Origin of the sequence: Ferrovibrio sp. (genome assembly GCF_046297895.1) — a bacterium.
Lineage (GTDB): Bacteria > Pseudomonadota > Alphaproteobacteria > Ferrovibrionales > Ferrovibrionaceae > Ferrovibrio.
Genome location: NZ_JBKBHC010000004.1, coordinates 279,542 through 336,122, shown reverse-complemented (window position 1 = coordinate 336,122; position 56,581 = coordinate 279,542). Strand labels below are relative to the sequence as shown.

Here is a 56,581-nt window from a genome sequence, read left to right as displayed (position 1 = left end):
GTCGTGCGGAAGCTGTGGCTGATCGGTCACGAAACGGGCGTCCGGAATAAGGGTTTTTGAAGTCGAATCGGGATGCCCGAACAGGCCGTTTCCGGCCCTGGAATCAGGCCCGAAAAACTACCATGGCGAGGGCCATCGCAGCAATGCCGGGCGCCCCTCCGCAGGGGGGGAAATCAGGGGTCAAAAATATTGGTTTTCAGCCAATTCCATTGGTCTTCGCCACAGGCAGCGACGAGGGGACTGCCCCAGGGTTTGTCGGCGGCGCGATAGAGGCTGCCATCCAGCCGTTTGGCGATGCCGCCGGCCTCGGTGATCAGCAGGCAGCCGGCCGCATGATCCCATGGCAGGGCGCGATTGTAGACGGCGTAATGGATGTGGCCATCGGCGATGGCGAGGTATTCCTGGCCGGCGCAGCGCAGGATCAGCACGCCGGCCGTTTTATCGGCACGATGGCCGATACGGGCGGCAAAATCACGGTCGCCATAGCGGATGTTGGGCGCGCCCGACAGATGTGCCAGCGAGGGCGGTTTTGGCGTGGCCAGCCGGCGCTGGCTACCATCGGACTCGCGCATCCATGCGCCGGCGCCTTTCTCGGCCATCGCCGTGATGCCGCGTACCGGATCATGGATCCAGCTCGCCACCGCATCGCCATCCTGAACCAGAGACACCATCACTGCGAACAGGGCATTGCCGACGGCAAAATTGGCAGTGCCATCCACGGGATCGATTAGCCAGGCCGCGCCCGGCCGGCGCAGCGCATCCATGATCGCCTCGTCGGCGCTGGCCGCCTCCTCGCCCACGACGGTCGAGCCCGGGACAAGGGCCTGCAGCCGAGGCGTCAGGAAGGCCTCGGAATCCTTGTCCGCAATGGTAACGACATCATGCGGCCCGGCTTTCTGGTCGATATCGCCGGTCTTGAGCTGCCGAAACCGCGGCATGATCACCGTGCGGGCCGCCTCCTCGATCAGCAGCCGCACGACGTCCATGTCGATTCTTGCAGTCATGCCCGCTGTCCTTCCTGCCGTTTAAGCCATTTGCCGGCCTCGGCCTGCGACAGCGCGACCGACAATTTGAGATGGCCGTCCTGCTCCTGCATGGCCAGCACCTCGCCATGCCTGTGCAACCAGGCCAAAGCGGCACCATCGCCGGCATCGAGCGTGACGGCCAGTTCGACACGGTCGCTGCCCAGCATGGCATCGATCCGTTGCAGCAGGGTATCGCAGCCCGCACCTTCCAAGGCAGAGATCACGATGGCGTCCTGCTGTCGAGCCGCCTGGTTCTGCAGCGCTTCACGCGCCTCCGGTTCGAGCTGATCAGACTTGTTCCAGGCCTCAAGCAAGCGATGGCCGCTCTCCTCGGTCACGCCGAGCGAAGCGAGTACATCGCGCACATCGCCTGCCTGTGCCTCGCAATCGGGGTGCGACATGTCGCGCACATGCAAGATCAGGTCGGCCGAGATCACCTCTTCCAGCGTGGCGCGGAACGCCGCGACCAGATGAGTCGGCAGTTCGGAGATGAAACCAACGGTGTCGCTGAGGATCACGTTCCGGCCAGACGGCAGCCGCACGGTGCGCATGGTCGGATCCAGGGTGGCGAACAGCAGATCCTTGGCCAGCACCCGGGCCTCGGTCAGGCGGTTGAACAGAGTGGATTTGCCGGCATTGGTGTAGCCCACCAGGGCCACCACCGGATAGGGCACCTTCTGCCGCGCACGACGATGCAGCGAGCGGGTATTCACAACCTGCTCCAGATCCAGTTTGATGCGGGCGATGCGTTCGCCGATCAGACGGCGGTCAATCTCAAGCTGGCTTTCGCCGGGACCGCCGAGAAAGCCGAAACCGCCGCGCTGGCGTTCAAGGTGGGTCCAGGATCGCACCAGGCGCGAGCGCTGGTAGTTCAGGTGCGCCAGTTCCACCTGCAGCCGCCCTTCCTTGGTGCGTGCGCGGGCGCCGAAGATTTCAAGGATCAGGCCGGTGCGGTCGATCACCTTGGCCTTCAGCGCGCGCTCCAGGTTGCGCTGCTGGACCGGGGTGACGGCCGCATCCACGATCACGACATCGACCGGATGCTCGGCGATCCACGCCGCGAGTTCCTCGGTCTTGCCGCTGCCGATCAGGGTCGAAGGCCGCCAGGCCGCCAGCCAGACCACCTCGGCATGCACAACCTCAAGATCGATGGCGGCAGCCAGGCCGACGGCCTCGGCCAGGCGCGCTTCCGGACGGCGGCGCGTATCCGCAGCCGTAGCCTTGGGACCGGGAGATTTAAGTGTGGGGTGCAGGACGAGCGCACGCCTCGTGCGCTCGTCGCCGCTTTCGATGTGATCTGGCATTATCGCCATATAAGCAAAGCCCGGGCGTTTACCAACCCGGACATCGCCACCGGGAGCAAAAAAGCCTTAGCCCTGCTCCCCCTGCGCCTGACCGGCACCGCCCTGAGCTGCCGGGTCGAAGAGCTGGATCGGGCCAGACGGCATCACGGTGGAAATGGCGTGCTTGTAGACCAGCTGCATATGACCGTCCCGGCGCAGCAGCACCGAGAAATTGTCGAACCAGCTGATGATGCCCTGGAGCTTGACACCATTCACGAGAAAGACCGTAACCGGAGTTTTTGTTTTACGGATGTGATTGAGGAAGACATCCTGGACGTTCTGAGGCTTGTCGGCGGCCATCGTTGTTGGACCTTTCTTTTCTTATCTTGTTGTCTTTGTTTTGTTTTTTTCACAATCCGGCCAAGTCTTACCGGATCGCATGTGCGGAGGCGGCGGCCGCAGCCCCACGCATTCGCAGATTAAATCATTAATTCGCGAAAGTGGCAAAACAATGGCGGTTTCCGGCGCAGGAAGGCGCCCGCACCCCTCGGTTGTGACCTCCGTCACCTCACGGGGCGATAAAGCCTGCCTCCCAGTCCGCCTTGCCAAGGCCATGGCTCGCGGCATGGGCCTCGTACAACGCCCGCAGCCTGGCCACCATCACGCCAGGGCCGCCATTGCCGATCGGCTTGCCGTCAAGGCTGACGACCGGCATGGCATAGGAAGTCGTCGAGGTGACGAAGGCCTCTTTCGCCGCCAGTGCCTCGGCCACCGTGAAGCTGCGAATTTCCACCGCCAGGCCTTCGCGGCGCGCGAGTTCCAGCACGGCACTGCGTGTGATGCCGCCCAGAATGGCCGTGCTGGGTGCGCGCGTCACCAGCACATTGTCCTTGGTCACGATCCAGGCATTGGACGAACTGCCTTCCGTGACATGCCCGTCGCGGTCGACCAGCCAGGCTTCATAAGCCCCAGCCTCTTTCGCAGCCTGCTTGGCCAGCGCCGCCGGCAGCAGACCGACCGTCTTGATGTCGCAGCGCCCCCAGCGGATATCTGGCCGGGTGATCGCCGCCACGCCTTTTGCAGCATTCGCCGACGCCTTGGTCATGTCAACGCTGCGAGCGATGGCCACCATCGTGGGCGGGATGTCGCCCGGAAAAGCAAATTCCCGTCGCGCCGCCCCGCGGGTGATCTGCAGGTAAATGTTACCCTGCCTCACCCGATTGCGCCGCACCGTCTCGTTGAGAACAATGGCCATGGCGGCCCGGGTCATCGGGTGCCGGATGCGCAGCTCATCGAGGCTGCGCTCCAGCCGCACCAAGTGGCCCTCGGCATCGACCAGCCGGCCATTCACAATCGCAATAACTTCATAAACGCCATCGGCAAACTGAAAGCCGCGATCTTCCACATGAACGGCCGCCTGGCCATAGGGAACATACTGGCCGTTGACATAAACAACGCGTGCCATCGCACAATACCTCTTTCTGGGGATTAGAAGAACTCGAGGCGCACGGCGAAGAGTTTCTCGACTTTTTTCACCGCATCGCGGCGGACAAAAAGGATGACCCGGTCGCCCGCTTCGATCTCGCTGTCTCCACGCGCAATCATCACCGTCTCGCCCCGGATGATGGCACCGATCATGAGGCCATCGGGCAGGTCAAGTTCTGCCAGCGGGCGGCCGACCAGGGCACTGGTCTCCACCGCCTCGGCCTCCATCACCTCAGCCGCCCCATCCATCAGGGAGTGGACGCCGCGGATACGGCCGCGACGGACATGCTGCAGGATCGAGGAGACCGTGGTCGACCTCGGATTGACCACGACATCAACCCCCAGCGAACCAATCAACGGCTCATAAGCCGGATTGTTGACCAGCGTGATCGCGCGCTGGGCTCCGGCCCGCTTCGCCAACAGGGAACTCAAAATATTGACTTCATCGTCGTTGGTCAGGGAAATGATTGCTTCGGCCGCGCCGACTTTCGCCTCGTTCAGGATGTCCATATCGAGGGAGTCGCCGTTCAACACAACGGCGTTCTTCAGCTCTCCGGCCACGAACTCGGCACGGCTGCGGTTGGCTTCCACCACCTTGAGCAGGACCGACGGCTGAGCCGCAGCGATTTCCCTGGCCAGGAACAATCCGATATTGCCGCCGCCGCACAGGACGATGCGTCGCGCCTCACGCTCTTCATGCCCGAACAGGCGCATGCCGCGCTGAACATGGTCCTTCAGGGCGCAGAAATAAATCTCATCCCCCGCCTCCAAGTGATCGTCGGCGTCGGGAACCAGCAGAGCGCCATTTCTGTTGATTGCGCATATATTGATCGCCAAATCGGGAAACAGCTCGGTGAGCTGGCGCAATGGCGTATTGAGAACCGGACAATCGTCTTCCAGGCGAACGCCTATCAGCCGAAGCCTGTCCTCGGCGAATGGAATCATGTCGAAAGCGCCAGGAGTCAAGATGCGCCGGTGAATGGCACGCGCAACCTCGATCTCAGGCGATATGATATAGTCGATGGAAATGTGCTTCTGGTTGAACAGGTCGGCCCATTCCGGCTTGAGATAACTCTGCGCCCGCACGCGCGCGATCTTGGTGGGCACATTGAACAGGGCATGCGCCACCTCGCAGGCCACCATGTTCACTTCATCGGCGAAGGTGACCGCGATCAGCATGTCGGAATCGGCAGCCCCGGCCTGCTCCAGAACGTCCGGGTGCGATGCATGGCCGACTATGCCGCGCAAGTCATAGCTTTCCGCCGCCTTGTTGGCCCGGTCGGACGAAACATCGATCATCGTCACTTCGTTGCCATCGGCAGCAAGTTGCCGGGCAATGGTGGTCCCCACCAATCCGGCACCGCATACGATCACCTTCATGGCAGCCTTCCGTTCCCGTTAGCCGTTGCGGTCAAGATTGACGACGCCAAGCGCCTTCAGCTTGCGGTGCAGGGCAGAGCGCTCCATGCCGATGAAGCTGGCCGTGCGCGAGACGTTGCCGCCGAAGCGCGTTATCTGGGCGAGAAGATATTCGCGCTCGAACATCTCGCGCGCGTCACGCAGGGGCAACGCCATCACCTCGGTCGTCGTCTCCGGTCGCAACGCAATAGGCGGCGTGGCACCCAGGTCCGAGGGCAGCATATCGGCATGGATCGCGCCCTTCTGGTCCGTAGGCATCATGATCAGCAGGCGCGCAACGGCATTCCGCAGTTCCCGGACATTGCCCGGCCATTCCGCCGATTGCAGGGCCAGCAGCGCGTCTTCGGCCAGCTCCCGCTCGGGCACACCCTGCCGTTGCGCCTCCACGCGGGCGAAATGCCTGGCCAAAAGCGGGATGTCCTCGCGGCGGTCACGCAAGGCAGCCACTTTCAGCGGCACGACATTCAATCTGTGAAACAGGTCCTGCCTGAAACTGCCCTGCCCGACTCGCACGGCAAGGTCATGCGTCGTGCTGGAGATGATGCGAACATCAACCTGCACCCGGGTACGCCCGCCGACCCGCTCGAAGCCCTGCTCGGTCAGCACCCGCAACAGTTTCGCTTGTGCCTCGGCGGACATTTCCGCCACTTCGTCCAGGAACAGCGTGCCGCCATGCGCTTCTTCGAGAACGCCGATGCGGTGCTGACGCTGCCCGTTCACCGATTCCTCGATGCCAAAAAGCTGGGCCTCGACGCGGTCTGAAGTCATTGCCGCGACATTGAGGCTGACAAATGGGCCGCCAGCCCGGCGAGAGCGCTTGTGCAGCAGGCGCGCGACCAATTCCTTCCCCGATCCGGGCGGACCCGCGACCAGCACCCGGCTGTTGGTGGGCGCAACCCGCTCAATCGCCTGCCGCAGCGCGACAATGGCAGGCGAAGAACCGATCAGCTCTGGCACACCGCCCGACATCTGACGCAGGTCTTCGTTCTCGCGTTTCAGGCGTGCCTGCTCCAACGCCCGATCGACCAGCAGCAGGAGGCGGTCGCTCTTGAACGGTTTCTCGATATAGTCATAGGCGCCCCGCTTGATGGCGGAAACGGCAGTTTCGATATTCCCGTGCCCCGAGATCATGATCACAGGCACATTTGCATGATCGCGCACGATGCGGTCGAGAATCTCCAGGCCGTCGAGCTTGCTGCCCTGCAGCCAGATATCCAGGATCACCGCGTTGGGTCGGCGCGCCTCGATTTCCCGCAATGCGCCGACGGAATCCGCGGCCAGACGCGTCTCGTATCCTTCGTCCTGCAGGATGCCGGCGATCAGATTACGGATATCGGCTTCGTCGTCGACAATCAGAATGTCACGCGCCATGGCTACTCGATCCTAACTATACGGCCCGTCTCTGCCTGGGCGCCCGGCTCGGCCGCATCGGGATGACCGACAACAAGATGCGGCAGGCGAATCCGCGCCAAGCTACCACTTCCGCCTGCCGGATCAACTGCCGCAACGTCCGTCAGGGTGATGCTGCCGCCATGTTCCTCGATGATCTTCTTTACGATCGCCAGCCCCAGCCCTGTGCCTTTGCTGCGGGTCGTCACATAGGGCTCGAACAACCGCTCCCGGTTCTCGGCCGGCAAGCCCCGGCCATTATCCTGCACGGCGATTTCCGCCGCCCCGGACGCTACCGTCAGCGAGACCGTAATCTGGCCCGCGGGTAGGCTTTCGCCAGCGTGGCGTTCGCGGCCATCGATTGCGTCTATTGCATTCTGCAGGATGTTGGTCAGCACCTGGGCGATCTGCCGTGCATCGCAGCTCAGATGCACAGGATCGGCGGGAACAAAACTTTCGAACCGGATATCGTTGCGCGCCACCTGCTGCATGAATACGCCCTGGCGCACCAGTTGTCCCAGGTCCTCTTCCCGGTAGACCGGCCGCGGCATCCGGGCAAAGGTAGAGAATTCATCCACCATACGGCCGATATCGCCCACCTGGCGGATGATCGTGTCGGTGCATTGCGAGAAAATCTCCGGATCCGTCTGCACTTCCTTCAGATACTTGCGTTTGAGCCGTTCGGCGGAAAGCTGGATCGGGGTCAGCGGGTTCTTGATTTCATGAGCGATGCGGCGGGCAATATCGGCCCAGGCGGCATTGCGCTGCGCCGCCATCAGTTCGCTGACATCATCGAACGTGGCGACATAACCAAGCAGTTCGTTGCCAGTCGATTCCCGGGCGATCCGCACAAGCAGGGTCCGGTTTCCATCGGGCCGCGACACGATCACCTGGCCGCGTTCGACCGCTTCGCTTGTGCTCCCCGCCAGACGTTCGTAAAGCCCGGCCATTTCAGGCGCAACCTCGGCGAAGGGCCGTCCCACCATCTCGTCAAAGCTTTTCTGCAGCATCGCCTGCGCCGAGGGATTCGGCAGGGTGACCATTCCCTGCGGGTCGATACCGATCACACCGGCCGAGACTCCACCGAGCACCGTTTCAGTGAAACGGCGCCGTTCATCAAGTTGGCGATTGGCAGCGATCAGTTCGGCCTGCTGCGCGGCGAGCTGGCCTGTCATGCGGTTGAAGGTGCGGCCCAGGGTGGCGATTTCGTCATCGTCGGCACGCTCGGTCACGCGCGCGGTGAGGTCTCCGCTGCGGATACGTTCGGCTGCACCCACCACTTCGCCGATCGGCGCCACCAGTCGGTTGGCGATGAGCAACGCAAACCAGATCGCGGCGAGCAACAGCAATAGCGAGATCAGCAGGAACAGGATGGCGAAATTGATTTCAAGGGCCGAGCGCGCCTGTTCAAGGCGATTGTATTGCTGGGCGGCCAACCGTGTTCGTTCAAGCTCTCCTAGCACTTTCGCGTCGATGAACCGCCCGACATACAGATAGGCGTCCAGATAACCGTCCAGTCGAACCAAGGCCCGCACCCGGTCGTCGGTTTCAGCCGTAATGAAAATGACCTGGCCGGCATTGGCATCCAGCAGGGCGCGGGTGGGAATGCGATCGAATTCCATCAGCAGGCTGAGCTCATTCCTGGCAAGAATTTCGCCCGTAGAGGTGAAAACGATGGCCTCCCCCAATCCACGAAGACGAGACAACTGACGGACGGCCTGCTGGAAAGCGTAGGGATTGCGTGTCAGGCGCGGCGCTTCGCGGTTCAGGTCGACGGCCATTGCCAGAACATCGGCCCGGATGGTCTTGCGGTGTTCCTGGATATAGGCCTCGGCAATCGCCACCGATGCCTTCACCGCCGAATTGACCCTTTCGCTGAACCACGTCTGCAGACCCAGATTGAAGAACAGCACGGCGAAAACCGTCATCATGACGGTAGGCAATGCGGTCACGGCGGCGAACATCATCACCATACGGGCATGCAGCCGTGATCCTGCCGCACCGCGGCGCCGCTGCATCCACAACACCACCAGCCGCCGTGCCACCAGACTGGTCAGGCCCAGCAGGATCACCAGATCGGTCAGCAGCAGGATCTGGACATCGCGGGGTGTCAGTTCCCGCGTGGTGCCCGGCGTCATGGCCAGATAGGTGAGCGTACCGGCAACCACAGCCGCGATCGCCAGCGAAATCTCCAGGTGACGGATCAGCCGGCGGCGCCGGAACCAGTCGAACCACCGGCGCAGCAGGCGCACCGATGCAGACCCCGCCGGCTGCGCATCGGCAGCATGGATCGTCTCGTCGGTCATGACTGATGAATCAAGGGCCGGAACATCCGGTGATCATAGCCCAGCCGGGCCGGGCTAGCACCTGTCGGAATACCCCTCTATTTCAAGCCGCGAATCACCTGAATGTTATGATCCCTGATCTTCTTGCGCAGGGTGTTGCGGTTCAGCCCCAGCATATGGGCGGCTTTGATCTGGTTGCCCCGCGTCGCCGCCAGACTGAGGGAAATCAGCGGGATTTCGAGTTCACGCAGCATCCGGTCATAGAGGCCTGGCGCCGGCAGGTCATCCCCCTGGGCGGCGAAGTACTTGGTCAGGTGCCGTTCGATGGCGCCAGTCAGGGTCTCTTCCTCGCCCGGCTCGGACGGTTTCGGAACCTGCGGGGGTTCCGCCAGTTCGTTGTCGATCACCTCGATGCCGATCACGTCATCGGCATACAGGGCGGCCAGCCGACGCACGAGGTTTTCCAGTTCACGCACGTTGCCGGGCCAGCGATACCGCCGGATGCGCTCCATCGCCTCGGGCGACACGGTCTTGACCGGCAGGCCCTGGGCGGCGGCCTGGCTCAGGAAGTAGCGCACCAGATCCGGGATATCCTCGCTGCGCTCGCGCAGCGGCGGCAGGCGCAGCGGCACCACGTTCAGCCGGTAGAACAGGTCTTCGCGGAACAAACCCTGGTTCACGGCCTGGCGCAGGTCGCGGTTAGTGGCGGCAACGATGCGCACATCGGTGCGGATCGGCGTACGGCCGCCGACCGTGGTGTATTCACCCTGCTGCAGCACGCGCAACAGGCGTGTCTGAGCCTCGATCGGCATATCGCCGATTTCGTCAAGAAACAGCGTCCCGCCCTCGGCCTGCTCGAACCGGCCGGCATAGCGGTTGGCCGCACCGGTGAAGGCGCCTTTTTCATGGCCAAACAGTTCAGACTCGATCAACTCGCGCGGAATCGCCGCCATGTTGATGGCCACAAAAGGCCCGTTGCGGCGCTTGCCGTAATCATGCAGCGCCCGGGCGACCAGCTCCTTGCCCGTGCCGGATTCACCGTAGATGAGGACGGTGAGATCCGTGCCCATCAGACGCGCCATCACGCGATAGATTTCCTGCATCGCCGGCGAACGGCCGATCAGCGGCAGTTTTTCCTCGTCGGCGGCGGCTTCGGCATCTTCCTGCGGCGCCATCTTCGGCTGGCTGAGCGCGCGCTCGACCACGCGCAGCAGTTCCTTCAGATCGAAGGGCTTGGGCAGGTAGTCATAAGCGCCGCGTTCGGCAGCCTTCACTGCGGTCAACAGCGTTTTCTGCGCGCTCATCACGATGATCGGGAGATCCGGCCTGATCCGTTTGATTCGCGGCAACAGGTCGAGGCCGTTCTCATCGGGCATCACCACATCGGTGATGATCAACTCGCCCTCGCCTTCCGAGGCCCAGCGCCAGAGCGTTGCCGCATTGCCGGTCGAGCGCACCTGATAGCCGACCCGGCCAAGCGCCTGATCCAGAACGGTACGGATCGAGCGATCGTCGTCAGCGACAAGGATGGTGCCCTTATGACTCATTCAGACTCTCCGGATGCTTCCACGGCCGGGTTGTGGACCGGCAAACGCGCACTGAAAACGGTACGGCGCGGGCGGCTGTCGCATTCAATTACGCCGCCATGGTCGCCGATGATCTTGGCAACCAATGCAAGACCGAGGCCAGAACCGCTAACCTTGGTTGTCACAAAGGGGTCAAAGAGATGAGGCCGGATGTCTTCCGGCACGCCGGGGCCATTGTCCTGGACCGAAACTTCCAACGGCAGATGCAACCTGTCGCGCGAACCACGGACAGCCAGACGCACGCCATGGCGGTAGGCCGTTGTCAGCACGATCTCGCCACCCGTGTCGTCGCCAATCGCCTCGGCGGCATTTTTCACCAGATTGAGGAACACCTGCACCAACTGGTCGCGATTGCCATAAACCGGCGGCAGAGACGGGTCATAGCGTTCGGCGAAGCGGATATTCTTGGCGAAGCCAGCCTGCGCAACCTTGCGCACATGCTCCAGAACCTGATGGATGTTTACCGGGCCGCGCTCGATCGGGCGTTTGTCGGAAAACACCTCCATGCTGTCGACCAGGGCGCAGATGCGATCCGTCTCATCGCAGATCAGGCGCGTCAGCTCGCGATCGGCCTGGCTGGCATTCAGCTCCAGCAGCTGTGCGGCGCCGCGGATGCCGCTCAAGGGGTTTTTTACTTCATGGGCCAGCACCGCCGCCATACCAGTAACCGAGCGCGCGGCACCACGATGGGTCAGGGCACGACCGATCTTGGCTGCCATGCTGCGCTCGTCGAAGCGGACGATCACGTGATCTGGCGCTTCCGGTACCGGCGAGATCTGCACATCGACCAGACGTTCGCCCAGGCGCGGCGAACCAAGATCGACATCGTATTCCGACACGCTGTAACGCTCACGGAAAACCTGGCTGACCAGTTGCAGGACCGGGCTTCCGAACGGCACCAGATCGCGCAGGTTCTGCCGGCACAGCACGGCGGCGCCGGAATCGAAAAATTGTTCGGCGGCAGGGTTGGCATAGGTTATGTCACCCTGCCGTCCGATCACGAGGATTGGATTGGGGATGGCACCAAGCACCTGCGCGGCATCGATCGGCGGCATCTCGATCTGGTGCTCGACAGGCTGCATCAGGCGGCGATCCTGTCGAGTTGCGGCGCGTAGAAATCGCGTACTGCCTGGCGCACCTGCTCTGCTTCGTCGAGCTGCATGATGCGAGTGCGGAATTCGGCCGAGCCCGGCAGTCCCTTGGAATACCAGGCCACATGCTTACGGGCGATCTTCAGTCCAGTCTGGGTACCGTAATGCACCAGCATCGCGTCATAATGCTCAAGCACCATGTCGCGCTGCTCATGCAGCGGTGGATCGGGCAGGCGTGTCCCTGATTTCAGAAAGTCCATCACCTGGCGCAGGAACCACGGCCGGCCATAGGCGCCACGGCCAATCATCACGCCATCGGCACCCGATTGCGTCAGCGCCTCGCGCGCCTCCTCAAGCGTTGTGATATCGCCATTCACGATCACCGGGATCGAAACCACTTCCTTCACCTTGCGCACGAAGGCCCAGTCGGCGCGGCCGTTATACATCTGGTTGCGCGTGCGGCCGTGCACGGTGAGCATCCGGATGCCCTCGCCCTCCGCGATGCGCGCCAGTTCCGGCGCGTTGCGGTTCGCCTCGTCCCAGCCGGTGCGCATCTTCAGCGTAACCGGCAGCTTCACGGCTTTCACCGTAGAGGTCAGCAGGCCTTTGGCATGCTGCAGGTCGCGCATCAGCGCCGAACCGGCGTGGCCGTTGACCACCTTCTTGACCGGACAGCCCATGTTGATGTCGATGATGGCGGCGCCCTTGTCTTCATTCAGCTTCGCAGCTTCGGCCATCACATGGCCCTCGCAACCGGCCAGTTGCACCGACATCGGAAACTCTTCCGGTGCATTTTCCGCCATCTTCAGCGATTGGCGCGAGGCGCGTACCATCGCCTCCGAGGCGATCATTTCAGACACGACAAGCCCCGCACCGCTTCTCTTCACGAGGCGGCGGAACGGCAGGTCGGTGACCCCTGACATCGGCGCCAGGATGACGGGGTCTTCAATGGAGACGGGACCAATCTTTATGCTCATTTTTTGCACACATTGCTGGGTGCCCAGTTGTTGTTCACTCTAGGCGGTTTCTTACTGCGCTGCAACATCATTCCGCGACCGGATTAAATCCGCCTTCGGATGGCAATTGGGCAAACCTTTGCCGGTCTCGCCGGCTCAGGCTAGGGTGCCGTCATGACCGTGATCGCCCTGATTGTCGCCGCTGGCCGCGGAAGCCGTGCAGGTGGGGAAAAACCAAAGCAATACCAGATGCTTGGGGGGAAACCCTTACTCCGGCACAGCATCGATGCGTTCCTGGCCCACGGGGCAATAGCACGGGTCATGGTCGTGATCCACCCTGGCGATGTGGAAGAGTACCGCGCCGCGACAAAAGGCCTCGAGGAATCCCAGCGCCTGATGCCGCCCTGCCTGGGCGGCGCGGCGCGGCAGGATAGCGTCCGGCTTGGATTGGAGGCCCTGGCCCAGGATCAGCCCCTTTCCGTGCTGATTCACGATGCGGCCCGCCCATTTCTTCGGCAAGACAGGATCGATGCGCTGCTGGAAATGCTCAAACAGGCGCCAGGCGCCATTCTGGCCATCCCCGTCGTTGATACCCTGAAACGGGATGGCCAGGGCCTGGCCCGCAGCGGAGCCGAGCGCCAGGGTCTTTGGCGGGCGCAGACCCCCCAGGCCTTCCGTTTCAACGACATTCTGATCGCGCACCGCCAGAGCGCCGGCCTGGCCCTTACCGACGATGCCGCGGTGGCGGAACATGCCGGCCTGGGCGTACGTCTGGTCCCCGGGGAGGAGGAGAATTTCAAGGTGACCGAACCAGCCGACTTCGCCCGCGCTGAACGGCAGCTGATGATGCAATTGGCCGATATTCGCACCGGCCAGGGTTTCGATGTGCATGCCTTCAGCGACCAGCCCGGCCGCAAGCTGATGATCGGCGGTATCGAGATCGCCCATGAGCGCGGCCTGGCCGGCCATTCAGACGCCGATGTGGCCCTGCACGCCCTGACCGATGCGATCCTTGGCGCCCTGGCCGATGGCGATATCGGCCAACATTTTCCGCCTTCCGATGCGCGCTGGAAGAATGCCGACTCAGCCGCCTTCCTGCGTCACGCCGCCGAGAGGGTGGTTCAACGCGGCGGCGTCATCGCCCATTGCGATGTCACGATCATCTGCGAGGCGCCAAAAATCGGTCCGCATCGCGATGCGATCCGCGTACGCATCGCCGGCATCCTTGGCATCGCTGCAGATCGTGTGAGCGTGAAGGCGACAACGACGGAGAAGCTTGGCTTCACCGGCCGGCGCGAAGGGATTGCCGCCCAGGCCATTGCCACGATCCGCCTGCCCGCCTGATGCCACGCCGCCTTGCCTTCCTGCTTTGCACATGGTTCGGCCTGGGAAGGATGCCGAAGGCGCCGGGCACCTGGGGCTCGGTCGGTGCCCTGCCCTTTGCGTGGGCGATCCAGTATGCAGGTGGTCCTTGGGCGCTGGTTGTCGCCGCGACGCTACTTTCGCTGCTATCGCTATGGGCCATTCGGGAATATCTGTCGCACTGGCCCGGCGAGGATCCGGGCGAGATCGTGATCGACGAGGTAGCCGGCCAATGGCTGACGCTGGCCTTTGTACCGCTCGATCCCCTGCTGTATCTGATCGGATTTGTCGTCTTCAGGTTTTTCGATATCACGAAAATCTGGCCCGTCTGCTGGGCCGACCGCAACCTGCATGGCGCCCATGGCGTGTTGGTCGACGATCTGCTGGCCGGCCTGTATGGCATGGGGGTCATGCTGGCGTTGGCTCATTTCTGGTGGTGATGCGATGGACGATACCCTGCTGCGACTTGCCGAGAGCCTGCTGGCCGAATGCCGCCGGCATGGCGCCATGCTGGCGACGGCGGAATCCTGCACCGGCGGACTGATCGCCGCGACGCTGACTGAAATCGCGGGTTCGTCGGATGTATTCGAACGCGGCTTCGTCACCTATTCCAATGCCGCAAAATCGGCCTCACTGGGCGTGCCGGCCGAAATCATCGCCGGTCATGGCGCCGTTTCTGAAGCCGTGGCGCGCGCCATGGCAGAAGGCTGCCTGCGCAAAAGCGAGGCCGATATCGCCATCGCCTGTACCGGCATCGCCGGCCCGGGCGGCGGCAGCGTTGAGAAACCTGTCGGCCTTGTGCATATCGCCGTGGCAGGCACGGGGCAGGAAACCATGCACCAGCGCATGACCTATGGCGATATCGGCCGCGCCGCCGTGCGCACCGCCACCGTCGAGGACGCCCTCACGCTGGCGGACGAGATGCTGAAGCAGATGGTGGCCGCCGCCGATTAAAGATCGGCCAGACGCCGCACCTCGCCAGACGCCGCGACAGCGCCGTCGCGCACGAAGCGTTCGTGGTTCTGGTCGATATCGTCCAGACGATAGAGGTAATTCACCATCATGCCGGCCGACTGCTTCAGGCCGTTTTTAGAACGGTCGCCCAGCCAGTTCAGTCGATGCACGGTCGCACCGTTGCTCAAGTGAAACCGCGCCACCGGATCGCGCGGCTTGCCGCTCTTGTCCTGGGCCGTCAGCAGATAACGCGCACAGAGCCGGAGCAGTACAGGCTTGAGCGCATCGGCCAGCGCGGGATTCTCCACCCAGCCGCGATCCTGCAACAGGCCCGGCAGCATGCCCTTGGAGAAGCGCTGCCCTAGCGCCTCGCGCAATTGATCGCGCGCCTTTGCCTCCACCAGATCGGGCGCGCCTTCGGCAATGGTCTCGTCCAGCCAGGCGCGGAAACCCGGAATCGGCGACAGCGTCGAAAACTGTTTGAGATGTGGCAGCTCGCGGCTCAGGTCGTCCACCACACGCTTGATCAGGAAATTGCCGAAGGAAATGCCGCGCAGGCCGGTCTGCGTATTCGAGATCGAATAGAAGATCGCCGTATCAGCCTCGCGCGGGTCCAGCACCGGCTGGCTCTGATCCAGCAGGGCCTGCACGTTGCCGGCGATGCCCTTCACCAGCGCCACCTCGACGAAGATCAGGGGTTCCAGCGGCATGCGCGGATGAAAGAAAGCATAGCAGCGCCGGTCGGCATCCAGTCGGTTGCGCAGATCGTCCCAGCTTTCGATGGCATGCACCGCTTCGTAGGCGATCAGCTTTTCCAGCAACGCCGCCGGGCTGTTCCACGAGATGCGCTGCAGTTCCAGAAAACCGACATCAAACCAGGCAACGAACAGGTCTTCCAAGTCGGCATCGACGATGGCCAGTTCCGGCGATTCCTTGCGGAAGCGCAAAGCATCGGCACGCAGATCGACCAGGAATTTCACGCCCTGCGGCAGTGCCGTGAACTGGGTCAGCAGACGCTGACGCGGCGGAGTCAGGGCCTGCCGCAATTTGCGCTCGGCCTTGTGCCGCGCCGCTGGATCGGCAGCCTGCTGCACGTCGCCAATCTTTTTGTCCAGCAATGCCGGGTCGGCGCCGAAACCACTGGCCAGCACCTTCAGGAAACTGGCTTTACCATTATCGTTGAGCCCCAGATACAACCGCCCGAGCGCCGCCGCACGGGCACGCGCCGAAACCTCACCGCCTCGCGCCTCCAGACAATCGTTGAACAGGCCGTGCAGGCGCTCGATATCCCTGGCATCCAACTCCCCGCTACGGCCAAGCTGTGCCGTCTCGTCGCCACCGGCAATGCCGCGCCAGGCGCCGACCAGGCTGCGCAATCCGCGCTCCAGCAAGGTGCCGGACATCGAAATGTTGGGAAGCGTCGGCAGGGCAACCATCGGACACTCCGTTCTGGCGGGCTCTCCGTTCTGGACCCGGATGGAACGTCCGGGGCGTTTCAGAGTGCCGTTATCGTAGCACCAGGGGCCAGCGATAATCCATTCTCGCCGTAAAGCTGCCGCGCCCGGGTCTCAAAGGCGCCAACCATGCGTCTGACGGCCTCGTTGAACAACAGTTCGATGGTTTTCTGCAGCAGTTTGGAACGGAACTCGAAATCGACATAGAAGTCGATCTCGCAGCCCTGGCTGTGCGGCAGGAATATCCAGTGGTTCTTCAGGTATTTGAACGGACCGTCGGTGTACTCGACGTCGATCCGCTTTGCTTCCGGGTTCAGCGTCACTTTCGACGTGAAGCGCTCGCGGAACATTTTGAAGCCGATGATCAGGTCGGCCACCATCAGCCGCTCGCTGCGCTCGCGGATGCGCGCGCCCAGGCACCAGGGCAGGAATTTCGGGTAATGCTCAACGCCTGCCACCAGTGCATAGAGCTGGTCAGGCGTATAGGGCAGAATACGCTTTTCGGCGTGGGTGGGCACGGCCCGGTCAGGCTCCCGCCTGTGCCAGCCGGGCAGCGCGGTTCGCCTTCAGTCGGGCGAAATCGGCGCCGGCATGATGCGACGAGCGAGTCAGCGGCGACGCCGACACCATCAGGAAGCCTTTCGAATTGGCGATCGTGGTGTAAGAGGCGAACTCGTCGGGCGTGACGAAACGTTCGACCGCCGCATGCTTACGGGTCGGCTGCAGGTATTGCCCGATGGTGAGGAAATCCACATCGGCGGCGCGCAGGTCGTCCATCACCTGCATGATCTCGATCTTCTCCTCGCCCAGGCCTACCATCAGGCCCGACTTGGTGAACATCGTTGGATCAAGTTCCTTCACCTTCGCCAGCAGTTGCAGCGAGGCGAAATAGCGTGCGCCGGGCCGGATGGTGGGATAAAGCCGCGGCACGGTTTCAAGATTGTGGTTGAACACATCCGGCCTCGCCGCGACCACGGCTTCGATGGCGCCGGGCTTGCGGATGAAGTCGGGCGTTAGGATCTCGATAGTGGTACCGGGCGAGGCCTTGCGGATTTCCTCAATCGTCCGCACGAACTGCGAGGCGCCGCCATCGGCCAGGTCGTCGCGGTCGACCGAGGTGATCACCACGTGATGCAGGCCAAGCTGCCCCACTGCTTCGGCCACATGCTGCGGCTCGTCGGCATCCACCGCCAGCGGTTTCCCGGTGGCTACGTTGCAGAAGGAACAGGCGCGGGTGCAGATCGCGCCCAGGATCATGAAGGTGGCGTGTTTCTGCTTCCAGCATTCGCCCAGATTCGGGCAGGCCGCTTCCTCGCAGACGGTATGCAGTTTCAGGTCGCGCATCAGCCGGCGCGTCTCGGCCGCTTCCTCCGAGGTCGGCGCCTTGACACGGATCCAGTCCGGCTTGCGCAGCACCGGCTTGTCGGGCTTGTGCGCCTTCTCGGGGTGACGGACAGGAACGGGATGGATGTTGACGACCACGATACAATCCTTTTGCTGGCCCCGAATTCCGAGGTAGCGCGGCGGATTATACAGAAAAGGCCCGGGCCTGACACCTGCCCGCCCAGGCCGGATAATCCTAGTAATTCAGGGCCTTGCCGTAAGCATCCAGCACCGATTCATGCATCATCTCGCTCAGGGTCGGATGCGGGAAGATGGCATGCATCAGCTCGGCCTCGGTGGTCTCCAGCGTCTTGGCGATGCCAAAGCCCTGGATCATCTCGGTGACCTCGGCGCCGATCATGTGTGCGCCCAGCAACTCGCCGGTCTTGGCGTCGAACACCGTCTTGACCAGACCTTCCGGCTCGCCCAGCGCAATCGCCTTGCCGTTGGCGAGGAAGGGATACCGCCCCACCCGCACCTCATAGCCCTTGGCCTTGGCGGCTGCTTCGGTGAGACCGACGCTGGCAATCTGTGGCGTACAATAGGTGCAGCCCGGGATATTGCTGACATTCAGCGGATGCACGTCCTTCACGCCGGCGATCTTCTCCACGCAGATCACGCCTTCATGGCCGGCCTTGTGCGCCAGCCAGGGTGGACCGGTCAGGTCGCCGATGGCATAGATGCCGGGTTCCGCCGTGCGGCTGTATTCATCGATCACCACATGGGTCTTGTCGACCTTCACCTTGGTGGTCTCCAGGCCGATATTCTCCACATTGCCGACGATGCCGACGGCCAGGATCACACGCTCGACGGTGATCTGGCTTTCCTTGCCGGCCTTGTCCTTCAGCGTCGCCGTCACGCTGTCAGTACCTTTCTTCAGTGCCGTGACCGTGGTGCCGGTGAAAATCTTCATACCCTGCTTCTCGAAAGCTTTCTTGGCGAGGCCAGAGATTTCCTCATCCTCCACCGGCAGCACGCGGTCCATCACCTCAACGACGGTGACGTCTGCGCCGAGCGTGCGGTAGAAGCTGGCGAATTCGATGCCGATGGCGCCCGAACCGATCACCAGCAGGGATTTCGGCAGCGCCGGCGGCACCATCGCTTCCTTATATGTCCAGACCAGCTTGCCGTCCGGCTCCAGGCCGGGCAGCGCGCGGGCACGCGCGCCGGTGGCGAGGATGATGTGCTTGGCGGTGAGGTCGGCAACCGGCTTGCCGTCCTTGGTGACTTTCACCTTGCCCGGACCGTTCAGCATGCCATGGCCGTCGAACACCGTGACCTTGTGCTTTTTCATCAGGAACTTTACGCCGCCGGAAAGCTGCGCCGCCACCTTGCGCGACCGCTCTACCACCTTGGCGGCATTGATTGTCACCTTGCCTTCGACCGTGAAACCGAATGCCTCGGCATGCTTGATGTTGGAATAGATCTCGGCCGAGCGCAGAAGCGCCTTGGTCGGGATGCAGCCCCAATTCAGGCAGATGCCGCCCAGATGCTCGCGCTCGATGATCGCCGTTTTCATCCCGAGCTGGCTGGCGCGAATCGCCGTGGTGTAACCGCCCGGGCCGCTGCCGACCACGATCACATCGAAGCTGGTGTCAGACATGCTGGTCTCCTTAAACAGACCGGGTTATGCCGCCGTCGACGCGCAGGCTCTGGCCGGTGATGTAGCTCGCCTGCTCCGACAGCAGGAAGGCGACGGCATCAGCGATTTCACGGGTGGTGCCGTAACGCTTCATCGGGATGCGAGCCACGCGCTGTTCCTTGGCCGGCAGGCTGTCGATGAAGCCCGGCAGCACGTTGTTCATGCGAATGCCCTGCGCGGCATACTGGTCGGCATAGACCTTGGCGAAGCTGGCCACTGCCGCACGCACCGGGCCGGAAATCGGGAAATCGGCTTCTGGTTCGAAAGTCGCGTAGGTGAGCAGGTTGACGAACGCACCGCCGCCCTGTTTGAGCATTACCGGCGTCACCAGCCGCACCATGCGCACCACCGCCAGATGAACCAGTTCGAAGCCGGTGAGCCAGGCGGCATCGTCCAGCTCCAGCAGTGAGCCCTTGGGCGGATGGCCGGTATTGTTCACCACCGCGTCGATGCGGCCGTATTTATCCAGCGTCAGGTCGACCAGCGCCTTGATATCCTCGGCCTTGGCATTCGAGCCGGCCAGGCCGACACCGCCAAGGCTTTCGGCCAGCGTCTTGGCCGCGCCGGAGGGCGACATGGCAGCAACGCGGTAGCCGTCGGAGGCCAGCTTCTTCAGCACCGCCGCGCCCATGCCTTTGCCGGCACCGGTAACGATGGCAACTTTTTCAACCATCGTCATGGCCTCACAGCAGCATGGTCAGCGGGTCGTCGACATAGCCCTTGAAGGCCTGCAGGAACTGTGCACCCACCGCGCCGTCCACCGCACGGTGATCGACCGACAGCGTCACCGTCATGATGGTGGCGGGCACGATCTGGCCCTTGCGCACGATGGCGCGTTCCTCGCCCATGCCAACGGCCAGGATGCAGCCCTGCGGCGGATTGATCACCGCCTCGAACTGCTTGATCCCGAACATGCCGAGATTGGAGATCGAGAAGGTGCCGCCCTGGTATTCGTCGGGTTTGAGCTTGCCGTCGCGCGCCCGTGCCGCGAGATCCTTCATCTCGGTGGCAATCTGGGTCAGGCCCTTCTGCTCGGCCTGCTTGACGATCGGCGTGATCAGGCCGTTCGGCGTGGCCACCGCCACCGAGATATCGGCATGCTCGTAATACAGCATGCCGCTCTCGTCATAGCTGGCATTGGCCTCGGGCACCTTCTTCAAAGCCAGGGCGGCAGCGCGGATCAGGAAGTCATTGACGCTGACCTTGGCTTCCGACTTAGCATTCAGGCGCTTACGCAGGGCCAGTAGCTCGTCGATCTCGCAGTCGATGGTGAGATAAAAATGCGGCACCGTCTGTTTGGACTCGGTGAGACGGCGTGCGATGGTCTTGCGCATGCCCGACAGCGGCTCGAGCCTGTAGGGCATCTTGAGCAGGTCGGCGAGCTGGCGCGCACCCGGGCCGGCGGCGACCGGCGCGGTGGCGGCGGCCTTCGCAACCGGAGCCGTCGCACCTTTCGGCGCCTTCTCCACGTCGGCCTTGACGATACGGCCATGCGGGCCGCTGCCCGTCACGGCCTTCAGGTCGATGTTGTTCTGCGCAGCAATGCGGCGTGCCAGCGGCGAGGCAAAGATGCGCTCGCCCGTTTTCGCGGCCGGGGTCGCAGCCGGTGCTGGCGGCGGAGCAGCCGCCGGAACTGCCGGGGTAGCCGGGGCTGCAGGTACGGCGGCAGCGGACTTGGCTGCCGGAGCCGCCTTCACGTCACCGGCAGACTCGCCGTCTTGCAGCAGCACGGCAATCGGCGTGTTCACGGCAACGCCCTCGGTGCCTTCGGGCACCAGGATCTTGCCGATCTTGCCTTCATCCACGGCCTCGAATTCCATCGTGGCCTTGTCGGTCTCGATCTCGGCCATGATATCGCCGGCCTTGACCGTGTCGCCTTCCTTGACCAGCCACTTGCCCAGCTTGCCCTCGGTCATTGTCGGCGACAGGGCAGGCATCAGGATCTCTATCGGCATGATGCGCCTCCCGCTCAGCGGTAACAGACGGCCTTGGCCGCCTGCACGATCTCGTCCACTGTCACCAGTGCCAGCTTTTCCAGGTTGGCCGCATAGGGCATCGGCACGTCCTTGCCGGTGACGCGCGTCACCGGCGCATCGAGATAGTCGAAGGCGGCTTCCATGATCGCGGCCGAGATTTCCGCGCCTATGCCAGATTGTGGAAAGCCCTCCTCCACCGTGACCAGGCGGTTGGTCTTCTGCACCGACTTCACGATGGCTTCCTTGTCCATCGGGCGGATGGTGCGCAGGTCGATCACCTCGGCCTCGATGCCTTCGGCCGCCAGCTTCTCGGCCGCCGCCAGGGCATGACCCACGGCAATCGAATAACCGACCAGCGTGACGTCCTTGCCTTGGCGGGCGATGCGAGCCTTGCCGATGGGCACGACGTAATCGTCCAGCTTGGGCACGTCGAAACTGCGGCCGTAGAGGATTTCGTTTTCCAAAAATACGACCGGGTTCGGGTCGCGGATGGCAGCCTTGATCAGGCCCTTGAAGTCAGCCGCCGAATACGGCGCCACCACCTTCAGGCCCGGGATATGCGAATACCAGGCGGCATAGCATTGGCTATGCTGCGCCGCGACGCGGGCGGCCGCGCCATTCGGGCCACGGAACACGATGGGGCAGCCCATCTGGCCGCCCGACATGTAAAGCGTCTTGGCCGCCGAATTCACGATCTGGTCGATGGCCTGCATCGAGAAGTTGAAGGTCATGAACTCGACGATGGGGCGCAGGCCGCCGAAGGCGGCGCCGATGCCCAAGCCGGCAAAGCCCTGTTCGGTGATCGGCGTGTCGATCACGCGCTCGGGGCCGAACTCATCCAGCATGCCCTGGCTGATCTTGTAGGCGCCTTGGTACTGCGCCACTTCCTCGCCCATCAGGAACACGCGCGGATCGCGGCGCATCTCTTCCGACATGCCCTCGCGGATCGCCTCGCGTACCGTCATGGCGACGAATTCGGTGCCGGCCGGGATATCGGGGTCGGTCAGGTCTTTCGCCGCAGTCGATGCCACGGCCGCAGCCGGAACCGAAGCGGTCAGCGCCCTGGTTTCTGCCTTCGGCGCTGCCGGCGCGACGCCCGCGACTTCGCCGTCGCCACGCAATTTTGCAATCGGTGTGTTTACGGCAACGCCTTCGGTGCCCTCCGGCACCAGAATCTTGTCGATCACGCCTTCATCGACCGCCTCGAATTCCATCGTGGCCTTGTCGGTCTCGATCTCGGCCATGATATCGCCGGCCTTGACCGTGTCGCCTTCGCGCACGAACCACTTGGCCAGCTTGCCTTCCGTCATGGTAGGGGACAGGGCAGGCATCAGAATCTCGATAGACATCTTCACATCCTCCCCGCCGGCTCAGGCTTCCACATAAACATCGGTCCACAATTCCGACGGGTCGGGCTCCGGGCTTTCCTGCGCGAAATCGACTGCTTTCTGGACGATGTCCTTCACTTCCTTGTCGATCACCTTCAGCACGTCCTCGTCGGCCAGGCCGTTGCCCAGCAGCAGGCTGCGAACCTGGTCGATCGGGTCATGCTCGGCACGCATCTTGGTCACTTCGTCCTTGCTGCGGTATTTCTGCGGGTCGGACATCGAGTGGCCGCGATAGCGATAGGTCATCATTTCGAGAATGATCGGGCCCTTGCCGGCGCGGCACCAAGCCACTGCCTCCTCGCCCGCTTCCTTCACGGCGAGCACGCTCATGCCGTCGACCTGCCGGCCGGGAATGCCGAAGCTCTCGCCGCGCTTGTACAGGGCCGGCTGGGCCGAAGCGCGATTGACCGCCGTGCCCATGGCATACTGGTTGTTCTCGATCACGTAGATGACCGGCAGTTTCCAGAGCTCGGCCATGTTGAAGCTTTCGTAGACCTGACCCTGGTTGGCCGAGCCGTCGCCGAAATAGCAGAAGGTCACGTTGTCGGTCTTGTTGTACTTCTGCGCAAAGGCCAGGCCCGTGCCCAGCGGCACCTGGGCGCCAACGATGCCATGGCCGCCGTAGAAGTGCTTCTCGCGGCTGAACATGTGCATCGAGCCGCCCTTGCCCTTGGAATACCCGCCGATGCGACCCGTCAGTTCTGCCATCACACCGCCGGCATCCATGCCGGTGGCCAGCATGTGGCCGTGGTCGCGATAGGAGGTGATGACGGCATCGCCTTGCTTGGCGCAGGCCTGCAGGCCAACGACGACCGCTTCTTGGCCGATGTAGAGGTGGCAGAAACCGCCGATCAGGCCCATGCCGTAAAGCTGGCCTGCCTTCTCCTCGAAGCGGCGGATCAGCAGCATGTCGCGGTAATAGCGGAGCATCTCGTCGGCGGGCGGCAGTTTCGCCTTTTTGCCCGCGGCGGATTCACCCGCCTTGCCCGGTTTCGCCATGGTTTTCCTCCCGACTTCCCTTACGGCATTGCCTGATCAATACCATCAACGGGAGGGGAAGATGGCGGCTAACTTTAGTTAAAACAATGCTTTTTCTAGAATTAACTTGATTTCAGTTAATTCGGGTAATTCCATTGCCGGAAATTCGCCTTTCAGCGGCCGAGAATTACCAGATCGCCAGGCCGTACCATGCCCAGCACGCGCCGCCCCTGCTCATCGAGCATGTCCACGTCCAGACCTTCGGCCCGCAGCAGGGCCACCCGCCGCTCCAGGGTCTTCCGCTCTGTCGTAACTTCCGCCAGGGCGATCCGGGTATCCTGGATCTGCAGGGTCAGCCGGGTATAGGCATTGATGCCATGCTCGCCCTCCATCGCGTGATAGGCAAAATAGCCGATGGCGGCGAAGCATATCACCGGAATGACGGCGGCGAGGGAATGGCGGCGGATTTCGTGCAGGGCGCTCATGATGATTCGAATCGAATCACATCCGAGTCGCGGGGTCAACGCGTTTCCGAGTCGCGGAGGGATTCTGGCCATAGAGTCAAAGAATTAGATAAAATTTAACGCTGCGGCCGAGAGCCACCCTTCCCTTGCCCCTGACAGGCCATTATCTTCATGCCATGCGCAAATCCCGTGTCATCCGTTTAGCCCTGCTTGGAACTGTCGGCCTGGTTGGCCTCACGGCCTGCGAGGAGAATGACCCGCTGGCCGGCCATGACGTGCTGCGCGACCAGAAGGAATGCGCCTCCCGCCCGGACCCGGATGGCTGCCGGATTGCACTGGCGGATGCCCGTGCCCAGCATGTTCAGACCGCCCCGCGCTTCACCAGCCGCGAGGAATGCGAAACCCAGTTTGGCCTGGGCAACTGCGGCACGCCGCAGCAGATCCTGAGCGCCAACGACGAATTCTCCACGGCCCAGCCCGCCCCGCTGACCGGAGAGCAGGCCCAGCAGCAACAGCAGGCCCAGTCCTCGGGCAGCGTGTTCATGCCGATGCTGATGGGCTACATGATTGGCCGCAGCCTGGCCGGCCCAAGCCCCTGGAGCGCACGCGGGGCGGCCCAGCCGCTCTACCGCGACCCCAGCAACACGGCCTATTCCGGCAATCGGCCGCTCGGCCAGCTCGGCGCCAACCGCTTTCCCGATGCGCCCAAGGCCGCGCCTGGCTATGTCAGCCGCGGCGGCTTCGGCCGCACCGGCAGCAGCTATTCTGCCGCCAGCTAATAAGGCCATCACAACATGGAGCGCCTTGCCGTCGAGCCCCGCCCCGACTGGCGCGAGCGTGCCGAAAAGATCGGCTTCGCTTTCCACACCATCAACGGCGAGCCTTACTGGTGCGAGGATGCTGCCTACAGTTTTTCCCCGGCACAGATCGATGAACTGGACGACGCCGCCCAGCGGCTGGAAGACATGTGCCTTGAACTGGTCGATGGCGTCATCCAGCGCGGCAACTATGCTCCCTTCCACCTGACAGACTCGGCCATCGCGCTGATCGAACAATCCTGGCAGCGGCAGGACAAGAATCTATACGGCCGCTTCGATCTGGCCTGGAACGGCACTGGCGCGCCAAAGCTGCTCGAATACAACGCCGACACGCCGACCGCGCTATACGAAGCCAGCGTGGTACAGTGGGAATGGCTCGACAGCTTCTGCAATCATTGCGACCAGTTCAACGGCATCCACGAGACCCTGATCGAAGCCTGGAAACATTTCGGCCTGTGGGGTCATCGCCTGCATTTCACCTGCGTGCGTGATCATGAGGAGGATTTCGGCACGGCCGAATACCTGCGCGACACGGCGATACAGGCCGGGCTGGATACCGACCGGCTATACATCGATGAGATCGGCTGGAACGGCAAACGCTTCGTCGATCTGTCCGCCAAGCCGATCACTGTGCTGTTCAAGCTCTATCCGTGGGAGTGGCTGCTGCAGGAAGATTTTGCGGCCAACATCCAGCCCTCCGGCATCCGCATGATCGAACCGGCCTGGAAGATGCTGCTCTCCACCAAGGCGATCCTGCCGCTGCTGTGGCAGAAGTGGCCCGATCACGAAAACCTGCTGCCGGCCAGTTTCGACCGCGCCGTCATCAAAGGGCCCTGCATGGCCAAGCCCTTCTGGGGCCGCGAAGGTGCCGGTATCAGCCGCCTGTCGGAGACCGGTGCAACGCTCGACAGCGTGCCGGTGCAGGGCGATCCCTCACCCGAGTTGCAGATATACCAGCAGGCCATCGAGATGCCCTGCTTCGACGGCTTCTACCCCGTACTCGGCGTGTGGGTGGTGGCATCGCGCGCCTGCGGCTTAGGCATCCGCGAGGACCGCAGCCCGATAACCCGCAACACCAGCCGTTTTGTGCCGCACCTGTTCGAATAAGTTGCACGAGAATACACAGGAGTTCAGGGGGATACCGATGATCAGTACCACGCCGCCGAATTTGAGCCGCTACCTCTACACCCTGCCGGATTTCGCACTGTATTTCGTGTGCGCGCTGATCATGCTGATGCTGTTTCTGGCGATCTACACCCGCCTGACACCGCAGCGCGAATGGCGCCTGATCAAGGACGGCAACCAGGCGGCCGCGATATCACTCGGCGGCGCCATGCTGGGCTTCGCCATGCCTCTGGGCAGCGCGATCATGAACTCGCAGAGCCTGGTCGACATGCTGGTCTGGGGCGCCGTCGCGCTGGTGGTGCAGGCTGTCACCTTTGTGGCCGCCCGCATGCTGTTTCCCGGCCTGCCGGAACGGATCAGCCGGGGCGAAACTGCCGCAGCAATCGCGGTGGCCGCGCTGTCGCTGACCGTCGGCCTGCTGAACGCGGCCAGTATGACCTATTGAACCTTTGGCGGTGGCGGCCAGACGCAGACCGCCACGCTCTGCTCCCGACCGTCCAGTTGCACGGCACCGGCCGAGATAAATTCAGGCAGATCGGCTGAATGTCGCCGCGCCACCGCCAGGCAATCGGCTGACACGGCGATGCGGCAACCCAGCCGGCGCGTCAGGGCTTCCAGGCGGCTGGCGATATTCACGGCATCGCCGATGACCGAGAACTCCAGCCGGCGGTCACTGCCGATGTTCCCCACTACCACTGGCCCACAATGCACGCCGGTCGAAAGTCGGATGGTTTCGGCGCCACGCTCAGCGCGCTTGGCATTCCAGCGGTCGATTTCGTGTTGCAGTTCGATGGCACAGCGGAGCGCCCGAGCCGCTGCGTCGGGAGTGTCGGAAATCGCACCGAACGTGGCGAGGAATCCGTCGCCCATATACTTGTCGAGCGTTCCGCCATGGCGGAACACCACCCGACTGCCGCGTTCATGGAAGCTTTTCAGCAACCGCACCACACGGTCCGGCGGCAGCCGCTCTGATAGCGCGGTAAAGCCGACGATATCAGCGAACAGCACCGCAACCTCTCGCGTTGTCGGTACGCCAAAGGCCTGATCCGATGCCATGATGGCATCTGCAACATCGGGCGATACGTAGCGCGCCAGGTCGGCACGGGCGATCTCGGCCCGGGTCTGGCGCAAAAGCATGCGGCGCGAACGCCAAACAGCGGCGGCAAGAATCGCGGTGGCGATAATTGCCAGCACCAGCTGATTCATCAGGTTGAAGTAGCCAACGAAATACGGATCGGTAACAAGCCGGAGCGTGGCTTCCGGCGACGCCTCGGCCGCCGGATCGTATTGCAGGGTATCATCTCGCATCTGCACCAGCATAACGCCGATACCCCAGGCCATGACGACGCAGAAGCCGGTCCAGATCACCTGCAGCGGCGAGTAGGACAAGGCTGCACCGACGATCAACAGCATCAGATAGAGGAATTCCGGGCCGCGCACCCGCATCTGGATCGGAAATCCATAATCGATGTCGCCGGGGGGCGTCAGAATGATCACGGCCGTGATCAGGACGGCATCCAGAAGCACGAAGGCGAGCCGGATCAAAACCGCGTGGCGATGGTACCGCAATAGATGCGGGATAACCCCGAGCAGCAGCAGGACGGAACTGACCGAGAGATAATACAACTGGCGCTGCGGCTCGATCAGCAGTACCAGCCAGAGCATCACCGCAATAACGGCGATGACGCGTGCCCGGAAAGCGAAGATCAGTCCGCGCTGTTCCTCGTCGGTGATGGCACGGTTGAGCCGGATGCCCAGCGAATTGCGGGACTGCGACCCGCGGGGCTGGCGCTTGGGCCAAAGCATCATGGCAGCCCCGCGCAATCGCCTGATGCCGTCACAATCCATTCTCCACCCACGACCGCCCCTCCCCTAATCCGGGTACATCGACGCGGCAGGGCTTCTGCCGGCATTTGGGGAAAATCATAGTGGCCGGCCGGCGATCAGACTGTGACGCCCACCGCATATCCGGCGGAACCGGGCGCGCGGCAGGGCTGTTTCAGCGGCACTTCACCAGGCGGCGGTCGGCCTCGATGGTCTCGTCGAAGGCTACCAGGCGGGTCGGCGTCAGGTCGAGAATGATCAGCGCCAGCTCGCGGTCGGGCTCGGCCTCGTCCAGCAGGATGATGCGGTCGCGGCCCGTCTTGTAGCTGCCCTGGCGAGGTTCGCCGGAGTCCAGGGTCGACGTGAATTGTCCGCTGCTTCCGAATTCCATGCTTTCGGTGGCGCAGCGCTCCTGGCTGACCGCCCACCTGCCCTGCACGGGCAGCGAAGCCTGCGCGATGGCGGCGCCGGAAACCAGCGCCGCCGCCAGGACGATGAGCGCGCCGCGCCGCATCAGCGCTTCAGCGCCGCCAGGCCCGGATACTTCGCCGCCACGTCCAGCTGCTCCTCGATGCGGATCAGCTGGTTGTATTTCGCCATGCGGTCGGAACGGGCCAGCGAACCGGTCTTGATCTGGCCGCAATTGGTCGCTACGGCCAGGTCGGCGATGGTGTTGTCTTCGGTTTCGCCCGAACGGTGCGACATCACGGCGCGGTAGCCGTTCTTGTGCGCCAGTTCGACGGCTTCCAGCGTCTCGGTCAGGGTGCCGATCTGGTTCACCTTCACCAGGATGGCATTGCCGACGCCCTTGGCGATGCCGTCGGCCAGGCGGGCCGGATTGGTGACGAACAGGTCATCGCCCACCAGCTGGCATTTCGCGCCGATGGCATCGGTCAGCTGCCTCCAGCCGGCCCAGTCATCCTCGGCCATGCCGTCCTCGATGGAGACGATGGGATAATCCCCCACCAGCTTCTCCCAGTATTTCACCATGCCGGCCGGATCGAGCTTCAGGTTCTCGCCGTCCAAGTGGTATTTGCCGTCCTTGAAGAATTCGGTGCTGGCCGCATCCAGCGCGATCATCACGTCCGAGCCGGCCTTGTAGCCCGCCGCCTCGATGGCCTGCATGATGAAATCCAGCGCGCCGCGGGTGCTGGGCAGATTCGGGGCAAAGCCGCCCTCGTCGCCCACATTGGTGTTGTGGCCGGCATCCTTCAGCTTCTTCTTGAGCGTGTGGAACACCTCGGCGCCCATGCGCACGGCATCGGCGAGCGTCGGCGCCGCCACCGGCATGATCATGAATTCCTGCACATCGATGGGATTGTCGGCATGCGCGCCGCCATTGATGATGTTCATCATCGGCACCGGCAGCACATGGGCGGCCGCGCCGCCGACATAGCGATAGAGCGGCAGGTCGGCTTCCTGGGCCGCCGCCTTCGCCACGGCCATCGAGACGCCGAGGATGGCGTTTGCGCCGAGGCGCGACTTGTTGGGGGTGCCGTCCAGCGCGATCATGGTGCGGTCGATCTTGAGCTGCTCGCTGGCCTCGAAGCCGGCGATGGCGTCATAGATCTCGGTGTTGACGGCCTCGACGGCCTTCAGCACGCCCTTGCCCAGGTAGCGGCCCTTGTCGCCGTCGCGCAGTTCCACGGCCTCATGGGCACCGGTCGAGGCACCCGACGGCACGGCGGCACGACCGAAGGCACCGCTTTCCAGGATCACGTCGACCTCGACGGTCGGATTGCCGCGGGAGTCGAGAATTTCGCGTCCAACGATGTCGGTGATGCCGCTCATGCCGAAGGTCCTCTTGAGGCTGGAAAGCAGGAAAAAGGTGGCCGAAGGGATAGCCCGGCGGCCTGTTCCGGGCAAGGGGCGGGCCGGGCCGGGCCGGGTCAAAATTGGGGCTGAATCGGGCGGAAAACCGGTAATCCTAGCTATCCGCCCGTCCCTCTGCGACTAACGCAGGGCCGCCGCGATGTTGCCACCATCCACGGTGGCCACGGCGGCCGTGGTCTTGGCCGCCATGGCAAGCTGGACGAAGGCCTGGGCCACGTCGGCGGCCTTCACCTCGCGTTTCAGCAGGTTGCCGGCCATGTATTCCTTCTCCGACACGCCGCGCGCCTTCGAGCGCTTGGCCACCATCTCGTCGGTCAGCAGGCCCGAACGGATGCGGTCGGCATTCACCGCCGAGGAACGGATGCCCTGATCGCCGTAATCCAGCGCATACTGGCGCGACAGGAACAGCGTGGCCGCCTTCGGCAGGCCATAGGGACCAAAATCCGGCCCCGGATTTACCGCCTGCTTGGAGGCATTGAACAGCAGGCAGCCGCCGGTCTTCTGCGCCAGCATGATCTTCGTCGCCGCCTGCGCCACATACTGGTGGCTGAAGAAGTTCAACTCAAACGACTTGCGCAGCAACTCATCCGGTACTTCGCCGATCTTGCCGCCCCAGGCATTGCCGGCATTCGACACCACGATGTCGACGCCGCCGAAATGCTGCACGACTTTGGCGAAAGCCGCCTGCACGGCTTCCGGCCTGGTCACGTCGCAGGCAATGCCGATGCCGCCCAGCTTCTTCGCCACTTCAGCGGCCTTGGCGCCATCGAGATCAAACACCGCCACTTCCGCGCCCTCGGCGACAAAGGCTTTCGCGGTGGCGGCACCGATGGCACCCGCGCCGCCGGTGATCACGACAACCTGACGCGACAGCGGCCTCTCGCTGCCCTTGCCCAGCTTAGCCTGTTCCAGCGACCAGTACTCGACGTCGAAGATGTCGCGTTCCCGGATGCTGGTGAATGTTCCAATCGCCTCAGCCTTGGTGATGATGCTCACCGCCATCTCGGCCACGTCGCCGGCAATCACCGCATCCTTGCGCGTCTTGCCCACGCCGACCAGGCCAAGCCCAGGGATCAGCAGGGCACGGGGCATCGGATCGAGCATGATCTTCTTCGGCTGCGCCTTGGCATTGTGGCGCTCGAAATAGGCCTTGTACTTCTTGATATAGCCGTCCACTGCCTTCTGCGCTGCCGCCTTGAAGGCATCGAGCTTGCCGGCCTCCGGCGCCGGCAGCACCAGCGGCCAGGGCTTGGTGCGGATCACGTGATCGGGCGTCACCGTGCCGGCCTGGCTGTAGCGCATCACATCCTTGCCCCGCGCGAAGGCCTGGATCTCATCACTGTTGCGCAGGCTGAACACCCAGCGCGTGAAAGCGCCGTCATCGCCGGCCGGAATGCTGAGCAGGCCGCGCAGGATCGGCAGCACCTCTTCCGCCGCCGCCACCTTCTTCGGCAGCGCCTTGCCCGGTACGAACACCGTCTTCTTGCCCTTGGCCAGATGGCGCTCAGCCTTGGAAACGAATTCAATCATCAGGTCATAGGCTTCCTTCGCCGTCTCGGCGAAGGTGAAGATGCCGTGCTTGAGCAGGATCAGGCCCTGGGCCTGCGGATTGGCCTTGAAGGCAGCAGCCGCTTTCTTGGCGAGGCCGAAGCCCGGCATCTCGTAATCCACCAGCGCCACGCGGTTACCGTAGAGCTTTTTGCAGATCTCGGCACCGTCGGGCTGATCGGTAATCGCCAGCACGGCCGAGGCATGGGTATGGTCGATGAACTTGTGCGGCAGGAAGGCATGGAACAGCGTCTCGACCGAGGGGTTGGGTGAGGTGCTGTCCAGCAGGTTGCAGCGCTGGATGTTGACCATATCCTCGTCGGTGAGATTTTTAAGCGCGATCAGGTCCTGCAGCGGCTTGAGCTTCACCGCCGGCAGGCCCGGCGGCTCGATCACCGCCATGTCCCAGCCCGACCCCTTCACGCAGAGCACATCCACAGGCTTGCCCAGCGGATCTGGCATCGTGGTCTTCACCGAGGTATTACCGCCGCCATGCTGCACCAGGTCGGGCACGCCACCCAGCAGACGCGTCGTGTAGGTGCGTAGGGCCAGATCCTCATTCACGCCCTGTTTGGCGTAATGGGCAATGGCGGCCTTGGCATCGCGGTCGGACCAGAGATTTTTCATGGGGGCAATGTCCTACTATTGGGCCTAATGTTTACGCGAATTCGGGATAGAGCTTGGTGAGACCAGACTCACTTGCCGCACAGACGCCGCGTTCGGTGATCAGGCCGGTGACAAGTCGCGCCGGCGTGACGTCGAAGCCGAAATTGGCGGCCCTAGTGCCGTCTGGCGTGATAGTGACGGGCACAACCTCGCCTGTCGCCGTGCGGCCGCTCATCACCGTCACCTCTTCCTGCGCGCGCTCCTCGATGGGGATTTCCTTCACGCCATCGCGGATCGTCCAGTCGATGGTGGAATGCGGTAATGCAACGTAGAACGGCACGTTGTTGTCCTTCGCGGCCAGCGCCTTCAGGTAGGTACCTATCTTGTTGCACACATCGCCGTCGCGGGTGGTGCGGTCGGTGCCGACAATGCACATGTCGACGCGGTCGTGCTGCATCAGGTGACCGCCGGCATTATCGACGATCACGGTATGCGGCACGCCATGGCTGTTCAGTTCCCAGGCGGTAAGCGAGGCGCCCTGGTTGCGCGGGCGCGTCTCATCGACCCAGACATGTACCGGAATGCCCTTGTCATGCGCCTTGTAGATCGGCGCGATCGCCGTGCCCCAGTCCACGCAGGCCAGCCAGCCGGCATTGCAATGGGTCAGGATATTGATCGTGCGTTTGCGTCCGGCTTTCTCGTAAAGGTCTTCGATGATCTTCAGGCCGTGGTCGCCGATGGCCGAGCAGGTGGCGACGTCGTCGTCGCAGATTTCGGCGGCCACCCGATAGGCGGCGGCGGCACGCTGCTCCGTCGGCAGGTTGTGGATGGCATTGCGAACCCGGTCCAGTGCCCATTTGAGGTTGATCGCTGTGGGCCGCGTCTCGTTGATGACGTGATACGCCTTGTCCAGCATGGCATCCGAGGGATCGGCCCGCACGGCCAGAGCAAGGCCGTAGGCGCCGGTCGCCCCGATCAGCGGTGCACCGCGTACGACCATCGCCTTGATGGCATGGGCGGCCTCGTCCCAGGTTTTCAGGCTGGTGGTGACGAAAGCGTGCGGCAGCCGGGTCTGGTCGATGATCCCGACCGACCAGCCGTCGTCGTTGACCCAGATCGTGCGGTAGGCTACGCCCTTAACCTTCATGCTCTGTCCTTCGCCTGAGATGCCGGCCTGCCGCGGGCCGAAAATCGCGCGAAACCTAGCGGACACGGCCCGGACGGGCAATGCCGTAAGACAGTGGAAAACCCGCTGTCATGCAGGAAAGACCTGATGCTGCCGGTTATTTTCCTGACCGTGGTGGTGGACCTGATCGGCTTTGGGCTGATCCTGCCCCTGTTGCCGTTTTTTGCCGTCCATTTCGGCGCCTCGCCGTTTACCGTCGCCCTTCTGGCGGTGGCGTTCTCCGTTGCGCAGTTCCTGGCCGCCCCGGTCATGGGCAGCCTTTCCGACCGCGTCGGCCGCCGGCCGGTTTTTCTGGGCTGCATGCTGCTCAGCATTATCGGCTATGTCTGCCTTGCCTTTGCCGACAGCCTTCTGGCTATTTTTCTGGCCCGCATCGTCACAGGTATCGGTGGCTCCAAGATTGGCGTCGCCCAGGCCATAATTGCCGACAGCACTCCGCCGCACCAGCGCGCCCGCGGCATGGGCCTGATCGGCAGTGCCTTCGGAATCGGCATGATCCTGGGCCCGGTGATCGGCGGCCTGCTGATCGGGCCAGACCCTCTGCATCCGCATTACCGGCTCCCAATTATCGCCGCGGCGGTTACATCCAGCATCGCCCTGCTGTTCGCCGTGCTGAAGGTGCGCGAAACCCATCAGCCTCAGCCGGAACTGCAGGTGCGGCTGTGGAGCAATCCCTTCGGCACGCTGCCGCGGCTCGGGCGCACAGTTGTCGTACTCATACTGATCAGTTTCGTAATCAACTTCGTCTTCTCCCAGATCGAGACATTATTCCCGCTCTTCGTCGCCGCCCGCCTCGATTGGCATGCCTATGAGGTGGGCCTGGCATTCACCTTCATCGGCAGCATCGTGCTGACCGTGCAGGGTATCCTGATCGGGCCGCTGACCAGATGGTTCGGCGAAGCCCGCCTGCTGACCTATGGCATGCTCAGCCTGGCTGCCGGCTGCGCCATGGCCCATTTGGTGACTGACATTCCCAGCATCGCAATCTCGATCCTGCTGACCGCTTCCGGCCTCGCCACCGTAAACCCCAGCCTGAGCAGCCTCGTCTCGCGCAATACCGATCCCGCGCGGCAGGGGGCTGCGATGAGCAGCATGCAATCGCTGGGGGCCCTCGGCCGCACGCTGGGCCCGGCCTGGGGTGGCTGGCTGTTCGACCATGCCGGCATCAATATCCCCTACTGGATCGGCGGTGCGATCCTGCTCGCGACCCTGGCTTTCTGCTGGCGCGTGATCCACGCCCGCCTGCCCGCCGAGACGCAATGACCGACCAATACCGCGCCATGATCTGCCGCCGGCTGGGGCCGCCCGAGGTGCTGGAGCAAGCATGGCTGACGCGCCGCGCCCTGCAGCCTGGCGAGGTCCGTGTGGCCATCCGGGCCTCCGGGATCAACTTTCCCGACCTTCTGCAGATCGCGGGCGAATACCAGCACAAGCCTCCCATGCCCTTCGTGCCGGGCCTTGAGGCCGCCGGCGACATCATCGAGGCCGCCCCTGACGTCACCGGCTGGGCCCCCGGGGATGCGGTGATCCTGCGTTTGCGCGGCGGCGGCTACGCCGAAGAGGCCATCGTCAGAGCGGCCAGCCTGCTGTCCAAACCTGCGGACTGGAGTTACGAGGAAGCCGCCGCCTTCCCGGTTGCCGCCGCCACGGCCTGGACGGCGCTGGTCCAGCGCGGCCATCTGCGGGCCGGCGAAACCCTGCTGGTGCTAGGCGCCGGCGGCGGGACAGGTCTGGCCGCCGTCACGCTTGGTACCCGGCTTGGCGCACGGGTGGTTGCCGTTGCCTCATCGGCCGAAAAGCGTGCCGTCGCGCAGTCGGCTGGTGCGGACTTGTGCCTCGATCCGGCACAGCCGGACTGGTGGCGGGATGTGCGGGCCGATGTCGTGTTCGATCCGGTCGGCGGCGCGCTGTTTGACCTAGCCTTTCGCGCCCTGGCGCCGGGTGGGCGCTGGCTGGTGGTGGGCTTCGCCGCCGGCGATGTCCCCAGGCCGGCAGCCAATCATCTGTTGCTGCGCGAAGCGGAACTGATCGGCGTACGGGCCGGCGAACAGGGGCGCCGCAACCCGATCGCCGGTGTCGAACAGGAACAGGGTCTGAGAAACCTGCTAGTCGGCGGCCAGTGGCGGCCGCGGCTCGGTGCCATCTACCAGCTTGATCAGGCTGGGGCCGCGCTGCGCCGCATGGCCCAGCGGCAGGTCACCGGCAAACTCGCGCTGCGCATCCGCTAGCATGCCGGCCAGCGGGCCGGGCCGGCAGCGCTCGGCGGGCAGCGTCACCGTCACCGTGGTCCCCTCGCCCAGTCGGCTTTCCAGATGCAGTTCGCCGCCATGCAGGGCAACCAGGTTGCGCGACAGCGACAGGCCCAGCCCCGTACCCTCGTGACTGCGCGAGAGGGCATTGGCAACCTGGCTGAAGGGCTGCTGCACCCGCTCCAGATCCTCCTCGGCAATGCCGATGCCGGTATCCGCGACCGAAATTTCCAGCCGCCCGTCGGCGAGGATATCGCAACGCACGTCGACGCTGCCGCCCTGCGGGGTGAACTTGACTGCATTGCTGAGCAGGTTGATCCAGATCTGACGCAACCGCCGGGTATCGCCCCATATGGCCGGCGCCGGATTGGGCAGGGTCTTGCGCAGGGCGATCTGGCCGCCCAGGGCCCGTTCCCGCACCAGCAGAAGGGCCGCCTCAAGGCTTTCGTTGAGATCGAGCCATTCCTCATCCAGCGCCATCTTGCCGGACTCGACCTTCGCCATGTCGAGAATGTCGCCGATCAGAGCCAGCAGATGTTCGCCGCTCTGCACGATGTCGCGGCAGTATTCGCGATACTTCGCGTTACCCAGCGGCCCCATCATTTCATCCAGCAGCACCTGGCTGAAGCCAAGGATGGCGTTCAGCGGCGTGCGCAGTTCGTGGCTCATGTTGGCCAGGAAGTCGGATTTGGCGCGGTTGGCGGCCTCGGCCTGCTCCTTCGCCTGCAGCAGTTGCAACTCGGCCCGACGCTGCGTGCTGACGTCACGGAACATGCCCTCGATCATCACCACGTTGCCCTGTTCGTCGGCCACACGCCGCAGGGTCTTGGCCACCCAGACGGTGCTGCCGTCGCGGCGGCGCATTTCGGAGCGGAAGTCGCGCACCAGGCCGTAGCGCTCCAGATGGCGCATCATCTCGCGCCGGCGCTCGGAATTCACATAGAGCTGCTCGCCGGCACGCGTGACGGTGGCCAGCATTTCCTCCGGCGAGTGGAAGCCAAAAATCGCCGCTCCGGCGCGATTGACCGCCAGCACGCGGCCCTCCGGCGTCACCTGGATGATGCCTTCATGCACGTTGTCGAAAATCTGGCGGTACTTCGCCTCTGCCTGCCGCAGGCGAATCTGCGCCCGCTTGCGCAGGGTGATGTCGGTGAAGACCGATACGTATCCGCCGGTCGGCAGCCGGCGCCAGTCGAAATTCAGCCAGGTGCCGTCGGTGAGGCGAACCTCCTGCTTACGGTCGGCCTTGGTCGAGGCATCGATATAGGCGTTGATCCAGGCTGCGGCTTCCTCGGCACGGATGGTCAGGACGCCGCGGGCGACCAGCAGCCCCAGAAACTCCCGCGCGGGCAAGTGCCGCCGCAGGGCGCTGTCGGGCAGGCCGAACAATTCGGCCAGTCTGCGGTTGAAATGGACCAGGTTCGGCCCGGAATCCCAAACCGCGAGGCCCTCGCCCATGGTGTCGAGCGCGGCATAGAGCAGGCTTTCGGCGCTGGGCTGTTCGGCAGGCGGCGGAGATTCGTCGGCCGCCTCGCGGTGACGTGCGAGAGACGACAGGAACCGATCTTCGCCAAACGGCGGTTCGCTCACCTCACCCCCCTTGCCCGGTGCACGGCATGCCTTGCCGCATTCCCTGTACGGGTACGGTCGGCCACGCCAGAACCGCGACGGTTCTGCAACCGTCTCATCCGCTAACCTCCCGACCTTTTAAGTCGATTCTTATCGTTTTACGCGTTTTCCGGGCGCAAATTTGTCACACAGGCAGAAGCCCGCCGCAACTGGAAATCCTGCTTTTTGCCATCAGACAAAAGATTTAGACAAATACGGGTTGGCCGAAAGGCACAACCGATGCTCACAGGGGTAGCAATGGCCATAAAAAAGCCGGCCGCTCGCGCGGCCGGCTTTTTGCTCCCACCGGAACCGTCGGGTTCGCTACATCAGATGCAGTAGCTCTTCAGCGGCGGAAAGCCGTTGAAGCCGACCGACGAATAGGTCGTCGTATAGGCACCGGTGGACAGGATCTGGATCTTGTCTCCCACCTCGAGAGCCAGCGGCATCTCGTAGGCGGTCTTCTCATACAGGATATCGGCGCTGTCGCAGCTCGGACCGGCCAGCGACACCGGCCCGGTCGGGCCGCCGTCGCGCGGGGTCACGATGCGATACTTGATCGCCTCATCCATCGTCTCGGCCAGGCCGGAGAACTTGCCGATGTCCAGATACACCCAGCGGCGGGCCTCTTCGTAATCCTTCTTCGAGATCAGGACGACCTCGGCCTGGATCACGCCGGCATCGCCGACCAGGCTGCGGCCAGGCTCGATGATCATCTCCGGCAGGTTGTTGCCGAAATGCTTGGTCATCGCCTGGCTGACGGCCTGGGCATAGGCTTCCAGCATGGGAATGTCGGAGCGATAACGCGCCGGGAAACCGCCACCGAGGTTGATCATGCGCAGATCGACGTCGGCCTGCTGCAGCACGGTGAACATCTGGGCGACCTGGGCCACCGCCTTGTCCCACTGGGACAGGTCGGTCTGCTGCGAGCCGACATGGAAAGACACGCCATATGGGTCGAGCCCGAGCTCGCGCGCCTTCACCAGCAGGTCAGCGGCCATCTCGGGGGCACAGCCGAACTTGCGCGACAGCGGCCATTCGGCGCCCTCGCACTGCATGAGCACACGGCAGAAAACCTGCGAACCCGGCGCCACTTCGGCCAGCTTCTCCAACTCGCACAGCGAGTCAAAGGCATAGAGCCGCACGCCACGCTCATAGGCCCATGCGATGTCGCGCTTTTTCTTGATGGTGTTGCCGAATGAAATGCGGTCCGGCGTGACGCCCTGGTCGAGGCATTGCTGGATTTCGTTGGCGGAAGCCGTGTCGAAGCAGGAACCGAGCGAACGCAGGCGACGCAGGATTTCCGGAGCCGGATTGGCCTTGATCGCGTAGTAGACCTTGGCCAGCGGCAGCAGGCGGCGCAGTTCGCGGTAGTTGTGCTCGACCACGTCGACGTCGACGACGAGGAACGGCTCGGAGTCCTTCGCCTCGGCGAGGAACTTCTGCATCTTCGGGGTGAGTGGACCCGGCTCAATACGCGACTTGGACGAAGAACGTCGCAGACGGGTGTTGGTGCGGCCAGCGGCTGCAAGCATCGAAACCTCCCTCTCGGACCGGCTTTGAACCGGCACAGCTCACGCTGTGCGACCAAAAAGGACGCGTTCGTCGTTGCATAACCTGCCAGGGGCCATCGGCACGTGCGGGTGCGTCGTTGAAGCGCTATTTACAACATCTCCCCCCCATTGCAATAGGAAATCGCCCCCTGGCGAAATTTTTTTCCGGGCCAACTGCCGAGCGCTACGCGCCAGCCTGCGCGCAGCTACGCGCCGAGCAACAAAAAAGCCGCATCAAATGCGGCTTTTCGTGATCCCGAGAAAACTGCCGACGCTCACCGGTCGTTGACCGAGGTGTGATAAAAAAACAATAACCCCGGTGGCGTTCCGCCTCTCGGCGACCGCCGCCGAGGCCCGACCCGCCGAGCCGCACAGCCGGCTGCGGCGCGAGTCTCTACGGCTTCAGCGGACGGCGATCTGGCTGGTGAGGCCGATCATGTCCTGCAGCGCCTGGGGCGAGAGCTGGGCCGGCTGGCTCGGCGCACCGAGTCCCAGGACGCGGGTGGCATCGCCGATCCTGTCCAGCCGCACGCTCTGGCCGCCAAACCCGGCAACCTCGGCACGGCCAGCGCTCAGGAGGCCGATCTCGGCACTGTCGGGGCCGATGCGACCGGCCACAATGGCGCTGCGAACTGTGACCGTCGCGGTGGGCAACACGACATAGACGCTGCCCGGATTGGCCGAATCGAGGTGGAAGCTGCCGCGCTCCAGCCTCAGCACGACCCGGTCGGCGGCGAATTCCTCGACACTGATGGCGCTGTTGGGGCCGATGATCACCACGCTGCGGTCATTGAGGGCGAACTTGACGCCGGAGCCCGGGCCGCTGGCGATACGGCTGCCCAGGGTGATGGGCTGACCGCGGCGGCTTTCCTGCCCCACCACCTTCGCCACCGTTCCGACGGCGGCCACCGGCAGGGCCGGCAACTCGGCAGCCAACTCGATGCGGTCGGACGCGGCGCGGCTGTCGGCCGCCCAGCTATTGGCTGCCAGGCCTGCGGCGAGCGCAGCGCCGAGGGTAAAGGTGACGCGCAGGGCGCGACGAAGGGCAAAAGCCATGACACGGCTCCGGGGTTGTGGCGGGTTGCGGTTACTGTGCAACCGATCTGGTATCCCCACAGCGGGATGCCAGCCCGGAAACTGTGACGGCAGCTACGAAGCTGTGCGTTTGGAGCTCTGTGACCCTCTACTTGGTGCCGTAAATGCGGTCGCCGGCATCGCCCAGGCCGGGGCGGATATAGCCGTGATCATCAAGCTGGCGGTCGATGGCGCAGGTATAGACCATCACATCCGGATGCTCGTCCTGCATGACGCGGAGGCCCTCGGGAACCGTCAGCAGGCAGACGAACTTGATCTGCGTGGCCCCCGCCTCCTTCAGGCGGCTGACCGCCGCGGCCGCGGAATGGCCGGTGGCCAGCATGGGATCGACCACGATGACCAGCCGCTCGCGCACGTCCTCAGGCAGCTTGAGGTAATATTCCACCGGCACCAGGGTCTGCGGATCGCGGTACAGGCCCACATGGCCGACGCGGGCGGAGGGCACAAGATCCAGCATGCCGTCCAGGATGCCGTTGCCGGCGCGCAGGATCGATACGAAACACAGCTTCTTGCCGGCCAGGATCGGCGCCAGCATCTCTTCCAGCGGCGTCTCGATGGAAACCTTCTCCAGCGGCAGGTCGCGCGTCACCTCGTAACAGAGCAGCAGGCTCAACTCGCGCACCAGCCGGCGGAATTCGGCGGTCGAGACCTCCTTGCGGCGCAGGAGGGTCAGCTTGTGCTGCACCAGCGGATGGCCGACCACGGTGGCATTCGGAAAGGCGTTCATGGTGTGTCTTCCCCCAATCGGAAATCAGAATACGGTGCCGTCGCTGGCAATGGTAAGCGGCGGGCCGCCATCGGCACGCTTCTCTTTGGCAATCTTGCGCCCGGCCGCCCAGGTGCCGCCTTCCAGGATGCGGGCCAGCGGCATCTCGGCCGCTGTCTTGCCCAGGATGGCCCGCACCGGGTCGGCGATGCGGTCCAGCAGGGCCACGGTCAGGGCGCGCCACTCCACCACGGCCTCGTCCTCGACCGGGATCGGATATTTCAGCAGCGCCTCATGCCGCACGCTCAGCACGCCCATGTCGATGAACAGGCCGCCATTGCGGTATTCCGGCAGGCCGGTCAGGTCGTCCAGCCCGCTCACCGCCACGCCGGCATCCTCGAAGATTTCCACCAGCGAGTAGCTGAGCCACTGCGACAGCTTGTGGAACGGCACCAGGCCCGAGGTCAGGTCGCCGCTGACAATGCCGCGATGGCGCCACACATCGCCGAGGTTCACACCGTCCAGCGTCATGCGCGATGGCCAGATCGGGCCCAATCCTTCCAACACAGCGCTCAGAATGGCGCTGGCCGCCAGTCTGCCATCCCTCACCTGTGCCTTCAGGTGATCGTACAGCCGGCCGATGCGGGCTTCCGTACCAAACAGGTCCGGCCTCGCTTTCAGCGCCGCGCCCAGGTTGCGCAGCAGCGCGGCGCGGCCTTCCAGACCCAGCAGAGGGTTGCGCTCGTCGGCCTGGAAGGCATGGGCGATGGCATTCGGTGCCAGCGGCAGCAGGCCGGCGGCATCGGCCCGCAGGGGCTGCGCCTTGTCGCCCGAGAACAGTCCGCCCTTGAAGGCATGTAGGCTGGCCACCGCCAGGCCTTCCGAACGGGCAATCCTCCGACCCTCTTCCGTGAAGGCCCATTGCGCGCCAGCGCCGGCATCCAGCAGCACACTCACCACGCAAAGATCGAAACGGATGCGGGCGACCTCGTCGACATCCGTGCCTTTCAGCGTCGCGGCAAGCTGGCCCCAGCGGTCGACACCACCCGCGGCGAAGTGGCGCCAACGCGCATGATAGGGGATCTGCAGGGTGGGATAATTCTCGCGGATCACCTGCGCCACATACTGAGCCGTCGCCGGCATGGCCTCCAGATGCAGATGGAAATTCGGCAGCGCATCGCGCTCGGCCAGCAGGAAGAGCTGGTTGCAGCGCTCGCGCACCGCCTGCGGCGTGCGCAGCCAGGCAACGGCCTGGGCCGGATCGTTCAGGTTACCCACGCGACTTACTCCTCAAGGACCATTATTCTTCAAGACCACGCCCCTTGGCCTTTTTCAATTCATCTTCATCCGGCACCTTGTCGGTGAAATAGCCGGCTGCCTTCTTGGCGTCCATTTCAACCTTGGCATCGGCCGGGATCAACTCCTCGGGGATCGGCACGCGCTCGACCACCTGGATGCCGCTGTCGACAATCGGCTGGAACTTCATATTGCTCATCGACACCAGCCGGTCGATACGGGCGATGCCCAGCCAGTGCAGGATGTCGGGCATCAGTTCCTGGAAGCGCATGTCCTGCACGCCCGCCACGCATTCGGTGCGCTGGAAATAGGCCTCGGCGCGGTCGCCGCCTTCCTGCCGCTTGCGCGCGTTGTAGACCAGGAACTTGGTCACCTCGCCCAGGGCGCGGCCTTCCTTGCGGTTATAGACGATCACGCCCACGCCACCCTGCTGCGCCTCCTCGATGCAGACTTCGATGCCATGCGCGAGGTAAGGCCGGCAGGTGCAGATGTCCGAGCCGAACACATCCGAGCCGTTGCATTCGTCATGGATGCGGCAGGCGATCTTCGTCTCGCGCTTGCCCAGCTTCGAAACGTCGCCGAACAGGTAGACGGTCATGCCGCCGATGGGCGGCAGGAACACCTTCAGGTCGGGCCGCGTCACCAGTTCGGGGAACATGCCGCCGGTCTGCTCGAACAGGCCGCGGCGCAGTTCCGTCTCGCTGATTTTGAAGCGCCTGGCGACGCCGGGCAGCCACCAGACCGGCTCGACCGCCATCTTGGTCACCTTCACGTCGCCGTTGGCGGCCAGGATATCCCCATCGGGCTTCAGCCTGCCGGCCTGGATGGCCTGGTGCAGCTCGGGCATGTTGATATGCGCCTTGGTCACCGCGATGGTGGGCCGGATGTCCCATCCGGCGGCGATCTGCTGGGCGAAGACCTCGCTGGTCATGTGGCCCCAGGGATCCATCGAGACGATCTTTTCCGGATCGGCCCATTGCGGGAACGGGCCGATGGGTTCGGCCGGCGCGGTGTTGGTCAGGTCGGGCTTGTGCTCGGCCTTGAGCTGACCCGCCGCAATCGCCAATGCGCGATACAGCGAATAGGCGCCCGAATGCGTGCCGATGGCATTCTTGCCGCCGGGATTCTTCAGCGTCGCCACAACAGGCCCGCGCTGGCGCGGATCGGCCGCGCCCCATTCCACCGGCAGGGGCTTCGATCCCGCCGTGCTGCTCGGATGCGAGGTCAGCACGATGGATTTCGGCGCGGCTTTCTTCTCGTTCGGGATATTGGGGATGTCTGTCGTACTCATGGTCTGTACCCAAAGCTTGAGGGACCGGTTTTACGCAAAGGGACCGCCAGGTTGGCGAATTCGCACAGCAGCGGACGGGTGTCGCGTGGATCGATGATCTCTTCCACCAAGAAGGCCTCGGCCGTGCGGAACGGCGAGCGCACGCGGTTCAGCCGTTCCTCGATGTCCTTCAGCAATGCGGCGGGATCCTCGGCCTTCTCCAGGTCGGCGCGATAGGCCGCTTCGATGCCGCCTTCCAGCGGCAGGCTGCCCCAGTCGCCCGACGGCCAAGCATAGCGATAGCGCAGCCGGGTGTGATTGGAATGGGCCGCGCCGGCCACGCCGAAGGCCTTGCGCAGGATGATCGAACACCAGGGCACGGTGGCCTGGTACACCGCCGTCAGCGCGCGGGCGCCATGGCGGATGGTGCCGCTCTGCTCGGCCTCGGGGCCGATCAGGAAGCCGGGGATGTCGACGAAATGCACCACGGGCAGGTGGAAGGTTTCGGCCAGATCGACGAACCTTGTGATCTTGTGCGCCGCGTCGGCCGTCCAGCCGCCGCCATAATGATACGGATCGCTGGCGAGGATCGCGACAGGCCAGCCATCCAACCGCGCCAGGCCGGTGATCACCGAACGGCCATACAGCCGCCCCATCTCGAAAAAACTGCCCTCGTCCAATACGGCATCCAGAATCTCGCGGGTCTTGTAGACGCGGCGGCGGTCGCGCGGAATGACGGACAGCAGTTTCTCGGCCCGACGCTGCGGATCGTCCTGCGGCGCGATGCGCTGCGGCAATTCGTAGACCGATTGCGGCAGGTAGGACAGGAAGCGTTTCGCCGCGGCAAAGGCCTCCTCCTCACTGGCCACCGCCAGGTCGATGGCGCCGGCGCGAGCATGGATTTCGCTGCCGCCCAGTTCCTCCTTGGTCATTTCCACGCCGGTGCGCGCCACCACGGGCGGGCCGGCAATGAACATCTGCGAAATACCCTCCACCATCACCGAGAAATGACTGGTGACCGTACGCGCCGCCCCCAGGCCTGCCACTGAGCCGAGCGCCAGCGCCACCACCGGCACGGTGCTCAGGTTCGTCACCGCGTGTTCCCAGCCGGGCAACAGGGGAACGTAAGTGCGGCCTTCCATCTCCAGGGATTTCACCGAACCGCCGCCGCCGGTGCCATCCACCAGGCGGATCATCGGGATGCGCAGCTCATGCGCCATCTGCTCGGCCATCACCTGCTTCTGCCATATGGCGGCATCGGCAGCGCCACCGCGCACGGTGAAATCGTCGCCGCCCACCACCACTGGCCGCGCATTGACCTTGCCGCGGCCGAAGACGAAGTTGGTCGGCGAGAAATCCTGCAGCTGCCCCTGGGCGTCATAGACGGCCCGGCCGGCGATGGCGCCGATTTCGTGGAAGGAACCGGGGTCGAGCAACTGGTCGATGCGTTCGCGCACCGTCAGCTTGCCACCGTCATGCTGGCGCTTGATCTTGTCGGGCCCGCCCATCTGGCGGGCCATCTCTTCACGGCGCCGCAATTCGGCGATCTCGGCTTCCCAGCTCATAATTTTGGCCTCTTGGCACTGGAAAGCGATGGAGTCTAACGCCGCCCGCAAGCCGGCACAATGGCCGGAATGGAGCCGAAACCACCCGTCCCAGAACCTTAACGTGGCGGAAGCAAGCGGCTTGTCCCGCCCGGCTGTCACACCGGCCGGCCCTGCCCCGTCTAAGGACCGAACGCGCATGGTGCGCGCAGGAGAAAAGCGATGCCCCCCCGGCTGAAGAACCCCCACAAATCCGCCCCCGACGGCATCAAGGCCATGATGGCGCTGGAGGCCAGTTTCGAAAAAAGCGGCCTGGAAGAAGGTATGCGCCATCTGGTGAAGCTGCGCGCCTCTCAGATCAATGGCTGCGCCTTCTGCATCCACATGCATACCACCGATGCCCGCAAGCATGGCGAAACCGAGATGCGGCTGTATATGCTGAATGCTTGGCGCGAAAGCCCGCTATACAGCGACCGCGAACGCGCCGCCCTGGCCTGGACCGAGGCGCTCACCCTGCTGCCGCAGACCGGCGCGCCAGATGCCGATTATGAGCTGGTCAAGGCGCAGTTCTCGGAAGCCGAACAGGTGCAGCTCACCCTGCTGATCGGCGCGATCAATGTGTGGAACCGCCTGCAGGTCGGGTTCCGCGCCGCGCACCCGATAGATTAGGCTGACCCAACCGGCTACACCCGCGCGATCGTCGCCAACGCCGTGGCGACGATCCGCGCCTGCCCGTCCTTCACGGCATAGACATCGGCCCGCGTCACTACCTGCCGCTTGCCGGCCTTCACCACCATGCCGGTGGCCGTCAGGCTGTCGCCCACTGCCGGCGCCAGCAGGTTGAGTTTGTATTCCGAGGTCACCACGTCGCCCACCACCGAGGCCGCTGCCCAGGCGCAGACCGTGTCGGCCATGTAGCCGACAATGGCGCCGTGGGCGAAGCCATGGTGCTGCGTCAGGTCGGGCCGCACGTCGATGGCGATCTTCACCTCGCCCGGAGCGAAATCCACCAGCCTCGTGCCGACCCAGTTGGTGAAGGGGCTGATCCTGATCGCCTGCTCCAGATGCGCGCGAGTGAAGCTGGATTGTGACTCGGTCATTTAAGACTCCTTTTCAGCAGGCGGCCGATCTGCCGCAGCGGTTCGGCGGAATGCCGCGTCCGGGCCAGAATCACAGCGCCTTCCAGCGATGTAACGGCCAGCAGCGCCAGATCGGCGGCTTCCGCCGGCTTCCGCCCTTCGGCGCGCAGGGCCTCGGCAATTGTATCGCCCCAGTCGCGATAGCCGACGTCGCAGGCCAGCCGCAGCGGTTCGATGAATGGTCCGGTCTCGACGGCGACGATGGTGAGCGGCGAGCCGTCGCGGAATTTCGATGCCTCCAGCCAGCCGGCAATGGTCTCGGCCAGGTTACCCATGGCTTCGGCCACCGTGGCGCTGCCGACCAGTTCATCGCGCAGCGTGGCCATGAAACGCGCCGACGCCCAGGTCACGGCAGCAGCCGCCAGTTGCTCTTTGCCATCGGGGAAATAGTGATAGAGCGAACCTTTCGGCGCGCCGCTTTTCTCGACGATCTCGTTCAGGCCGGTGCCGGCATAGCCGCGCCGCGACATCAGCTTCGCCGTCATCTCGACAAAGCGATCGCGGGCGGAAAGGCGGGTCGGTTTCGCGGCGGCGGCTGATCTGACCATGCCGGAATTATATAGACTGGTCTAATTATGACAAGGCCAAAGAAAAGGGGCCCGCGGCCCCTTTCCATTCCTGCGGGCTAGAAGCTGCCCGGATAGTTGCCGCCATCCAGCAGCACGTTCTGCCCGGTCATGTAGGCCGCCTGCATCGAGCACAGGAAGGCGCAGACCTGGCCGAATTCCTCGGCCGTGCCAAAACGGCCGGCCGGGATGGTGGCAGCCTGCTTGTCAAGCTCGGCGTCCAGTTCGGCGCCGCTCTTCTTGGTCTGAACGCCGATGGTCTGTTTCAGGCGGTCGGTCAGAAACCGGCCGGGCAGAAGATTGTTGATGGTGATGCCGTCCTTGGCCACCTGGCGCGACACACCGGCCACGAAACCATGCAGGCCCGAGCGCGCGCCGTTCGAAAGCCCCAGGATCGGGATCGGTGCCTTTACCGCGCTGGAGGTGATGTTGACGATGCGGCCGAACCTGCGCCCCGCCATACCATCCACGACCGCCTTGATCAGGAGGATCGGCGTGATCATGTTGGCGTCCACCGCCTTGATCCATTCCTCGCGGCCCCAGTCGCGGAAATTGCCCGGCGGCGGGCCGCCGGCATTGTTGACCAGAATGTCGATCTGCCCGGCGGCTTCCAACGCCTGCTGGCGACCGGCCTCGGTGGCAATGTCGCCCGCCACGGTCTTCACCGTCACACCCGGGGCCTCGGCGCGGATCTTCGCCGCTGCCTGTTCCAGCACCTCAGCGCCGCGCGCCGTGATGGTGACGTTCACGCCTTCCTTCGCCAAAGCCAGCGCGCAGCCCAGGCCAAGGCCCTTGCTCGCCGCGCAGACAAGTGCGTTACGGCCCTTGATGCCGAAATCCATGTATCGCTCCCTTGGTTGCCGAATGGAATGAAACCGCTCAACACATAGCGCCGCGGCGCCCCAGCAGCAATCACTGCAGCAATTACTGCGGCGATTACTGGGCCGTCAGGCCGCCATCGACCAGCAGTTCAGAACCCGTGGTGAATTTCGATTCATCGCAGGCCAGATAGAGGATGGCCTGGGCCACATCCTCCACCGCACCCATATGGCCGATGGGGTGCAGGCTTTCCAGAAACCGCCGGGTCTTTTCCGGTTCCCGCGACGCATTGATGTGTCCTTGCACCAGCGGCGTCTCGACATAGGCGGGATGCACGGAGTTCACCCGGATGTTCCAGCGGCCATAGGCGGCTTCCATTGCCAATGCCTTGGTGAACAGCGTGACTGCACCTTTCGAGGCACAATAGGCGGCCATCTGCGGCGCGCCGACCTTGCCGGCCACCGAGGCGACGTTGACGATAGACCCGCCGCCGCCTTTCCTCATGAGGGGTATGGCATGCTTGCAGCCGAGAAACACGCTATCGGAATTCACCGCCTGCACCAGCCGCCATTCCTCCAGTGTCATCTCGGTGACATTGCGGTGCAGGCCGATGCCGGCATTGTTGACCAGCACATCGAGTCGGCCTTCCTTCGCGGCGACATTGGCGACCGTGGATCGCCACTGGTCTTCCTTCGTCACGTCCAGCGACAGGAAACGCGCCTTCGGCCCCAGCGTCGCCGCCGCGGCCGCGCCGTCGCTGCGGTCGGTGAGGATCACTTGCGCGCCCTCGGCGACGAACAGCGCGGCCGTCGCCAGGCCGAAGCCCGATGCCGCGCCGGTGACCAGCGCCACCTTGTCCTGCAGGCGCGGCATGTCAGCTTTCCTTCGCCGCAAGGCCCCAGTCGCGCAGGGCCGCCTCGCCGCCCTCGCCGCGTTTGGGCGGCTGTTTCCGGATGGCGCCCGGGGTGCGCGAGAAACGTGGTGCCGGCGCCGGCTGCATGACGCCATCAGGCGCGACGAAACTCTGCCGCGCCGCCATATGAGCGTGCTTCGGCGCCTCCTCCAGGTTCAGCACCGGCGCGAAGCAGATGTCGCTGCCTTCCATGATGGCGCACCATTCGTCGCGCGTCTTGGTCTTGAAGGTGGCGGCGATGGCCGCCTGCAGCGAGGGCCAGCGTCTGCGGTCGTACTGTTTGGGCAGGATGGTCGGATCGAGGCCGAGCTTCTGGATCAGCTCGGCATAAAACTTGCCCTCGATGGAACCGATGGCAACGAAGCCGCCATCCTTGCACTCGAAGGTGCCATACCACGGCGCGCCGCCATCCAGCATGTTGGTGCCGCGCTGGTCACTCCACAGGCCAGCCGCCTTCATGCCGTAGAACATAGTCATCAGCGACGCCGCGCCATCCACCATGGCGGCATCCACCACCTGGCCCCGGCCCGAGTGCTGGCGCTCGTACAACGCCGCCAGCACACCCATCGCCAGATACAGCGAGCCGCCGCCGAAATCGCCCACCAGGTTGAGCGGCGGCACCGGCTGGCCGACAGTGCCGATGGCATGCAATGCGCCGGTCAGCGCGATGTAGTTGATGTCGTGGCCGGCGGCCGGCGCCATGGGACCATCCTGTCCCCAGCCAGTCATGCGGCCATAGACCAGTTTCGGATTGCGCTGCAGTGCCACGTCGGGGCCGAGGCCCAGGCGTTCCATCACGCCGGGGCGGAAGCCCTCCAGCACCACATCGGCCTTCGCCATCAGGTCGAGCATCAGCGCGATGGCCTTGGCATCCTTCAGGTCGAGCGCCAGAGAGCGCTTGCCGCGGCCGAGAAGTTCGTATTTCGGCTCGATGGGCAGTCCCAGATCGACATCGCCGGTGCGGTCGATGCGCAGCACGTCGGCACCCAGGTCGGCCAGCAGCATGCCGCAGAACGGCACCGGCCCGATCGCCGGCATCTCGATCACCTTCAGCCCCGAGAGCGGACCACTCATTTCTTCTCTCCGTGGCTCTTCGGCTGCCATTCAGCCACCGGCAGGCCCTGCTTTTTCCACTCGCCGAAGCCGCCCTCGATATGGGCCAGCTTCTGCAGTCCCATATCCTTGGCCGTCTTGGTCGCCAGCGCCGAGCGCAGGCCGCCGGCACAGTAGAAAATGAATTCCTTGTCCTCGGCGAAGGTCTTGCGGTGATACGGGCTTTCCGGATCGATCCAGAATTCCAGCATGCCGCGGGTGGCATGCAGCGCATTGGGGATCATGCCGTCGCGCTCCAGTTCGCGCGGATCGCGGATGTCGACGAATACCACCCCGGGGTTGCCGAGTTTCTCGGCTGCCTGTTGCGGCGTGAGCGTGACGATTTCCGCCATCGCCTCGGCCACGAGCGCCTTGTAGCCTTTGCGCATCGCGTTTCCTCCTTATTGCAATGCGCCAACTATAGGTCAGCCGCCGATATCAGGCCATGCCCACCGCAGCCATGACGGCAACCGCCACAGGCGCGGCTGCCAGTGCCAGCCTGCCTCGCGCACAATGCTCTGCACCGCATCGATCAGCACGTCATCGTCATCGATCAGCAGCGTGTTGCCGCGCCAGCGTTCCGGCATCGGCGGTGGCAGGCCCAACCCGGCCGGCGCGATGCCGCGCGCCACCAGCGGCAAAGCATTGACGACGCTGCGTCCGGAATCGAAATCGAGTTCCAGTCCCGTGATCCACACGCGCCCGGAGAGACGGTCGAGATCCTGCCGGCGCAGGTCGTCGGCATGGCCGGCCAGCAGCAGCCGGCCGCTCTGCGCATCGTAGAGTGCCGCGATGCGCAGTCCGGCCGAGTTGAGGTCTTCCAGCCGCTCGCGCAGTTCTGCCAGTTCCACCGGCGGGGGATTGCCGCTGCGGAATGCCGCCTGCTCCAGGCACAGGCTGACCGCGGCCAGATGCAGCACCAGCCACAACGCCGCCATCATGCCCTGGCCGGCACGGCTGTGCAGCAGGCGCAGCGGGCCGGGAAAACGCCGTGCGCGCAGGGCCGGCGTGGCGCGGCGGCGGCGGTCGAGCGCGGCGCTGTCGGGGCCATAAAAGGCAAACAGCGTGTCACCGATCAGCAACCACTGGCCGCGGGCATAGCCCCCGGCAGCATTGCCGGCTCCGCCGGTCTGGAAAGAGATGCCGGCATCAGCATATTCGACCCCGGCTGCGGCGAAATTGGCGAAGCGCAGTTCTGCGGCCTGTTCCGCGGCCTGCGCCGAGCGGAACCGCGCTGCGATGCAGGCCGTGCCATCATGAAAGCGCGCCAGCTCGGCCGCCTGCGCCTCGGGGAATAGTGGATGCAGGTCGCGGTATTCGCTGGCATGGCGGCCGAACACCGCCCAGGAATTCATGAAGCCGCCATAGCGGGTGGCCAGCGCCACCGTATCGACGGTGAGCCGCCGCGCCGCCCAGCGGTCGAACAGCGCATAGACTGCCGCCGGCAGGCCGATGCCGCTGACCAGCACCAGCAGCATGGCCAGCCACGGGCCATCTGCCTGCCAGTCCACGCCCATCGCCGCCAGAAATCCGGCGAAACCCTCCGCCACCTGCCGCCCCCGTACTGACGCTGAATCGCCCCAGCCTAACCTACTGAGAGAACAATAGAATATCCGTTATCCAGATGTTAACGGAATCTTTGCCCCGACTCTTCTATGCAGGATGGGACCAAAACAGGCTGATCCAATCCATGGCCCCGCTGCCGCCCTTCTCCGCCGCCCTCAATGCCGCCCGCGCCGACAGCTATCGCATCGGCGGCCATCAGGTGAGCTACGAACTGCTCAGCACGCTCAAGCAGGCCAGCAGCCGCACCGGCGTGGACTTCGCCTATCTGGTCGCCCAGGCCGGGCAGGAAAGCGGTTTCCGCGCCGATGCCCAGGCCCGCACAAGTTCGGCGCGCGGGCTGTTCCAGTTCATCGAAAGCACCTGGCTCGAGATGGTGCGCGACCATGGCGCCAAATACGGCCTGGCCGAACAGGCCGGCCAGATTTCCAGCGGCAGCGACGGCCGCCCGCGCGTCAGCGACCCGCAGCTTCGCAGGGACATCCTCGCCCTGCGCGACGATCCGCGCATCGCCGCCGCCATGGCCGCCGAATACGCGCGCAGCAACCAGCAGATTCTCTCGCGCGAATTCGGCGTCGAGATGCAGAAGGTCGATCTCTACCTGGGCCATTTTCTCGGCGCCAGCGGCGCCACCAAATTCCTCGCCGCGCTGAGAGAGAACCCGGCACAGAACGCCGCCAGCCTGTTGCCAGAGGCCGCCGCCGCCAACCAGGGTGTGTTCTATACCTCGGAAGGCAAGGCCCGTTCGCTGGGCGATATCTATGCCTTCTTTCAGGACAAGCTGAACAGCAAGGCCAGCGGCCTGGAGACCGTGCCGCTGGATGGCGCCGCCGCCATCGTCGGCGGTAACGGCGCGCGCAGCGGCGGTTCGCCCCTGCATGGCCAGCTCGCCGAGCAGCGCCGCCTCACCGATGCCAGCGTGAAAATGATGGCTATGGAAATGCTGCACAAGATGATGCTCGGCCGGGCCAACGCCTTCGGCCGCAGCAGCGATACCGACAGCAGCTGGTAAGTATCACACCACTCTGGTCAGCACCGGCTGGCCGGCGAAGAACGCCAGGATATTCTTCAGCACCAGATCGCCCATCGCCTGCCGCGTGGCATGGGTGGCTGAGCCGACATGCGGCGCCAGCGTCACACTGTCGAGTTTCCACAAAGCCTCGGGCACGTTCGGCTCGTCGGCGAACACGTCCAGCCCCGCCCCGGCCAGCTTGCCCTCCACCAGCGCCTTGACCAGCGCCGGCTCCACCACCACCGAACCGCGCGCGATGTTGACCACATAACCCTTCGGCCCCAGCGCGTCGATCACCGCCTGGTTCACCAGGCCTTCGGTCTCCTTGCCGCCCGGACAGGCGATCATCAGGATATCGACGTCTTTGGCCATCGCCACCAGATTGTCGTAATAGCGCCAGGCAATGTCGGCCTTCTTGCGCGGGCCGAAATAGCTGATCTCGACATTGAACGGTTCGGCGCGGCGCGCGATGGCCTGGCCGATGCGGCCCAGACCCAGCACACCCATCTTTTTGCCGCCCAGTTTGTCGGTCAGCGGAAACTTGTCCTTCGGCCAGCGGCCCTGGCGCACGAACTGGTCGCCCTGCGGGATGCGGCGCATCATCGCCAGCAGCAGGGCCATGGCGGTGTCGGCCACGTCGTCGGTCAGCACGTCGGGTGTGTTGGTCACCGTCACGCCGCGCTGCTTGGCGCAATCGATATCGATGGAGTCATATCCCACGCCGAAACTGGAAATAATCTCCAGCTTGGGCAGGGCCTCGATCAGCTTGCGGCTGGCACCCACGCCGCCCGAGGTGACCATGCCGCGCACATTGGGGGCCACCTGCTGCACCAGCGCGTCGCGGTCGGCCGCCTCCCACAGGCGATGCACCTTGAATTCCCGGTCCAGCACCTGCTGGATTGCCGGCGGCATGGCGGTGGTCTGCACGATCTCGACGGCCATGGTCTCCTCCCTCTAAACTGATATATCAGTTGCAAACCTAGCGGCAGGGCCGGGTTTCCCGCAAGGCGCAGGCGCAGCGAACCAGACGGACCAATTCCCGGCCAATTCCAGGCCGCCACGAGAGATTGACAGGCGGCGCATGTTCTTCCGATCCTGCCCGCCCCCACAGGAGTCCACGATGTCGAAGCCCCCGCCTAAAGGCATGCAGCGCAACCTCGCCAATTACGGCGATGCCGGTTTTTCCGTTTTCCTGCGCAAGGCCTTCATCAAGGCGCTGGGTTACACCGACGAGGCACTCTCGCGCCCCATCATCGGCATCGTCGACACCGCCTCGGGCTACAATGCCTGCCACCGCAACGTGCCCGACCTGATCGAGGCCGCCTCGCGCGGCGTGATGCTGGCCGGCGGCATCCCCGTGCCCTTCCCCGTGATCTCGATCCAGGAAAGCTTTGCCAATCCCACCAGCATGTATCTGCGCAACCTGATGGCCATGGACGCGGAAGAGATGATCCGCGCCCAGCCGATGGATGCCGTGATCCTGCTCGGCGGCTGCGACAAGACCGTGCCGGCGCTCCTCATGGGCGCTGCATCGGCGAACGTGCCGGCGATCATGCTGGTCACCGGGCCGATGCTGGCGGGGTCATGGCGCGGCGAAAAGCTCGGCGCCTGCACCGATTGCCGCCGCTTCTGGGCGCGCTATCGCGCCGGCGAGATGACAGAGACTGAAATCAACGAGGTTAATGCCGAACTGGCGCCCACCATCGGCACCTGCGGCGTGATGGGCACGGCCAGCACCATGGCCCTGACGGTGGAGGCCATGGGCATGATGCTGCCCGGCGGCGCGGCCGTGCCGGCCGTGCATGCCGAACGCCGCCGCCTGGCCGAACAGACCGGCGCGCGCGCCGTGGCGATGGCGGTCGAGGGCCTGACGCCCGACAAAATCATGACGCCCGCCGCGTTCAGGAATGCCCTGCGCGTGCTGCTAGCCGTGGGCGGCAGCACAAATGCGCTCATTCATCTGACTGCCATGGCGGGGCGGCTTGGCATCGGCATCGACCTCGAAGGTTTCGATAAACTCGGCCGCGAGACGCCGGTGCTGGTGGATCTCAAGCCCACCGGCCAGCATTACATGGAAGACCTTTATAAAGCCGGTGGCCTGACGCCGATTTTGCGCGAACTGGTCAGCCTGATCGACCGCACCTGCCTCACCGTGACGGGCAAAACACTGGGCGACAACATCGACGCCGCGCCGCAATCGTGGAAGCAGGACGTGATCCGGCCGCTTGGCAATCCTGTTTATGCCAACGGCGCGATGGCCGTTTTGCGCGGCAACCTCGCGCCCGATGGCGCCATCATCAAGCAGGCCGCCGCCACGCAAAGCCTGCTGCAGCATGAAGGCCGCGCCGTGGTGTTCGACGGCCTGCCCGACATGGCCGCAAAGCTCGACTCGCCCGATCTCGACGTGAAACCTGATGACATTCTGGTGCTGCGCAATGCCGGGCCGAAAGGCGCACCCGGCATGCCCGAGGCCGGCTATATCCCGATCCCGAAGAAACTGGCGTTACAGGGCGTGAAGGACATGGTGCGCATTTCCGATGCGCGCATGAGCGGCACCGCCTATGGCACCATCGTTCTGCATATCGCGCCGGAGTCTGCGGCCGGCGGGCCATTGGCCCTGGTGCAAACCGGCGACCGCATCCGGCTCGATACCGCCGGCCGCCGCATCGACCTGCTGGTGAGTGATGCCGAGCTGCAGAAACGCCGCGCGGCCCTGCCGCCCCTGCCCTCGGGCGACGGCCGGCGCGGCTATGAAAAACTCTATTTCGACAGCGTGACCCAGGCCGATACTGGCTGCGACTTCGATTTTGCGATGCCGCAGATTACGAAAAGGGTGCCGTAGTAGATTGGCTCATGTCACATATATCCAAGCAATTTTAACAGCGCATCAACGGCCTTGCCGGCGGCTATCCCGATTAGTCGATCAGCGAAATTTTTAAATAGCCGCTGTAGTGCATTTAGCAGGACCGGGACTATAGCCGATAATCTAACACGCACGGCTCCAAGAAGAGTTTTTCCCGCAATGATTTCGGCTGTGCGCATCTCTCGGTCATCGGGAGAGATTTCATTTGACTCGCGTACTAAATTTTCAACTTCGGAAAGAGCGGTGACGGCCTCGTGGTACTGTTGACTATTGTGGTCAATTGCCACGCTTCTATCAGAGGCGGGAATGTCGCCTGAATTATTGGCCTGATTTCGAATCAGATATTTAATTAAATCTCTGCTGAACGGCTCGAATATTTGCATATTAATATCCGAGATCATCACTGAAAAATTGTTATCGCTGTAGAGAAAATTTGTACAGAAATCGAAAGGAGAGATATCTCCTGTTGAAAATTTCCGGAAGAGGGTGAGGTGCATGCCTAGTCTGGCTCTCTGATCGTGTGGCCAGCTGAGAGTTCCTGAGCCGACCATACTTCGTACAGTCGACTGGCACTCCTTGTACCAAGAGTCGAAATCAACTAGCCGCTCAAGAGAGGAGATGGTTGCGAAGACGTGGGCGTCACTTTCTAGATGGCGAAACCATCTTTGTAGGTTGTCGGCGTATAGTTGATGGCGGCTGCGCGAAACATCACTTGTTAGTTCATGATAATCAGGAGTGAAATTGCCTTCCATAATATCCCCCAAACGCGTTTCCAATTGCTTCCGGTTTAGCTTCCTCAGAGTTCGGTGAGTTTTAAAGAAGAAATTGCATCTTGAAGAATTAGTCGGCGCTGTTATCTAATATTCTAGCGCTCTTGCCCATCGTGGATCAGTATGTCCGTGCCGGCCCGCCAGCCGGCATTTCGCATTTTCAGGCCCCGGCGCGAACGGGATCGAACTGGCCCTGAACGGGATCGCACTGGTATCCAACTGGATCGAACTGGCCATCAACTGGCTCGAACTGGTCGCCAACTGGCCGGCAACAGGATGCCGGTTCCGGCGCGGGATTGGCCGGAATTGGCGATGATTGGCAATCATTGTCGATTATTGGCGAGGGTCTGGCGGGCCCCAGACACCGCCCTAGCCGTCCCGTCACGGCTTCCGCCGGGCCGCGTCGCGCAGACCGGCCCAGGTTTATCAGCAGCTTGGCGGCTATTCCGCCGCTGCCGGTGTCTTACCGGGCGCCTTACCGCTTTCCGCCCGTGCCGCCGGTTCGGCTTTCGCCTTGGCCAGCGGCACCAGGTTGTTCAGGAACTGGTCGGTGCAGGCATCCCAGGAATACTGCAGCGCCAGCGCGCGGCAGGCTTCGGGCGATTTGCCCAGCGCATTTTTGATCGCCACGGCCAGGTCCTCGTGCAGGGCGCCCACGTCCGGGTGCGGCCCCACGATGTCGATGGGACCGGTCACCGGATAGGCCGCCACCGGCACGCCCGAGGCCAAAGCCTCCAGCAGCACCAGGCCGAAGGTGTCGGTCAGGCTGGGGAAGACGAACACGTCGGCGGCGGCGAAATAGCTGGCCAGGTGGCCGTTCTCCAGATAGCCGGCGAACACGGCCTCCGGGTATTTGGCGCGATAGCCTTCCAGGTCGGGGCCGATGCCCACCACCAGCTTGGTGCCGTCCAGCTTCAGTTGCAGGAAGGCCTCGATGTTCTTGTCCACCACCACGCGGCCGGCATAGAGATAGATCGGCCTCGGCAGGTCGAGGATGTCCTTGCTGCGCGGCTTGAATCGTTCGATATCCACGCCGCGCGACCAGGTCTTCAGGTTCTTGAAGCCCCAGTCCGACAGGCTCTTGGCCAGGCTGTCGGTCGCCACCATCACGCCGGCCGAGCCGCCATGGAACCAGCGCATGAAGGCATAGCTCCATTTCAGCGGCAGCTTCGTGCGCTCGTGGATATATTCGGGGAATTTGGTGTGATAGGCGGTGGTGAAGATCAGGCCGTTGCGCTTGCAGTATTTGCGCGCCGCCATGCCCAGCGGCCCCTCGGTGGCGATATGGATCGCATCCGGGTTGAAGGCCTCGATCAGCTTCACCAGCCGGCGATAGGGCAGGATCGAAAGCTCGATCTCCGGGTAAGTGGGGCATGGCACGCGGCGGAACTGCTCCGGCCCGATCACCTCCACCACATGGCCGCGGCGCTCCAGCACCTCGCGGGTCTTGGTCAGGGTCCGCA

Annotated in this window: 52 protein-coding genes and 1 pseudogene (2 of these 53 cut by a window edge); 11 read left to right on the top strand and 42 right to left on the bottom strand. The window is 63.8% G+C overall.

Going from position 1 to position 56,581, the window contains the following annotated elements:
• From gyrA to dusB, 11 genes are all read right to left on the bottom strand, one after another.
• Positions 1-30 carry the start of a DNA gyrase subunit A gene (gene gyrA, locus ACK4FK_RS08745; RefSeq protein ID WP_409744011.1) on the bottom strand. 2,718 nt of this gene lie to the left of the window's left edge, so the window shows 30 of its 2,748 coding nt (coding positions 1-30); it begins with the start codon at positions 28-30; its stop codon lies beyond the left edge, outside the window.
• 143 nt (positions 31-173) lie between these two features.
• Entirely contained in the window at positions 174-1,004 is an 831-nt protein-coding gene (locus ACK4FK_RS08740) for an inositol monophosphatase family protein (protein WP_409744008.1), read from the bottom strand.
• Positions 1,001-2,338 carry a GTPase HflX gene (gene hflX / locus ACK4FK_RS08735; protein WP_409744005.1) on the bottom strand — a complete coding sequence of 446 codons (1,338 nt, stop codon included), beginning with the start codon at positions 2,336-2,338 and terminating at the stop codon, positions 1,001-1,003. Before hflX ends, ACK4FK_RS08740 begins: the two co-directional genes overlap by 4 nt.
• A 57-nt stretch (positions 2,339-2,395) precedes the next feature.
• Positions 2,396-2,668, bottom strand: coding sequence for an RNA chaperone Hfq (hfq, locus tag ACK4FK_RS08730; RefSeq protein WP_374304567.1), 273 nt, complete (start codon positions 2,666-2,668; stop codon positions 2,396-2,398).
• Positions 2,669-2,876: 208 nt separating this feature from the next.
• Positions 2,877-3,773 (bottom strand): D-amino-acid transaminase, encoded by an 897-nt coding sequence (locus ACK4FK_RS08725; RefSeq protein WP_409744001.1) that lies wholly within the window; start codon positions 3,771-3,773, stop codon positions 2,877-2,879.
• 23 nt (positions 3,774-3,796) lie between these two features.
• The gene (gene trkA, locus ACK4FK_RS08720; RefSeq protein ID WP_409743998.1) at positions 3,797-5,173 is read right to left on the bottom strand and encodes a Trk system potassium transporter TrkA; all 1,377 of its coding nucleotides are present in this window, start codon (positions 5,171-5,173) and stop codon (positions 3,797-3,799) included.
• Between the two features lie 18 nt (positions 5,174-5,191).
• On the bottom strand, positions 5,192-6,583 hold the full coding sequence (locus tag ACK4FK_RS08715; RefSeq protein ID WP_409743994.1) for a sigma-54-dependent transcriptional regulator: 1,392 nt from the start codon (positions 6,581-6,583) through the stop codon (positions 5,192-5,194).
• 2 nt (positions 6,584-6,585) lie between these two features.
• Positions 6,586-8,907 carry an ATP-binding protein gene (locus ACK4FK_RS08710; protein ID WP_409743992.1) on the bottom strand — a complete coding sequence of 774 codons (2,322 nt, stop codon included), beginning with the start codon at positions 8,905-8,907 and terminating at the stop codon, positions 6,586-6,588.
• A gap of 77 nt (positions 8,908-8,984) precedes the next feature.
• Positions 8,985-10,433: a nitrogen regulation protein NR(I) gene (gene ntrC / locus ACK4FK_RS08705; RefSeq protein ID WP_409743989.1), complete on the bottom strand. Its 1,449-nt coding sequence runs from the start codon at positions 10,431-10,433 to the stop codon at positions 8,985-8,987.
• Entirely contained in the window at positions 10,430-11,554 is a 1,125-nt protein-coding gene (locus tag ACK4FK_RS08700) for a two-component system sensor histidine kinase NtrB (protein ID WP_409743986.1), read from the bottom strand. Before ACK4FK_RS08700 ends, ntrC begins: the two co-directional genes overlap by 4 nt.
• The gene (gene dusB, locus ACK4FK_RS08695) at positions 11,554-12,540 is read right to left on the bottom strand and encodes a tRNA dihydrouridine synthase DusB (protein ID WP_409743984.1); all 987 of its coding nucleotides are present in this window, start codon (positions 12,538-12,540) and stop codon (positions 11,554-11,556) included. The genes ACK4FK_RS08700 and dusB overlap by 1 nt, the downstream gene beginning before the upstream one ends.
• 153 nt (positions 12,541-12,693) lie before the next feature.
• Here dusB and ACK4FK_RS08690 point away from each other — a divergent pair, with 153 nt between their 5' ends.
• The 3 genes from ACK4FK_RS08690 to ACK4FK_RS08680 are packed head-to-tail and all read left to right on the top strand — an operon-like array spanning position 12,694 to position 14,835.
• Positions 12,694-13,863 carry a bifunctional 2-C-methyl-D-erythritol 4-phosphate cytidylyltransferase/2-C-methyl-D-erythritol 2,4-cyclodiphosphate synthase gene (locus tag ACK4FK_RS08690; protein WP_409743981.1) on the top strand — a complete coding sequence of 390 codons (1,170 nt, stop codon included), beginning with the start codon at positions 12,694-12,696 and terminating at the stop codon, positions 13,861-13,863.
• Complete coding sequence (locus ACK4FK_RS08685; protein ID WP_409743979.1) at positions 13,863-14,321, top strand: phosphatidylglycerophosphatase A; 459 nt, start codon at positions 13,863-13,865, stop codon at positions 14,319-14,321. The genes ACK4FK_RS08690 and ACK4FK_RS08685 overlap by 1 nt, the downstream gene beginning before the upstream one ends.
• Positions 14,322-14,325: 4 nt before the next feature.
• Positions 14,326-14,835: a CinA family protein gene (locus ACK4FK_RS08680; RefSeq protein WP_409743976.1), complete on the top strand. Its 510-nt coding sequence runs from the start codon at positions 14,326-14,328 to the stop codon at positions 14,833-14,835.
• Here the strand turns inward: ACK4FK_RS08680 and ACK4FK_RS08675 are convergent.
• The 9 genes from ACK4FK_RS08675 to ACK4FK_RS08635 all read right to left on the bottom strand — a co-directional run bounded on the left by ACK4FK_RS08675 (position 14,832) and on the right by ACK4FK_RS08635 (position 24,141).
• Entirely contained in the window at positions 14,832-16,271 is a 1,440-nt protein-coding gene (locus ACK4FK_RS08675; RefSeq protein ID WP_409743973.1) for a malonyl-CoA decarboxylase, read from the bottom strand. The genes ACK4FK_RS08680 and ACK4FK_RS08675 overlap by 4 nt on opposite strands.
• 59 nt (positions 16,272-16,330) lie before the next feature.
• Positions 16,331-16,807 carry a type II toxin-antitoxin system RatA family toxin gene (locus ACK4FK_RS08670; protein WP_409743970.1) on the bottom strand — a complete coding sequence of 159 codons (477 nt, stop codon included), beginning with the start codon at positions 16,805-16,807 and terminating at the stop codon, positions 16,331-16,333.
• A gap of 7 nt (positions 16,808-16,814) precedes the next feature.
• Positions 16,815-17,771, bottom strand: a complete 957-nt coding sequence (lipA, locus tag ACK4FK_RS08665) for a lipoyl synthase (RefSeq protein ID WP_409743968.1) — start codon at positions 17,769-17,771, stop codon at positions 16,815-16,817.
• A gap of 97 nt (positions 17,772-17,868) precedes the next feature.
• The gene (gene lpdA, locus ACK4FK_RS08660) at positions 17,869-19,275 is read right to left on the bottom strand and encodes a dihydrolipoyl dehydrogenase (RefSeq protein WP_409743965.1); all 1,407 of its coding nucleotides are present in this window, start codon (positions 19,273-19,275) and stop codon (positions 17,869-17,871) included.
• A 10-nt stretch (positions 19,276-19,285) separates the two neighbouring features.
• Positions 19,286-19,987: an SDR family oxidoreductase gene (locus ACK4FK_RS08655; protein WP_409743962.1), complete on the bottom strand. Its 702-nt coding sequence runs from the start codon at positions 19,985-19,987 to the stop codon at positions 19,286-19,288.
• A gap of 10 nt (positions 19,988-19,997) precedes the next feature.
• Entirely contained in the window at positions 19,998-21,269 is a 1,272-nt protein-coding gene (locus tag ACK4FK_RS08650; protein ID WP_409743960.1) for a pyruvate dehydrogenase complex dihydrolipoamide acetyltransferase, read from the bottom strand.
• Between the two features lie 14 nt (positions 21,270-21,283).
• Positions 21,284-22,639 (bottom strand): pyruvate dehydrogenase complex E1 component subunit beta, encoded by a 1,356-nt coding sequence (locus ACK4FK_RS08645; protein WP_409743957.1) that lies wholly within the window; start codon positions 22,637-22,639, stop codon positions 21,284-21,286.
• 21 nt (positions 22,640-22,660) lie between these two features.
• Entirely contained in the window at positions 22,661-23,677 is a 1,017-nt protein-coding gene (pdhA, locus tag ACK4FK_RS08640; protein ID WP_409743954.1) for a pyruvate dehydrogenase (acetyl-transferring) E1 component subunit alpha, read from the bottom strand.
• A 152-nt stretch (positions 23,678-23,829) separates the two neighbouring features.
• A complete protein-coding gene (locus ACK4FK_RS08635; RefSeq protein WP_409743951.1) occupies positions 23,830-24,141 on the bottom strand; it encodes an FtsB family cell division protein in 312 nt (103 codons plus the stop codon).
• A gap of 155 nt (positions 24,142-24,296) precedes the next feature.
• On the opposite strand from ACK4FK_RS08635, the gene ACK4FK_RS08630 reads away from it, so the two are divergent.
• Genes ACK4FK_RS08630 through ACK4FK_RS08620 form a run of 3 tightly spaced genes read left to right on the top strand, consistent with a single transcriptional unit; the run spans position 24,297 to position 26,508 of the window.
• Positions 24,297-24,899 (top strand): DUF1190 domain-containing protein, encoded by a 603-nt coding sequence (locus tag ACK4FK_RS08630; RefSeq protein ID WP_409743949.1) that lies wholly within the window; start codon positions 24,297-24,299, stop codon positions 24,897-24,899.
• 15 nt (positions 24,900-24,914) lie between these two features.
• On the top strand, positions 24,915-26,045 hold the full coding sequence (locus tag ACK4FK_RS08625; protein ID WP_409743946.1) for a glutathionylspermidine synthase family protein: 1,131 nt from the start codon (positions 24,915-24,917) through the stop codon (positions 26,043-26,045).
• A 37-nt stretch (positions 26,046-26,082) separates the two neighbouring features.
• The gene (locus ACK4FK_RS08620; protein ID WP_409743943.1) at positions 26,083-26,508 is read left to right on the top strand and encodes a DUF350 domain-containing protein; all 426 of its coding nucleotides are present in this window, start codon (positions 26,083-26,085) and stop codon (positions 26,506-26,508) included.
• Here ACK4FK_RS08620 and ACK4FK_RS08615 read toward each other — a convergent pair.
• The 5 genes from ACK4FK_RS08615 to mtnA all read right to left on the bottom strand — a co-directional run bounded on the left by ACK4FK_RS08615 (position 26,502) and on the right by mtnA (position 33,021).
• Positions 26,502-27,872 (bottom strand): adenylate/guanylate cyclase domain-containing protein, encoded by a 1,371-nt coding sequence (locus ACK4FK_RS08615; protein ID WP_409743940.1) that lies wholly within the window; start codon positions 27,870-27,872, stop codon positions 26,502-26,504. The genes ACK4FK_RS08620 and ACK4FK_RS08615 overlap by 7 nt on opposite strands.
• Before the next feature lie 190 nt (positions 27,873-28,062).
• Positions 28,063-28,401, bottom strand: a complete 339-nt coding sequence (locus ACK4FK_RS08610) for a hypothetical protein (RefSeq protein WP_409743937.1) — start codon at positions 28,399-28,401, stop codon at positions 28,063-28,065.
• Positions 28,401-29,678 (bottom strand): phosphopyruvate hydratase, encoded by a 1,278-nt coding sequence (gene eno / locus ACK4FK_RS08605; protein ID WP_409743934.1) that lies wholly within the window; start codon positions 29,676-29,678, stop codon positions 28,401-28,403. Before eno ends, ACK4FK_RS08610 begins: the two co-directional genes overlap by 1 nt.
• Positions 29,679-29,840: 162 nt before the next feature.
• Positions 29,841-31,895: a bifunctional aldolase/short-chain dehydrogenase gene (locus tag ACK4FK_RS08600; protein ID WP_409743931.1), complete on the bottom strand. Its 2,055-nt coding sequence runs from the start codon at positions 31,893-31,895 to the stop codon at positions 29,841-29,843.
• A 31-nt stretch (positions 31,896-31,926) separates the two neighbouring features.
• The gene (gene mtnA, locus ACK4FK_RS08595) at positions 31,927-33,021 is read right to left on the bottom strand and encodes an S-methyl-5-thioribose-1-phosphate isomerase (RefSeq protein WP_409743929.1); all 1,095 of its coding nucleotides are present in this window, start codon (positions 33,019-33,021) and stop codon (positions 31,927-31,929) included.
• A gap of 126 nt (positions 33,022-33,147) precedes the next feature.
• On the opposite strand from mtnA, the gene ACK4FK_RS08590 reads away from it, so the two are divergent.
• Positions 33,148-34,323: an MFS transporter gene (locus tag ACK4FK_RS08590; protein WP_409743926.1), complete on the top strand. Its 1,176-nt coding sequence runs from the start codon at positions 33,148-33,150 to the stop codon at positions 34,321-34,323.
• On the top strand, positions 34,320-35,288 hold the full coding sequence (locus ACK4FK_RS08585) for an NADPH:quinone oxidoreductase family protein (protein ID WP_409743923.1): 969 nt from the start codon (positions 34,320-34,322) through the stop codon (positions 35,286-35,288). Before ACK4FK_RS08590 ends, ACK4FK_RS08585 begins: the two co-directional genes overlap by 4 nt.
• Before the next feature lie 42 nt (positions 35,289-35,330).
• On the opposite strand, the pseudogene ACK4FK_RS08580 reads toward ACK4FK_RS08585, so the two are convergent.
• The 7 genes and pseudogenes from ACK4FK_RS08580 to ACK4FK_RS08550 form a co-directional block, all read right to left on the bottom strand.
• Positions 35,331-36,899 (bottom strand): annotated as a pseudogene (locus ACK4FK_RS08580) (PAS domain-containing sensor histidine kinase); the annotation flags it as partial.
• Between the two features lie 347 nt (positions 36,900-37,246).
• Positions 37,247-38,365 carry a type III PLP-dependent enzyme gene (locus ACK4FK_RS08575; RefSeq protein WP_409744186.1) on the bottom strand — a complete coding sequence of 373 codons (1,119 nt, stop codon included), beginning with the start codon at positions 38,363-38,365 and terminating at the stop codon, positions 37,247-37,249.
• Between the two features lie 507 nt (positions 38,366-38,872).
• Positions 38,873-39,526, bottom strand: coding sequence for a FecR domain-containing protein (locus ACK4FK_RS08570; RefSeq protein ID WP_409743920.1), 654 nt, complete (start codon positions 39,524-39,526; stop codon positions 38,873-38,875).
• Positions 39,527-39,653: 127 nt separating this feature from the next.
• A complete protein-coding gene (upp, locus tag ACK4FK_RS08565) occupies positions 39,654-40,292 on the bottom strand; it encodes a uracil phosphoribosyltransferase (RefSeq protein ID WP_409743918.1) in 639 nt (212 codons plus the stop codon).
• A gap of 24 nt (positions 40,293-40,316) precedes the next feature.
• Positions 40,317-41,549 carry a URC4/urg3 family protein gene (locus tag ACK4FK_RS08560; RefSeq protein WP_409743915.1) on the bottom strand — a complete coding sequence of 411 codons (1,233 nt, stop codon included), beginning with the start codon at positions 41,547-41,549 and terminating at the stop codon, positions 40,317-40,319.
• A 22-nt stretch (positions 41,550-41,571) separates the two neighbouring features.
• Positions 41,572-42,858, bottom strand: a complete 1,287-nt coding sequence (locus ACK4FK_RS08555) for a GTP cyclohydrolase II (protein WP_409743912.1) — start codon at positions 42,856-42,858, stop codon at positions 41,572-41,574.
• The gene (locus ACK4FK_RS08550; RefSeq protein WP_409743909.1) at positions 42,855-44,402 is read right to left on the bottom strand and encodes an acyl-CoA carboxylase subunit beta; all 1,548 of its coding nucleotides are present in this window, start codon (positions 44,400-44,402) and stop codon (positions 42,855-42,857) included. The genes ACK4FK_RS08555 and ACK4FK_RS08550 overlap by 4 nt, the downstream gene beginning before the upstream one ends.
• 201 nt (positions 44,403-44,603) lie before the next feature.
• Here ACK4FK_RS08550 and ACK4FK_RS08545 point away from each other — a divergent pair, with 201 nt between their 5' ends.
• Positions 44,604-45,050: a carboxymuconolactone decarboxylase family protein gene (locus ACK4FK_RS08545; protein WP_409743907.1), complete on the top strand. Its 447-nt coding sequence runs from the start codon at positions 44,604-44,606 to the stop codon at positions 45,048-45,050.
• A gap of 14 nt (positions 45,051-45,064) precedes the next feature.
• On the opposite strand, the gene ACK4FK_RS08540 is transcribed toward ACK4FK_RS08545, so the two are convergent.
• The 7 genes from ACK4FK_RS08540 to ACK4FK_RS08510 form a co-directional block, all read right to left on the bottom strand.
• Complete coding sequence (locus tag ACK4FK_RS08540) at positions 45,065-45,481, bottom strand: PaaI family thioesterase (RefSeq protein WP_409743904.1); 417 nt, start codon at positions 45,479-45,481, stop codon at positions 45,065-45,067.
• Positions 45,478-46,068, bottom strand: a complete 591-nt coding sequence (locus tag ACK4FK_RS08535) for a TetR/AcrR family transcriptional regulator (protein WP_409743902.1) — start codon at positions 46,066-46,068, stop codon at positions 45,478-45,480. The genes ACK4FK_RS08540 and ACK4FK_RS08535 overlap by 4 nt, the downstream gene beginning before the upstream one ends.
• Positions 46,069-46,145: 77 nt before the next feature.
• Complete coding sequence (locus ACK4FK_RS08530; RefSeq protein WP_409743899.1) at positions 46,146-46,928, bottom strand: SDR family oxidoreductase; 783 nt, start codon at positions 46,926-46,928, stop codon at positions 46,146-46,148.
• A 94-nt stretch (positions 46,929-47,022) separates the two neighbouring features.
• Positions 47,023-47,778, bottom strand: coding sequence for a glucose 1-dehydrogenase (locus ACK4FK_RS08525; RefSeq protein ID WP_409743897.1), 756 nt, complete (start codon positions 47,776-47,778; stop codon positions 47,023-47,025).
• 1 nt (position 47,779) lies between these two features.
• On the bottom strand, positions 47,780-48,892 hold the full coding sequence (locus ACK4FK_RS08520) for a CaiB/BaiF CoA transferase family protein (protein ID WP_409743894.1): 1,113 nt from the start codon (positions 48,890-48,892) through the stop codon (positions 47,780-47,782).
• On the bottom strand, positions 48,889-49,299 hold the full coding sequence (locus ACK4FK_RS08515; protein ID WP_409743891.1) for a rhodanese-like domain-containing protein: 411 nt from the start codon (positions 49,297-49,299) through the stop codon (positions 48,889-48,891). The genes ACK4FK_RS08520 and ACK4FK_RS08515 overlap by 4 nt, the downstream gene beginning before the upstream one ends.
• A gap of 36 nt (positions 49,300-49,335) precedes the next feature.
• Positions 49,336-50,460 carry a hypothetical protein gene (locus ACK4FK_RS08510; RefSeq protein WP_409743888.1) on the bottom strand — a complete coding sequence of 375 codons (1,125 nt, stop codon included), beginning with the start codon at positions 50,458-50,460 and terminating at the stop codon, positions 49,336-49,338.
• A 140-nt stretch (positions 50,461-50,600) separates the two neighbouring features.
• On the opposite strand from ACK4FK_RS08510, the gene ACK4FK_RS08505 reads away from it, so the two are divergent.
• A complete protein-coding gene (locus ACK4FK_RS08505) occupies positions 50,601-51,485 on the top strand; it encodes a transglycosylase SLT domain-containing protein (protein WP_409743885.1) in 885 nt (294 codons plus the stop codon).
• Between the two features lie 3 nt (positions 51,486-51,488).
• Here the strand turns inward: ACK4FK_RS08505 and ACK4FK_RS08500 are convergent, their stop codons facing one another.
• On the bottom strand, positions 51,489-52,427 hold the full coding sequence (locus ACK4FK_RS08500) for a 2-hydroxyacid dehydrogenase (protein ID WP_409743882.1): 939 nt from the start codon (positions 52,425-52,427) through the stop codon (positions 51,489-51,491).
• 178 nt (positions 52,428-52,605) lie between these two features.
• On the opposite strand from ACK4FK_RS08500, the gene ACK4FK_RS08495 reads away from it, so the two are divergent.
• Positions 52,606-54,327 carry an IlvD/Edd family dehydratase gene (locus tag ACK4FK_RS08495; RefSeq protein WP_409743879.1) on the top strand — a complete coding sequence of 574 codons (1,722 nt, stop codon included), beginning with the start codon at positions 52,606-52,608 and terminating at the stop codon, positions 54,325-54,327.
• Between the two features lie 14 nt (positions 54,328-54,341).
• On the opposite strand, the gene ACK4FK_RS08490 is transcribed toward ACK4FK_RS08495, so the two are convergent.
• Complete coding sequence (locus ACK4FK_RS08490) at positions 54,342-55,100, bottom strand: hypothetical protein (RefSeq protein ID WP_409743876.1); 759 nt, start codon at positions 55,098-55,100, stop codon at positions 54,342-54,344.
• Between the two features lie 459 nt (positions 55,101-55,559).
• Positions 55,560-56,581, bottom strand: partial view of a glycosyltransferase family 4 protein gene (locus ACK4FK_RS08485; protein ID WP_409743873.1) — the 3' portion only. It continues 52 nt past the right edge of the window; the window shows 1,022 of its 1,074 coding nt (coding positions 53-1,074); its start codon lies beyond the right edge, outside the window — the gene reads right to left on this strand; the stop codon is at positions 55,560-55,562.

Bases quoted from the DNA above. Each gene is read 5' to 3' on its own strand.
- ACK4FK_RS08740 (WP_409744008.1), bottom strand. From the start codon at position 1,004: ATGACTGCAAGAATCGACATGGACGTCGTGCGGCTGCTGATCGAGGAG.
- hflX (WP_409744005.1), bottom strand. From the start codon at position 2,338: ATGGCGATAATGCCAGATCACATCGAAAGCGGCGACGAGCGCACGAGG.
- hfq (WP_374304567.1), bottom strand. From the start codon at position 2,668: ATGGCCGCCGACAAGCCTCAGAACGTCCAGGATGTCTTCCTCAATCAC.
- ACK4FK_RS08725 (WP_409744001.1), bottom strand. From the start codon at position 3,773: ATGGCACGCGTTGTTTATGTCAACGGCCAGTATGTTCCCTATGGCCAG.
- trkA (WP_409743998.1), bottom strand. From the start codon at position 5,173: ATGAAGGTGATCGTATGCGGTGCCGGATTGGTGGGGACCACCATTGCC.
- ACK4FK_RS08715 (WP_409743994.1), bottom strand. From the start codon at position 6,583: ATGGCGCGTGACATTCTGATTGTCGACGACGAAGCCGATATCCGTAAT.
- ACK4FK_RS08710 (WP_409743992.1), bottom strand. From the start codon at position 8,907: ATGACCGACGAGACGATCCATGCTGCCGATGCGCAGCCGGCGGGGTCT.
- ntrC (WP_409743989.1), bottom strand. From the start codon at position 10,433: ATGAGTCATAAGGGCACCATCCTTGTCGCTGACGACGATCGCTCGATC.
- ACK4FK_RS08700 (WP_409743986.1), bottom strand. From the start codon at position 11,554: ATGCAGCCTGTCGAGCACCAGATCGAGATGCCGCCGATCGATGCCGCG.
- dusB (WP_409743984.1), bottom strand. From the start codon at position 12,540: ATGAGCATAAAGATTGGTCCCGTCTCCATTGAAGACCCCGTCATCCTG.
- ACK4FK_RS08690 (WP_409743981.1), top strand. From the start codon at position 12,694: ATGACCGTGATCGCCCTGATTGTCGCCGCTGGCCGCGGAAGCCGTGCA.
- ACK4FK_RS08685 (WP_409743979.1), top strand. From the start codon at position 13,863: ATGCCACGCCGCCTTGCCTTCCTGCTTTGCACATGGTTCGGCCTGGGA.
- ACK4FK_RS08680 (WP_409743976.1), top strand. From the start codon at position 14,326: ATGGACGATACCCTGCTGCGACTTGCCGAGAGCCTGCTGGCCGAATGC.
- ACK4FK_RS08675 (WP_409743973.1), bottom strand. From the start codon at position 16,271: ATGGTTGCCCTGCCGACGCTTCCCAACATTTCGATGTCCGGCACCTTG.
- lpdA (WP_409743965.1), bottom strand. From the start codon at position 19,275: ATGTCTGACACCAGCTTCGATGTGATCGTGGTCGGCAGCGGCCCGGGC.
- ACK4FK_RS08655 (WP_409743962.1), bottom strand. From the start codon at position 19,987: ATGGTTGAAAAAGTTGCCATCGTTACCGGTGCCGGCAAAGGCATGGGC.
- ACK4FK_RS08650 (WP_409743960.1), bottom strand. From the start codon at position 21,269: ATGCCGATAGAGATCCTGATGCCTGCCCTGTCGCCGACAATGACCGAG.
- ACK4FK_RS08645 (WP_409743957.1), bottom strand. From the start codon at position 22,639: ATGTCTATCGAGATTCTGATGCCTGCCCTGTCCCCTACCATGACGGAA.
- pdhA (WP_409743954.1), bottom strand. From the start codon at position 23,677: ATGGCGAAACCGGGCAAGGCGGGTGAATCCGCCGCGGGCAAAAAGGCG.
- ACK4FK_RS08635 (WP_409743951.1), bottom strand. From the start codon at position 24,141: ATGAGCGCCCTGCACGAAATCCGCCGCCATTCCCTCGCCGCCGTCATT.
- ACK4FK_RS08630 (WP_409743949.1), top strand. From the start codon at position 24,297: ATGCGCAAATCCCGTGTCATCCGTTTAGCCCTGCTTGGAACTGTCGGC.
- ACK4FK_RS08625 (WP_409743946.1), top strand. From the start codon at position 24,915: ATGGAGCGCCTTGCCGTCGAGCCCCGCCCCGACTGGCGCGAGCGTGCC.
- ACK4FK_RS08620 (WP_409743943.1), top strand. From the start codon at position 26,083: ATGATCAGTACCACGCCGCCGAATTTGAGCCGCTACCTCTACACCCTG.
- ACK4FK_RS08615 (WP_409743940.1), bottom strand. From the start codon at position 27,872: ATGATGCTTTGGCCCAAGCGCCAGCCCCGCGGGTCGCAGTCCCGCAAT.
- ACK4FK_RS08610 (WP_409743937.1), bottom strand. From the start codon at position 28,401: ATGCGGCGCGGCGCGCTCATCGTCCTGGCGGCGGCGCTGGTTTCCGGC.
- eno (WP_409743934.1), bottom strand. From the start codon at position 29,678: ATGAGCGGCATCACCGACATCGTTGGACGCGAAATTCTCGACTCCCGC.
- ACK4FK_RS08600 (WP_409743931.1), bottom strand. From the start codon at position 31,895: ATGAAAAATCTCTGGTCCGACCGCGATGCCAAGGCCGCCATTGCCCAT.
- mtnA (WP_409743929.1), bottom strand. From the start codon at position 33,021: ATGAAGGTTAAGGGCGTAGCCTACCGCACGATCTGGGTCAACGACGAC.
- ACK4FK_RS08590 (WP_409743926.1), top strand. From the start codon at position 33,148: ATGCTGCCGGTTATTTTCCTGACCGTGGTGGTGGACCTGATCGGCTTT.
- ACK4FK_RS08585 (WP_409743923.1), top strand. From the start codon at position 34,320: ATGACCGACCAATACCGCGCCATGATCTGCCGCCGGCTGGGGCCGCCC.
- ACK4FK_RS08575 (WP_409744186.1), bottom strand. From the start codon at position 38,365: ATGCAGAAGTTCCTCGCCGAGGCGAAGGACTCCGAGCCGTTCCTCGTC.
- ACK4FK_RS08570 (WP_409743920.1), bottom strand. From the start codon at position 39,526: ATGGCTTTTGCCCTTCGTCGCGCCCTGCGCGTCACCTTTACCCTCGGC.
- upp (WP_409743918.1), bottom strand. From the start codon at position 40,292: ATGAACGCCTTTCCGAATGCCACCGTGGTCGGCCATCCGCTGGTGCAG.
- ACK4FK_RS08555 (WP_409743912.1), bottom strand. From the start codon at position 42,858: ATGAGTACGACAGACATCCCCAATATCCCGAACGAGAAGAAAGCCGCG.
- ACK4FK_RS08550 (WP_409743909.1), bottom strand. From the start codon at position 44,402: ATGAGCTGGGAAGCCGAGATCGCCGAATTGCGGCGCCGTGAAGAGATG.
- ACK4FK_RS08545 (WP_409743907.1), top strand. From the start codon at position 44,604: ATGCCCCCCCGGCTGAAGAACCCCCACAAATCCGCCCCCGACGGCATC.
- ACK4FK_RS08540 (WP_409743904.1), bottom strand. From the start codon at position 45,481: ATGACCGAGTCACAATCCAGCTTCACTCGCGCGCATCTGGAGCAGGCG.
- ACK4FK_RS08535 (WP_409743902.1), bottom strand. From the start codon at position 46,068: ATGGTCAGATCAGCCGCCGCCGCGAAACCGACCCGCCTTTCCGCCCGC.
- ACK4FK_RS08530 (WP_409743899.1), bottom strand. From the start codon at position 46,928: ATGGATTTCGGCATCAAGGGCCGTAACGCACTTGTCTGCGCGGCGAGC.
- ACK4FK_RS08525 (WP_409743897.1), bottom strand. From the start codon at position 47,778: ATGCCGCGCCTGCAGGACAAGGTGGCGCTGGTCACCGGCGCGGCATCG.
- ACK4FK_RS08520 (WP_409743894.1), bottom strand. From the start codon at position 48,892: ATGAGTGGTCCGCTCTCGGGGCTGAAGGTGATCGAGATGCCGGCGATC.
- ACK4FK_RS08515 (WP_409743891.1), bottom strand. From the start codon at position 49,299: ATGCGCAAAGGCTACAAGGCGCTCGTGGCCGAGGCGATGGCGGAAATC.
- ACK4FK_RS08505 (WP_409743885.1), top strand. From the start codon at position 50,601: ATGGCCCCGCTGCCGCCCTTCTCCGCCGCCCTCAATGCCGCCCGCGCC.
- ACK4FK_RS08500 (WP_409743882.1), bottom strand. From the start codon at position 52,427: ATGGCCGTCGAGATCGTGCAGACCACCGCCATGCCGCCGGCAATCCAG.
- ACK4FK_RS08495 (WP_409743879.1), top strand. From the start codon at position 52,606: ATGTCGAAGCCCCCGCCTAAAGGCATGCAGCGCAACCTCGCCAATTAC.
- ACK4FK_RS08490 (WP_409743876.1), bottom strand. From the start codon at position 55,100: ATGGAAGGCAATTTCACTCCTGATTATCATGAACTAACAAGTGATGTT.